Below are 57,671 nucleotides of genomic sequence, written 5' to 3'. Positions count from 1 at the left end.
ATAACGGGTATAGTTTTAAAGTATTCGGTTTTTCTAAGGCGTTTTAGAAAATCTAAGCCAGAACTTCTAGGCATATTTAGGTCTGTAATTACGAGGTCTGGATGACATTTTTTTGCATCATCGATATCTAGGGATGAGGTCAGTAAATCCCATGCGTCTTGTCCATCTTTGGCAGACCAAATCATCACATCTAAAAATAAATCGGCGATCGCCTCGCAGATCAGTTCCCGATAACCCATTTGGTCTTCAATGACAAGGACAGTCATCTGAGGACTTGGTGCATAGCGGGGGGCATTTTTCATTCAGGCTAAAATCAAAAAAAATTCAGATTGGGGCAAAATACTGTTATTTGACAAGGAGTGTAGGGGTTAGACAAAACAGTAAAAATCAAAAGTATTGTCGTGCAAATCACAACAACCCCAGTCAGCAATGCCATAGTATTTTCGCTACAACGGAGGGTCTCCTTCCGGAACTTTAGGGTTATAGTCAGAGATCAGAAATTTCTGGAACATCCACTTTACGAGAACCAAAAAATGATGTAGGTAACGTCAGTTATGGCTAAGCATGTAGCCAAAATTCTCTAGAGAAAAAGAGACACGGAGAGAGAAAAAGAGACACGGAGAGAGAAAAAGAGACACGGGGAAGCAACGAAAATTTGCATTTTTTGAAAGCTAGTANGATTGTTTGCATAGAAACATCTCCCGATCTCTCGCTTTCCCATTCACCGCGTCGTACTTCCGAGCATGCTTAAGCAAAACTCACGTTAAGTATTTTGTATCTACTTACCTTTGATCATCGCACAAATTCCTGTGTGTTTACCTATGCTATTTGACTGAAAACAAGTGGCTTATCTCAGTATTTTGGCGGAATTTATCGCTGGTAAGGTAAAGATAAAAGTTGAGCCTTGTCTTACGTCAGAATCAAGCCAAATCTTGCCATCATGCTGCTGGACAATTCTTTGGCAAATGGCCAGTCCAATGCCTGTACCGGGATATTCTTCTTGGGTATGGAGACGCTGAAATAGTTGAAAGATGCGCCCTTGATGTTGTGGGTCAATGCCAATGCCGTTGTCTTGGACTTTGCAGAGCCATTTGTCTTCGCTTTTCTCTATTGTAATCGTGATTTTTGGTGGGTTTTTAGATCTGTATTTAAGGGCATTACTCAGTAGGTTTTGCCAAAGGTTTTGGAGGTTCGACTGATCGCCGTAAATTTCGGGAAAAGTTTGTGGCAGAGTAATTTGGGCTTGGCTATTTTTGATCTTGATCTGAAGGTTGGCGATCGCCTGTTTTAGGGGACACTTGAGATTAACCAGCTGGAACGTTTTTTTGCGTGTATTTAAACGGGAATATTGCAATAGATCTTGGATTTGCTGCTGCATTCTTTTCGTTTCTTCGACGATGTGAAAAATGTAGCGTAGGGAACGTTCATCTAAATTGGGAGCGCTTCTTTTTTCCAAGAGTTGCGCATAGTTAGAGACTATTTGTAGGGGTTCTTGTAAATCGTGGGAGGCAATATAGGCGAATTGTTCTAGTTCTTTATTGGAGCGTGCTAATTCTTTCGTGTAGTGCTTTTGTTGGCGTAGTAATTCGGCCTGATTAAGGGCAATGGAAATTTGGTTGGTGAGTTGCCGGAAAAAATGTAGTTCATCGGCTGTCCAGATTTTTTTGTGATGACATTGTTGAATGCAGAGTAAACCTTTCAGGGAAGGTTCACCGTTGGCATCCAGTTTCATGGCGCTAATCACGGGTAAAACGGCGTAGGTTTTTACGGCATAGTTGCTGAGTAGTTGATGGTGGGCAGTGGGAAATTTTTCGGCAATAACGTCAATACAGGTTTGGATTTCTCCCTGCTGAAATATTCTAAAGTCGCCTCGATCAAAGGCTTCAATGGCAAAGCTTTGATTGATCATTTTCGGCACTGTGGCGATCGCCGCTTCGTGAATAACGATCCCAGACTTTTGATCCTGTAGCTCAAAGAAAATAACACGATCTACATTGAGAGCATTGCGTAACTCTGTAACGGTCGTCGCCAGCATTTTGTCCGTTTGCCAAGATTCGAGCACCCTGAGGGTCAGGGAGGTGAGTAAGTGACGGTGGCGGGTTTGACTGATTTTTGAATATTCCAGCTGACGTTCTTCGGTAATATCGCGACTACTACCTTGTACATGGGTGATGCGTCCTTGGCGATCGCGAATGGGCACAAAACTCGTCCGCCAAATTCGTTCACCGTGGGGCAAAGGTAATGTCTCTTCCGTAAAAATTGCCTCGCCAACTTTTAAGCAAGTACGGCAAGATTTTAAAATTTGTGCTGCCACGGGTGCCGAAAAAATATCCTTGGGTGTTTTCCCAATAATTTGGTGGGTATAGAAGTTGACTAATTCGCAATAGGTCGGGTTAACCATTTCAAAGACAAAATCTTGGGCTTTGTCTACTCTCAACAGAAAAATGGCCTCTGCCGAGTGCAAAACAATTCCGGAATATAGGGTTTCAGAGGCTTCTAATTCTCGCTGGGCAAAGATGCGTTGTAGGTAATGGTGAATGAGTTCTGTCGCCATTTGTAATGTCTGGCGCACAAAGGTTGAGTAGGGTCTGGCCACTGGGCGATCGCCGGAAAAAATCAAATAGCCCCACAATTGCCCCACCGTATCTTTAATCGGAAATGCTATTAAAGACGCAATATTTAGATCTGCTAGCTGCGCCGCTAAATCTGGCACATCATCGCGATTGTAGATATTCGTCGGTTGCGAATCTTTTAATAAAGCTCCCCAATATGCTAAGGGAATATGCATTAACTTTTCGTGGCAAGGGGGTGATTGATCCGCCGACCATTGTTCTACAACCACAGGCGGGTAAGCTTCACATTGGTCACGATGATGCCATTTGAGAATAGTTACCCGTTGAACGCCTAGGGTTTTACCAAATAGGCCTAAAGCGGTGGACAAGGTCGAGGTAGAGTCGGGGTTCGATAGGACGCGGGAAAATTGTGCCAGTGTTTGCGTGAAGTGAATTTGTTCTTGGTGATCCCTCGCTACGGGGTGAGGTGAATTTGAATATTGTGAATTTGAATATTGTGAATTTGAATATTGTGAAATGGTGAGGGTTTGGGTTTGAGGGTTTGTCCCTTCCGTCCCATTGAGGGCACAGATCGCATTCGGGCGATTAGTGCAAAGAATTTCTTTGATCTGTTGGGACTCTTTTTGTTTGAGGGGCTTAAGCTGTCCGCTTAGGGTAAAGGGTATTGCATTGTGTGTAATGACGGTATGTTGATAATTCACAACGGCAATGTCCTGTAAAGCGACTTGAAGTTGTTGACGAAAGGTCGGGCGATCGCCGGGCGCAACAAACAAAGTGACATAATCATCACCACAAACATCTTCACTGTGATAACCAAAGAAATCGACGGCCCCTTGATTCCAGCTGCGGATTTTACCCTCTGGCGATAGGGAAATCACAATATCTTCTGGTATTGAGTGAGTAGTCGCTTCGTTCGTTTTTTTAGGATTTTGAGAAGTTTGGAGGAGGAGTCGAATCGTTATTTTCAGGGCAAAGGTATTGAGTTGATGGCGGGGAATTTTCTCAAGGGTTGATGATTGCGCAGAAATCTCATCTTCTGGGTCTGTGATGAGAATGAGGGGTAATTTTATGTTTGCAATTTGCGGTTCTAGGTTCGCCGTCACCGTATAGATAATGCCGATATCAAAGGGCGTTGTGTCTTCCGGCAGTTGGGCTGACCACCGCCATGAGATTTGCCAGGGTTGCATTTTTTCCAAATGGGAAATAATCGGCGATCGCCCAGCTTTCTCACCAATTAACGCTACTACTAAAGTCGTTTCGGTCATTCCTTTTTCGTCAAACCTACACAAATGACCTGTCCATGGAGGCAATATGCCTACCGTTGTAACCTATTCCACCGTAACATCGCCCTATTTCGCCCAATAAATGCCCAGATCTGATGGATGCAAATTCCCTGCTGGCAAGATTTACAATGAAATAACAGCTTAATCCTTGCAATTTTACTGTGGGCTGATTGCCTCTCTACTATGCCTAAGCCAATTATCGAAATCAATAATCCTCTCCATGACAGCGATCGCCATATCCTTGTGTGCCAAAATACATCCTGCGCCGCAAAACAATCCGCTGAAGTACTAGAAAAATTTCAAGCAGAATCACTACCAAACAACTGCTATGCCTATCCCGTCGGCTGCCAAGGTCAATGTAGCGTTGCCCCGACCGTGAGAGTTGTCCCCGACGAAACTTGGTATTATCGCGTCTCCCCCGATGATGTTCCCGCCATTTGTCAGGCATTACGCCAAGGAACAGTCGTAGCCGAGAAACTCAATCCTCGCATTCATCGCTACAGTCACTATTAGTAACCCCCCATCGAAGCCCGATTACTAACTTAAAACTTAATCATCTGTCTTGTGCTCTTTTTGCCACACGGTCTATCCCTGCCCAAGGAAAGCACACCACCAACATGTCCATCTCCCCATCCCGCCCAATCCCAATCACCCCAAGAGTTTCTATCCAGACTAAAGCACAAGCCCAGCCAGAGAACCTTTGACCAGCATGTAATGAATAGATTAAATTTTGTAACATACTAATTCAAGGTATCCATGATCAGCCAACAAACAGCACTCATTACTGGGGGAGCGAAGCGAATTGGTGCGGCGATCGCCCGCGCCCTAGCAGCAGAAGGAGTTAACCTAATCATTCATTACCGTTCCTCAGCAGATGCCGCCGAAGCCTTAAAAGCAGAACTCGCAGAATTTCCCGTTGCCGTAGATCTTGTCCAAGCAGATCTACTAGATCCAGACAGCGTGGCAGCCATGATCAAAACCATCAAAGCAACAACACCACAGCTTGATATCTTGATTAACAACGCCTCCATGTTCAACAAAGAAAGCTTATTTTCCCTTAATGCCGAGAATCTCTGGAGCAATATTCAGGTTCATGCTTTCCAACCCTTTGTGCTCACCAAAGCATTTTTTGATCAAGAGTCAAAAGCAGGAAATGTAATCAATTTTTTAGATACTCGAATTTATGGCTACGACCACGAGCATGTGCCTTACCACCTCAGTAAAAAAATGCTCCATAGCCTAACGAAAATGCTGGCGTGGGAACTAGCTCCCCATGTCCGAGTCAATGGGATCGCCCCCGGCCCAGTACTGCCCCCGGTGAATTCCAACGACGATGAGCGAGAAGCTGCGGTTACGGCAAAAACGCCCCTAAAGCGATTTGGCAGCCCAGACAATGTCGTGCAAACTGTATTGTTCTACCTCAAAAATGACTTTATTACCGGTCAAGTAATCTGTGTTGATGGTGGTTTCCACCTCGGAGAAAATTTTTATGTCTAAAACCCTCGATAAAATCTATATTCGCGATCTTTTAATTCGGTGCATTATCGGCATCTTTCCCGAAGAGCGCACTAAAAAACAGGATGTGGTGATTAATGTCGTCATGTTCGCTGACCTCACCAAAGCGGGACAAACCGATAGCATAGATGACACGGTCGATTACAAACGCATCACCAAGGCGATCTTGGCAGCGATTGAACCGTCGAGCTATGGCCTCATCGAAAAAATGGCGCAGGTTGTGGCGGACATTGCCTTTACGGATCCGCTAGTGGAAAAAGTCGAGGTCACCATTGATAAACCCGGTGCGCTACGTTTTGCGAAGGCTTCGGCCGTCACGATTTTCAGAGAACGTCAGGGTTAAAAAAAATTATGGCTCGTCATCGTGTCTATCTTAGTGTTGCCTCGAATATTCAACCGGAAGGGAATATTTTTGCGGCCATGGAACAGCTCATGGACTATTGTCGGATTTTGGCGGTGTCTCGATGTTTTGTGACGGATGCGATTCCAGCGCCAGATCAGCCGCCCTCTAAGGAGTTGCCTTACTACATCAATTGTGTTGCCCTCGTGGAAACTGATTTGGAGGCAGAATCTTTGAAATTTGAGGTGTTGCGGGGAATCGAGGCAAAGCTTGGTCGGGTACGTACTGCTGATAAGTATGCGCCTCGTCCTATTGATCTTGATATTTTGCTGTTTAATCATGATGTGATCCAGCAGGATAATTTACAAATTCCTGACCCGGATCTTCGAAAGCGGTGGTTCCTTGCCCAAGGTGTTGTTGATATTGCGCCAGATTTGATCTTGCCAGATACATCGCAACTTTTGCAGCAAGTGTTAGAGCCTCTCCTTGAAAGGTTCTATGCTACGGAAAAGGGCTTCCGGGAAGATGATGTTTTGCGGGCTAAAATTTTGGCGATCGCCGCATAATTTTTCCCAATGTTTGGTGCGGTTTGATTGGTGGAAAATCCCTCTGCCTAAATCATGACTTTATTCGCCCTGGAGTGCTTGGATTTGGGCTTTTGCTTTTTGGAGGGATTCGAGCCATTCTTTTTCGGGTTGACTATCTGCCACGATGCCTGCCCCCACTTGTCCATAAACTGCCGCTGGGCGATCGCCGTCATTTTTTACCAGTAACAATGTCCGAATTAAAATATTCAAATCAAGGTTACCCCGCTGGTCGAGATAACCACAGGAACCATAAAATAAGCTGCGGCGCACAGGTTCTAGCTCTTCAATAATTTCCATACAGCGCACCTTCGGACAGCCTGTAATAGTGCCACCGGGAAACATCCCTCGAATGAGGTCAGCTTCGTCTTGGGCGGGGTCGAGTTTGCCTTGAATATTGCTCACTAAATGAATGACATGGCTGTAATGTTCAAGGATAAATTGTTCATCAACTTCGACGGTTCCCCACTCGCAGGCGCGTCCTAGGTCGTTGCGCTCCAAGTCTACCAGCATGGTATGTTCAGCGCGTTCTTTGATATTACGGGATAGTTCTTGTCCGAGGGCTTTGTCCTCTGCTAAGGTGGCACCTCTGGGTCTTGTGCCGCCGATGGGTCTTGTTTGAACTGTATTGCCAATTTTCTGAACTAACCGCTCCGGCGAACAGCTCATCATCTCTCCCCAGGGCGATCGCCAATAGCTGGCGAAGGGTGAAGGATTGATTTGGTGGAGTTTTTGGTAAATATCCCAACCGCTCGTTTCTGTTTTGGTCTGAAATCGTAGGGATAAGTTGGTCTGGAAAATATCTCCGGCTTGGATATGTTTTTTTGCTTGGGTCACTGCAGCCGTATAGGCTTGGCGATCGCTGAGAAATGTGAGGGGAAAGGTTTTTTGTTTCGGCGTTTCAGAGGTAGAAGGAGCCGTTTTTTGAAGTCGAGTTTCTAATGTGTCGAGTAATGCTGGGTTGAGTGCCGCGAGCCAAAGTATTTGTGCCTGATGATCTAGTACGGCAAAGGATTCGGGCTGATACCAATAGGCGACGGGAAAGGGCAACTCATCGTGATTTTTTTCGGGCAAGGTTTCAATTTCCCATGCCAAGTCATAGCCTAGCCAACCGAGGTAGCCGCCCGTAAAGGGTAAATGTGCCACTGCAGCCTGTGGTTTTGATTTTTTTGCTAATAATTCCCGCAAGGTGGACAAAATCTTGCCCATTGCCGGTGTTAAAATTTCTCCCGATGGTTGTCCGGCGCAAATGGAAAACCGCGATAATTTGGGTAAAACGCTGGGGTAAGGGCTTTCGAGAAGGGTGGCGATCGCCTCATGTCCGTAAAGCTTGGCAAAAATTTCGGAGCCAGTCCGTGCCGCGAGGGGCTGGGAGCGCCAGTGCCACATAGATAAAACCTAAAGAAAAAATAAACAAAGGACTGCTAGGATTTTGACATATTTTTTTACCTAGCCTGTCGCCATGAATACACCGAGCCATTACGTGATCAATCTCGCCTTGTTGGGTAAAACCATTGCTCCGAACGCCAATGTTGCCCTAACGCTGGGAGCAATTTTGCCGGATGCCCCAATTTTTATTTTTTACTTTGTAGCGAAATGGATCTACAAGATGCCAGAACAGCAGATTTGGTCAGAGGCTTATTTTTCTGCGCCTGTGCAATTTTGGGTGAGTCTGGGCCATTCTTTCCCGGTGGCGATCGCCGGACTATGCCTGAGCATCTATTTTCAGTGGCACATTGGGATTGCCTTTTTCGCCAGTATGATTGGACATTCGCTGCTGGATCTACCGGTTCATAACGACGACGCACACCGCCACTTTTTTCCACTCACTAATTATAAATTTATTAGTCCATTGTCCTACTGGGATATCAATCACCATGCCCGTATCGTCGCTGGTTTTGAGCTGGCCTTTGTGGCGATCGCCACCCCCTTTGCCCTAGCTCTCCTTAAAAATAAATTTACCCAAGGTTTGGTTTTGGCCATTGATTTAGTTTATGTATTCGCCTATTTTCGATTTTTTATCTTCCGCTAAAACTCATTAATGTCATGGCGATCGCCCTTTCTACTCGTCGAGAAACCCAAGGATTTCTCGGTCGTCATTCAGGAGTGTGGCGATCGCCTCATCTTTGTCATCAAGACTTTTGACAACAGCATTACTCATCTTGATAAGCATCCATTCCTTCACAGGAACAGACTAGGTGGCGATCGCCGAAGGCATTATCAATTCTGCCAACCGCAGCCCAGAATTTAGAGTCTTTGAGCCAAGGCGCAGGATAAGCCGCCACTTCACGGGAGTAGGGATGCTCCCACTCGCCACAAATTAAAGATTCTGCTGTGTGGGGCGCATTTTTAACCGGGTTGTCATCTTTCGCAATTGCTCCCGATTCAATTTGCTTCACCTCTTCTCGAATCGCAATCATCGCATCACAGAAACGATCAAGTTCCGCCAAGGACTCGCTTTCCGTCGGTTCGATCATCATGGTGCCAGCCACAGGCCAAGAAATAGTTGGCGCATGGAAACCATAATCCATCAAACGTTTCGCGATGTCTTCAACGGTAATGTCCGCCGATTTTCGCATCTGACGCAGGTCGATAATGCACTCGTGGGCAACGCAACCATTCGCCCCTTTAAACAGCACCGGATAATAATCATCCAAGCGTTTCGCCATATAGTTTGCGCTGAGAATCGCAATTTTCGTCGCCTTTGTTAACCCCTCAGAACCCATCATGGCGATGTACATCCATGAGATAGGCAGAATGCTGGCACTACCAAAGGGAGCCGCCGAGATAAAGCCAATATTAGTCTCATTTTCGGGGAGTTCAGTTTTGGGGAGATAGGGCACTAAATGCGCCGCGACACCAATGGGGCCAACGCCGGGGCCACCGCCACCGTGGGGAATACAGAAGGTTTTGTGTAAATTTAAATGGCAAACATCCGCGCCAAAATCACCGGGACGACAAACCCCCACCAAGGCATTCATATTCGCGCCATCGAGATAAACTTGACCGCCGTGACTGTGAATCACCTCGCAAATTTCTTTGATTCCTTCCTCAAAAACGCCGTGGGTGGAAGGATAGGTCACCATTAGCGCGGCCAACTGATCTTGATATTTTTCTGCCTTTGCTTTAAGGTCTTCAATTTCAATATCGCCTTTGCTACCGCAACATTTCACGGGCACAACTTTAAAGCCGCACATCACTGCGCTGGCGGGGTTTGTACCATGGGCGGATTCTGGAATTAGACAAATATTTCGTTGGCGATCGCCGTTTTTAATATGAAATTGACGAATCACTTGCAGACCTGCATATTCCCCTTGGGAACCGGCATTGGGTTGGAGGGAAACCCCCGCAAAACCTGTGATCTCCGCGAGCCAACCTTCAAGCTGATCACACATTTCTTTGTAGCCAACCGTTTGACTGCGAGGGGCAAAGGGGTGAATCTTACCAAAACTTGCCCAAGTCACGGGAATCATCTCCGCTGTGGCATTGAGTTTCATCGTGCAAGAACCCAACGGAATCATGGAAGTTGTGAGCGAAAGGTCTTTACTTTGCAGGTGATGGATATACCGTAAAAGCTCAGTTTCAGAACGGTGGGTATTAAAAACAGGGTCGGTCAAAAATGCACTGGTACGCTGTAAACTAGCCGGAATTTCAAGGTCTGCTTCCCGCTCGATTTGCTCTAGGGTAAAAGGCAACTTTTCTTGATCGGCAAAGAATCCCCAAATTGCTTTTACATCTTCAGTTGTACAAGTTTCATCAAAACTAATACCGACTTTGCCGTCATCGAAATAGCGGAAATTATATTCTGCTACTTCGGCTTTCTCGCGGATGGTTACGGCTTGTTCTAACGTTGCGACCACCTGAATCGTATCGAAAGTACTTGTCGAACTCAGTTTAAAACCGAGCTTTTCTAGACCTTTGGCACAAGTCTGGGTGAGTTGATGGATAGAAGAGGCGATCGCCTTTAGACCTTCCGCACCGTGATAAACCCCATACATTGATGCCATTACCGCGAGGAGCACCTGCGCCGTACAAATATTACTGGTGGCTTTGTCGCGACGGATATGTTGTTCGCGGGTTTGCAGCGCTAAACGTAGAGCGGGCTTGCCGTGGACATCTTTTGAGACACCCACAATTCTGCCGGGGATTTGGCGCTTAAACTGATCCTTCGTCGCAAAAAATGCCGCATGGGGGCCACCATAACCCAAGGGCACACCAAATCTTTGGCTGGTTCCCACGGCAATATCTGCACCCATTTCGCCGGGCGTTTTTAGCAGACATAGACTCATCAAATCTGTTGCTACTGTCGCAAAAGCCTTTTGCCCGTGGACTTTCCCGATAAAGTCGGTGTAATCGTAAAGGTCGCCATTGGTCGCCGGATATTGCAACAACGCGCCAAAAACATCCTCCGTAACTTCAAAAGTTTCGTGACTGCCCACCACCACATTGATATCGAGGGGAATGGCGCGGGTGAGAACCACTTCAATGGTTTGGGGATGGCACAGCTCCGATACGAAAAAAGTATTAGCCGTTTTCTTTTTGCAGAGGCCATAGCTCATGCTCATCGCTTCGGCGGCGGCAGTTCCCTCATCAAGCAAAGAAGCATTGGCAATTTCTAAACCCGTTAGCTCAATCACCATGGTCTGGAAATTTAAAAGCGCTTCCAAACGACCTTGGGCAATTTCCGCTTGGTAAGGCGTATAGGCGGTATACCAACCGGGATTTTCTAAAACATTCCGCTGAATTACGGGCGGCGTGACGCAATCGTAATAGCCCATGCCAATCAAATTTTTAAAGACTTTATTTTGGGAGGCGATCGCCTCTAGGTCTGCAAGGGCTTTCACTTCAGTGCGGGCATGGGGCAAACCCAACTCTAACTTTTGGCGAATCACATCAGGCACAGTCTGGCTAATGAGATCTTCGAGGGAGTCAAACCCAAGGAATGCCAACATCTTCGTGGCGGCTTCATCGCTAATCCCGATATGGCGACGAATAAATGATTCATTTTTCGGGGTAGCTGGCAAAGTGGGAAGTTGTTGCAGATTGACCATGGGATCACCGGAAAATTACAGGATTAGGACTGATCATATTATTAACGAAACGCAACACTCAGACTCTATAGCGAAGGATATATTAATCTTTACCTACTGGAATTTTGGCGATTTCTATGGGTTTTTCGCCGCTTTTCACGATTATGATCACGTAACAAAAGTTTGTGACTTGCTGGATCAAAAAAACTGTGATTAGATTGTAAGAGTGCCCAAACGGGGGTGTGGCGGAATGGTAGACGCTGCGGACTTAAAATCCGTTGACTGTTATAGGTCGTGAGAGTTCAAGTCTCTCTACCCCCATAATTTAAACAAACAAGCAGCATTATGCAGAAATAAGAGGTGAGCCTTTGCTGTACTTTTTGCCAGCGTAAGAAGGATAGAATGAAAAAATAATTGCCGTTGGTTTTATGGTCAGTACGTTTCCAGTTCCGACAGAACCAATCCTCAGACTTAGTGTGGCGCAATACCATGCCATGATTCAAGCTGGAATTTTGACAGAAGATGATCCAGTTGAATTGATTAACGGTTGGCTAGTTGAAAAGATGCCAAAAAATCCACGCCACCGTGTTGCAACGAAACTACTTAGAACTCTTTTAGAAAACTCAATTCCAAAAGGATATTATGTTGATTCCCAAGAACCAATAACCCTTAGTGATAGCGAGCCTGAGCCTGACGTAATGGTTATTCAGGGCGAGACAAGGGACTATTTGGAAGGTCATCCCCAAGCCGAAAATATTGTTTTGATTGTGGAAGTTTCGGACTCTACATTGGGTCGCGATCGCCAAATTAAGAAGGAACTATATGCCCGTCACAATATCCAAAATTATTGGATTCTTAATCTTGTAGACAATAAAATCGAGGTGTTTTCACAGCCTGAATCTAGTCAATTGATTTATGCTTCAGAGCTAGTTTTTGGATTTGAAGAAGCCGTACAAATTAGTCTTAACGCAGAGATTGAAATAGCTTTTTCTACACAGCAAGTTCTCCCGTAAGCACAGACTTTCAAAGGATTTAGATTAGTTTCAGATGAATTAAGTGGCGATCGCCGTCCAGTTGGCAAATCTAAAAAGATACGGATATCTAGTACTGATAGAGATAGACAGATTTGGTATTCTGAAAGGGACGATACCAACCTGCATCCGGAGGTGAAACTGCGATGGCAGCAGACTTCAAAGATTATTATTCCATTCTTGGAGTGGGCAAAAGTGCCTCTGCCGACGAGATCAAGAAAAAGTTTCGCAAACTTGCTCTCAAATATCACCCCGACCGCAACCCCGGCGATACCGTCGCAGAAGAAAAATTCAAAGAAATTAGTGAGGCCTACGAAGTTCTATCGGATACGGAAAAGCGCCAGAAATACGACCAGTTTGGGCAATATTGGCAGCAGGCAGCTAGTGCTGGTAGTCGCGGCGGCGGTAACCCCTATGGCGCTGGGGTGAATGTCGATTTTAATAATTTCGACTTCGGTGATTTCGGTAGCTTTGAAGAATTTATTAGTGATTTATTAGGTCGCGGTGGTGGGCGATCGCCGGGTGGTTATTCCCGCTCTGCGAATAGCGGCTACTACAGCGATTTTGGCTTTAATACCGGAGCAGCAGGCGCAAGACCGACTACCGGAGCTAACCGCGAAGCGAATATTCAGCTCACTTTCGCCGAGGCTTTTCGAGGCGTAGAAAAACTCCTTAGCCTTGGCTCAGAAAAAATCAGTGTTAAAATTCCGCCCGGAGTCACCACAGGTAAAAAGATTCGCGTCAAGGGTAAGGGCGCTCCCAGTCCGACAGGCGGGCAACCCGGTGACTTATATCTCATCGTCCAACTCACCCCCCACAACTTTTTTGAATTTGACGGCGACAATCTCGTTTGTACGTTACCGATTACCCCAGCAGAAGCAGTTTTGGGAACGTCTGTTGATGTGCCGACTCCTGATGGTTCCGTCACTATGCGATTACCTGCAGGCATCAAGGCAGGTCAATCTCTACGATTGCGCGGCAAAGGTTGGGTCAAGCCGAAGGGCGATCGCACCGATCAGTTGGTCAAAATTGAAATTACGGTGCCAAAAAATCCTACTGCTGCTGAAAAAGAATGCTATGAAAAGTTACAGGCAATCGGGGACTATAAACCGCGTCAGCACCTAAAAAACATTCGGTTGTAATCATGCGGCGATCGCCCAGTCTCGTGCCAAATCCCGAATATTACAACTACTAAATATAAAAAACCTAGAAATAACAAAGCGCGATTCTTGAATTATTTAATCAGCGTAAAAACTTTGCTATTTTCTTGGATTCCATCAAATTGCCAAGCCAAGCCATCGGGATCTTTTGCCTTTGACCACTGCGCAAAATGTGATTCCCCTTTCTTTTCATGGCGACTTAAAGTGGAGGCGTTAGAACTCAAACGGCGGGCTAAATCAGCTTGATTTAGTAAAAGCTTTGCTTTTGCCGGCTTCGACTCAGTTTTCTCGGTTTTCGTTGCTTTGGTTTTTTTGGGTTCTGCTTTCGCCTTGCCATTTGCACTTTCAACGGTTGTTTCAGCACCACCAAGTTCAGATTTGAGGGCGGCGATCGCCTGTTCGATTTCTGCTTTTACCCAAGCTTCTGTAGGTACATTACTTGGCAAAGTTTGCGAGACAATTTTTTCAATTTCTTCCTTGTCGATGACGGCTCCCGAACCATTACCGTTCATCGCAGTCCCGAAAAAATGGCGTAATACCTCCACGATACCTGTACCGAGAGCAGGCTTTTCTTTACCGCTTTTCTTGCCTTGGCGAGATAATCCGTGTTCTAAACAATACTCTGCCAGTAGAGCTTCAATATCAGCCGGAAGATAGGCAGTGACAGCTTTATTTTTTGTACCCATAATTTCATAGTCCATTACTCTTACGTTCATTCTAGAAAGGGCAGAGACTAGAGTAAAGGTTCTACTCGTTAAAATTTACGAATGCCACAACCTAGCTCATTTTTGCTTTTATGAAATCCATAAAATCTTTGCGTGATTTGCACGAGCCCGAAATTCTGAAAATTGTGCAGCGTTTTTGTCCGGCAGAAATTATTGGTGATGATGGTGCGATCATTTCATGGCAAAACAATAAAAATCTAGTCGTGACAACAGATGTTTTAGTAGACACAATTCATTTCAGCGATCGCACAACTCCGGCGAAAATGGCGGGCTGGCGGGCGGTGGCGGCCAATTTATCGGACTTAGCGGCAATGGGCGCAAAGCCTGTGGGCATTACGGTTGGGCTATCTTTACCACCTGAAACAGAATTGGCATGGTTGCAAGATTTATACGCAGGAATTGGAGATTGCTTGAAAGCCTATGACACACTTTTAGTTGGGGGAGATGTGACGCGATCGCCGACAAAAACCATTGCTATCACCGCTTTTGGAGAAGTCTTAGCTAAAAATGTAATCCGACGAAATGCTGCGCAAGTAGGCGATGTCATTGTCGTGACAGGTTTTCATGGTGATTCACGGGCAGGTTTAGAGCTGTTATTACAACCGGAAACAGGGCTGAATTTGACGGAGGGCGATCGCCAATTTCTGATTCAAGCTCACCAAAAACCGATACCCCGTTTAGACGTTTCAACTTATCTCAATGGCATTGAAACAGAACGGAATTTTGCGGGAATGGACAGTAGCGATGGGCTAGCCGATGCGGTGTTACAACTCTGTGAAATGAGTAAAGTTGGTGCAGTTATTTATGAAAATCAAATCCCAATGTCAAAGGCTCTCATTCGCTACCAGAATCCCGAAAAAGCTTTGGAATGGTCATTATACGGCGGAGAAGATTTTGAATTGGTTTTGTGTTTAGGGCGATCGCCAGCCGAAGATTTAGTTAAAAAGTTTGGTGATGGTTGCAAAATCATTGGTGAAATTACCGCCGATAAAACCGTGGAATTAGTGCGAAAAGATGGGCGATCGCCAACCCTTTCACGGCAACAAGCCTTTCAACATTTTTAAGCTCAAAAAACTATTTGAAAATTTGATCAAGTGGCACTGCAAACTCTGGCAACAGTGGCGAAGTAATCGGATCAGAATCCAACAATGTCGCCACTAGTTTTAGTTGGGCTTGGTCACGACGATAAATTTCGAGACTTTTTTGTCGCCAATCCACAATCCAATATTCCCGCACACCATATCGTGAATAGAGCTTAAGTTTGCTGTCTCGATCCCGCTGTTCATTTACCCCGCCTGCCGACAGAACCTCTGCAATTAGTTCGGGCGCAACTGTGAGATGACCATCCCCATTGAGTCCAGCTTCAAGCCGCTCGTTTTTAATCCAAACTAAATCAGGGATGACGCTATCTGCAGGAGACAAAAGTAGTCCGGGAGAGAGAACAACTGTGCTATCAGACTTTTTCTCTTGTGTCCATTTTGCTAGACAGCACAAGAGTTCTCCCGCAGCCATCTGATGAAAAGCATGGGGAAGACGGCTGACAAATAATCCTCCATTAATGATTTCATAGCGAGTCCAACCATCATCGTCGGGCAAATTTTTGAGATCGTTTATTGTCCAATGAACTTTGTCTGCAAACATCGTTTTGGGCTGACTCAATATGTTCAGTTTAGTGGATAAAAATAGAGGCGATCGCCGTTCGATGTGACAGAATCAAGGGAGCCAAAAATCGTTGTGGGCAGACGGTAATAATGTCAAAGACTTTCAAACTAATTGGAACCTATCTACTTTTAGCGGCGATCGCCCTTGTGATGCTGTTTCCGTTGCTGTGGCTATTCAGTACCGCCCTAAAATCTCCCACCGAAAATATTTTTAGCTTTCCACCCCAGCTAATCCCAGCCAGCCCAACCCTAGAAAACTTTGTCACCGTCTGGCAAAATCATCCCTTCGGCAAATATTTATTCAATAGCACGTTTATCGCTGTCTTGACCGTTGCCTTTAATCTTTTGTTTTGTGCCCTTGCGGCCTATCCCCTAGCATGCCTAGACTTTCAAGGGCGAGACATAATTTTTGCGACCGTCGTTTCAACGATCATGATTCCCTTTCAGATCGTCATGATTCCCCTCTATGTACTGACAGTGCAGCTAGGCTTACGCAATACATATCTCGGCATTATTTTTCCGAGTCTTGCCTCTGCCTTTGGGATTTTCTTGTTGCGCCAAGCCTTTCAAGGCGTACCAAAAGAGCTGGAAGAAGCTGGACGAATTGACGGTTGTTCCGAACTGGGCATTTGGTGGCACATCATGATTCCCGCCGTGCGCCCTGCCCTCATCACCCTCGCAATTTTTGTCTTTATCGGTTCCTGGAGCGATTTTTTGTGGCCGTTGATTGTGATTGACCGCCCAGAATTTTATACTTTGCCCCTCGGTGTCGCGACTTTAGCGGGTCAATTTTCCCTCGATTGGCGTTTGATTGCGGCGGGTTCAATTATTTCGCTCCTGCCTGTAATGATTTTATTTGGATTTTTGCAACGCTACATTATTCCAACGGACAGCGGTAGTGGTGTGAAAGGTTAGAGAAAAAAGCTGTATGAGATCTAGATCTACGCTGAATTTTTAAGCCGATATACGGTGTAGCTGTGAGGGTGCAGAAACTTGTGGCGATTGCCCCTAGAAGCCCTAAAGAATCAAGATCTGTTGGGCTCGTTACTTTTCGTCCATGCCGTGAGCTTGCTATTATTTTTTAATATTTCACCAAAAATACCGAGTCACAACATCAACTAGCGTGTACTTGCAAAACCCTTGAAAAGCTTTGTAATTTAGACCGTGTCCCAGCATTCAAACTTTTCACCCCAACAAATTATCTGTCTCGAATCACCGCAGGATAGGCTCTATGGTTCTGTGATTCAGTTTATCGAGAAGCAGCAAAGCTATTGGATTCGTCCCCATTGCCTAGTGACGGAGGCGGCTATTATTTCTCTCCATCGCACCTCCGATGTGATTATTGAGCGTCATCAAGTGCGGGAAGCTTTTGATACGGAAATTTTAGAGTTTTGGACAGCTCTCTATGATGATTCTGGGGAGTATGGCGACAATATTTCGGGTCGAACGGTCTTACATCGTTTCCTGCGGAATTTCGTCTGGTAAAGCCACTGGTGGCAGTTTAGATAAAAGGCGATCGCAGACAAAGAGCGTTCCTGAAGCCACACAAATTGGAATCGTGATCAGATTAATCAGCGGCACACTAACGAGCGCTAAACAGACAAATCCAAAACCAGCACTCGCCGGAAAAGCACGATAAACAATCCCCAGTTTGCGGCGGAAAGGAAGACGACGGCGTTCTAGAGGCGCATCGAAAAAATCAAGGCAGATCAGTGTGAGTGTAAGGGTTGTGCCGCCAATGGAGGAGATGATGCTACCCGCCACCGGAATAAAATTAATCGCAAATAAAAACGGTGTGACAGCAATTGTTAATGCTAATTTTTTTAGTTCAAAGAGAATGGCGCGGCTCAAATCACGAACGATACCAATTTCAACAATTTCAACGCGACTGGTTTGTAGTTTTTCGATCTGTTCTGAAAGTTGACCGTACCAAGGTGCACCGAGTAATGTTCCAAATTGCACCAAAATCACGCCGATCAAAATGAAAATTACCGCGATAAAAATTGCGCCGAGCACAACTGCCACAGCGTGAGCGCCATAGTCTAGCCATTGCAACCATTGGGGTAAGCGGCTGATTAAACCGTTAAAAAAATTATCAATCCAGTTATAGCCAGCTCCTGCTGTTCGCCATGCCCACCGTAGCGAAAAGGCATAGATCAAAACACCGACAACAATATTAACTGCCATCGGAATAGCGAGATACTGCAAAAGATGGGGATGGCGCGAAAACATTCTGACGGCGCGGAATGGATAGCTAGCACCTTTAAAAGCGGCGAATGGCATTATTTTCCCTAGAGCTGAATGGTTGGGTAGGCGAGCAAAAAGCCTTGATCTCTGAGTTTTTTATTGGAAACGCGCACATTGAATACACGATCCGATGGCTTTGATTCGTCCCAAATGACTGGATCTAAATTATATTTTTTTGCTAGGCGATCTAGCATCTCCCGCCGTTGCATTGGTTCGTCAGAGACGAGGTTAAAGAGACCTGAAAGTCCTTCTTCTTCCGCAAATTTAATACCCCGCACAATATCTTCTAGGTGAATCCAATTGCCGTATTCGTCGCCTTTGCCGGCTTTGGTTGTGCCCATCGATCGCCGGAAAATTTTGAGAATTTCACGCCCTTCGCCATAGATGCCGCCCAATCGCAAAATACAGACTTGGCGATCGCCGGTCTGAATAGTCATAAGTGTTTCTTCGGTTTCCTTGAGAATTTCAGAAAAAACATTCATGGGTTTGTCGGGCGTTTCTTCATTTACCCATGCGCCATTATGGTTACCCACAACGGAATAGCTGCTGGTGTAAATCACCTGTTTAACGGTGCTATTGGTGCGGAGAGCGTTACGAAGATTTTGAGCGGTTTGGAGATAAGCTTTCCGATAATTTTCTTCGGTACGTCCGCCCTTTGAGCCGACGCTAAGCAAAATAACGTCTTGACCTTCACAAAGCTCACGCAGACTATCTTGATTAGAACCTTCAATAATTTTGACGCGCTGAACCAAATCCGCGAGCTGGGAAACTTTTTCGGGACTTGTAGTCGTGACTGTTAGCTCGTATCCCGCTGCCTGCCACCGTTTGGCGATCGCCCGACCGACATAACCGCACCCAATAATCGTAATTTTTTTTCCCGTCATATCCACCACCGTAAAATTCTAAAAATATCGCCGCTCCAAAGTATATCAAGCTAATTTTGAGATAATCGTTTCGCAGGAAGCTATGGCAATAAAATCGCCTCAAAAAGTGGCGCTCATCACAGGCACTTCATCGGGGATCGGCGACAAAAAAATTAAAGACGCGATACCGAGGCGACCCCAAGCCTCCCAAGTAGATTCAACTCCCACTGAAGTTTTCGCAAAACAATTAGTTAATGCCGCAGCACAATCAAATTTCCCCGCTATTCTTCGACTCGGTAAAAAAAGCTTTTATTTGCCCTTTCTCCATGGCCTTTTACCGACCCATATATTTGATATATTTGCAAACATTCTGGCAAACAAGTTTTCCCTCAATCCACTCAAGTGGAGCCTAAAGGCGATCGCCCTATTTTTTTACGGAGGCGATAAACCTTTCACCATTACCGACACAAAAAATTGATAAAGAAACATTAATAAAAAAATCAAAGAAGCTAATACCTTGGTCAAGAAAAAAACCAGATTTTAAAAATTTCCAAACCAAACTATCATGCCTCCATAAAACCTTTATATCCCCAACAAAAAAAACGGACATTCCCATAAACCAAAAGGAATACCCGCCCATGAAACCATAAATAATGAACTAACAAAGACAAGCCAACTTAAAGCCAGCCCAATCAAATCTCCTACACGTGATTAACAAGCTCCCTAATCGGTATACGTCGCTTCATTTGACGCTTCTGGTGCTGTGGCATCGGCTGGGAAGACTCAGTCCGACTAGCAGTAGATGCCGGTCCACTAAAATTACTAGCAGTAGCAGGATTAACAACATCAGGATTGAAACGATAACCAACATTTCGTACAGTTTGAATCAAATTCGGTTGTCTTGGGTCACGCTCAATTTTTTTGCGTAGAGACAACACATGGGTATCAATAGTACGGGGGTTGTCGATGGCATCTGGCCAAGCCCTCTGTAGCAGCTCCGAACGACTGAGGGGTTCACCATCAGCCTGCGCCAAGACATACAGCAAGCTAAACTCTTGGGGTGTTAGGTCAATGTAATTCCCTCTGAATAAAACACGTCTCTGGACTAAATCAATGCGCAGTTCGCCATAGTCTAGTTGCAGTGGAGCCGCTGCAGCATGTATGCGCCGCGTTAGGGCTTCTACCCGGGCAAGCAGTTCTTGCATACCAAAAGGCTTAGTGAGATAGTCGTCAGCGCCTGCTTTGAGGCCTTGGACAATATCTTTTTCAGTATTTTTTGCCGACAGGATGAGAATGATCGCCTGAGTATTTTGACGCAACCAACGACAAAGGTCGAGACCGTTGCCATCAGAAAGATCTAGATCTAATAAAACCAAAGAGGGCATATGCTGCTCAAAAATCCTACGGGATTGCTGAAGGTTTGCAGCTTGATAAATAGCATAGTCAGCTTGCTGCAAGTGCCATCCCAATAAAGACCTCAGATGAGGATTTCCTTCGATAATAGCAACAGAGATTAAAGTCACGACAGATTTTGACTTCCATGCGATTGATATAGTAACTTTAGCAAATTTGATGTTGTCAGACTGTAACAGGGGTTACGTCTCTGGCGGTTTTCTAGTATGTGAAAGGTTGTTGGGGAATAGAGATGTTCGCCATGGGTTGGCGATCGCCATTAAGACAAGTTTTAGTTGTACGACTTGAAGTAAGCTATCGGAGCTGTCTTCCTAAAAAAATAGGCAATAAATGTCTTTTGTTTCTAAAGGAAATGGAAAATAAATGGATATTTATAGGGCGTATCTTCGTTGTTAAAAATCGCCAAAATCGCAATTATCGGCATAATAAAACTTGCGAGGGCAGCTAAGCCTATAATCAAAAAGCCAATCAAGAGAACGGTTGTAACCGCACCAATGGCAAAATAAATCCACATATTGAAGTGAAAATTTAGGGATTCGCGGGCATTGACTTTAACAACTGGATCATCTGTGGTTAATAAAATGGCAATGGGGATACCAATGGATAAACCGGTGTAGTTGATAAAGGTTGCGCCGTGGCACAGGGCGGAAAGGAGTTTTCTTTTATCAGGATCAAAAGTCATGGTTCGGTTTATTAAATTAGGGATAAATGGCGTAATCTTGATGTTCGGATGAAATAAAAAGGAATTTAGTCGATTGTAGTGATTCGTTTTTAATTATCGAGTCGATAGATGATTTTACCGTCGCTAGCACGATTGCCAATTTGTAAAAATTCAGAGCGGACTAAGTTTTCAAGGCGGGTTTCAATAATGCTTCTAGGCACATCTTCAATTTCAATGAAACAGTCTAGTAAGGTGATTTCACCTTTATTGAGGCAAAGTTTGAGGATGCGACGGTCAATTTTTTCGGCGGCGATCGCCTCATCACTCACATTACTCGTTTGAACCGGGGAGCGTTCTGTCGGTTTTCGGTACTCTGTCGAAACCGCTTGTTCGCCATTAATATTGACAATCACTTGCGGCACATCGCCGTAATTGTTGGTGAGACGACGGGATTCATAGCCGATCAAACTTTTACTATTGTATTTGCGGTCAAAGTCAGCTTGGGGCATACTCAGCAGTAATAATGCTTCGACTAAGCCAGCTAGGGTAGGTATGTATGTCCAGAAGAAAATGGCATAAACAATGCCCCAGCCAGTTTCGCCTAGATAAAATTTATGGACTCCAACGCCGCCGAGGAAAAAAGACAGGATCGCTGCTGAGTTCTTATTTTTCATGAATGATGAAGAGTCAAATCTATGCGGAGGCGATCGCCCCCGCTTTCTATTTTAGAACTGACTCAAAAAACTTTTGGTCGTAGTTTAGAACTGACTTAAAAAACGCATGTCGCTGTTGTAAAGGTGGCGAATATCATCAAGCTTGTGTAAGACCATGGCAATGCGTTCTGCCCCAAAACCCGCGGCGAAACCAGAATAAACTTCGGGGTCGTAGCCGACAGCCTTAAGGACATTGGGATCCACCATGCCGCAACCGCCCATTTCTAGCCACTTACCGCGCCACTTCACGTCAAATTCAGCGGAAGGCTCTGTGAAGGGAAAATAGCTAGCTCGCAATAAAACTTCGGTGTCTGCGCCCATTAATTCTTGGAAAAAAGCTTTGAGGGTTCCCTTGAGGTCGCCAAAGTTAATCTTTTTATCGATGGCTAAAATTTCAATTTGGTGGAAAACGGCGGAGTGGGTGGCATCAACGGTGTCACGGCGATAGACTCGACCGGGCGCAACAATGCGAATGGGCGGCTCGTTATTTTCCATGTGGCGAATCTGCACGGAAGAGGTGTGGGTGCGCAACAGGCGATCGCCGGGGAGATAAAATGTATCCTGCATATCGCGGGCAGGGTGGTCAGGCGGTGTATTCAGCGCCTCAAAATTGTAATAGTCCGACTCCACTTGGGGGCCTTCTGCGACGGTATAGCCTAAGCCCACAAAAATATCGAGCACACGGTCAATGGTACTTTGGAGGGGATGTTTGTGGCCGAGGGGGCGACCCACACCGGGCATGGTCACATCAAGAGTTTCGGCCTTGAGCTGCGCCTCGATTTTTGCCTGTTGGAGTTCGTCTAATTTTGCTTCCAGCTGACCTTGCAAACCTTCTTTCACTTGGTTCGCAACGGCTCCAACCTTGGGGCGTTCTTCGGCGGAGAGCTTACCCATGCCCCGTAAAATTTGTGAGAGCTTGCCCTTTTTTCCTAAAAAACTGACCCGTAATTTGTCGAGTTCATCTAAATCTGCGACAGTGGCGATCGCCGCCTCGGCCTCTTGTTGTAGCGTTTGTAGATCCGATTCAATTTGGGTCAAAGTAGAAGTGGTCATGCCAACAGGATTTAGGACTAAACTCAATTAATAATTTTAAGACCTTACAAGTGTAAACCTTCCCCGATAATAAAACATGTCAATTCTGTCTAGATAAGTCCATGCCATCTGTGCCTTCCGTTCAGCAACAACAATTTAATATTTTGGTTAGTAATGATGATGGTATCTCCGCCCTCGGCATCCGTGTCCTTGCCAATACCCTAGCGGCAGCGGGTCATCGCGTGACGGTCGTTTGTCCGGATCGGGAGCGTTCGGCGACGGGTCATGGTTTAACGCTACATCGCCCCATTCATACGGAGATGGTCGAGGGGATTTTTAGTCCGGAGGTGGTCGCTTGGTCTTGTTCGGGCACGCCTTCGGATTGCGTCAAGTTTGGTTTAAGTGCTGTGATTGCAGAAAAGCCTGATTTTGTGTTGTCGGGTATTAATCATGGCTCAAATCTTGGTACTGACGTGCTGTATTCGGGTACGGTTTCGGCAGCGATGGAGGGTTTGCTTGAGGGGATTCCGAGTATCGCGTTTAGTCTTTCGAGTGCTAGTCATAATTTTCAACCGGCGGCTGATTTTGCTTGTCGTCTGTTACAACGGCTGCCGCGACAGGCGATCGCCCCAGCTGTACTCCTCAATGTCAATGTTCCAGATTTACCGAGTGATCAAATTAAGGGGGCAAAAATTACGCGCCAGGGGTTACGCCGTTACATCGAGCAATTTCAAAAGCGCCATGACCCACGGGGCAAGGTTTATTATTGGCTGGCGGGAGAAGTGATCGAAGAGTTGCCCCAGCCGGATGTTTGTAATAGTAATGTGCCGGAATCAATTCCTTCGGATGTGGAGGCGATCGCCGAGGGCTTTATTACCATTACCCCGTTGCAATACATCATGAATGACGTACAAACAATTCAAGCTCTATCCCAAACAGCTTGGCTGAGCTAAGGGATTTTCTACCTCATGTTATGACACACGCTGTCTCACCTCAAAGCCAATTAACGCAGCAACTGCCACTGTAAAAGGCAAAAAATAATAGAGGCAGCGAAAAGCGATTAACCCCGTCAACAGATTTTCTTGGCTTTGCAGCGGCTCTAGAAAAAAAACAATCATCGTCTCAAACACGCCCAAACCGCCGGGCACAGCACTGATCAGACCGACGACCATGGCCATGACATAGACCCCAAAAAAGAAGGGAAATTTGATCGGATTTCCTAGCAAAAAATGTAAAGCCAAGGCGGCAAAGCCCCAGTCGAAGACGAAAACAGCAATTTGTTGGAGAGTTAGTTTGAAAGAAGGCAGTTCAAGACTGTATTGTCGCCATTGCAAAGGTTGAGGCAAATACCGTACGAGTAATAAATAAATTGCTGCAATCCCTAAAAAAATCACACCCAGTTCCGGCGGAGAAATCAGTGAAAAAGAGTCATCAAGGGCTTCTGGTAATGAAAACTCTGTAACGACAAAAATAAAACCAGCTACGGGGAGCAGACCGACCCACAAACTGGCATTGGTAAAAGCAATGATTTTGGCGATCGCCACGTTAGAAATTTGCCAGTGACGATATAAGCGATAACGCAACACACCGCCAGACAAAAAAGCAAAGCCGACATTGGGACTAATGGCATAGGTGATCAATCCCGCAAACATAATTTTCCGCAAAGCTAATTTTTGGCGGATATAGCGAAAGGCTAAAACGTCATAGCAGGCGATCGCCCCGTAGCTACAGGTTACAAAAATCAGCGTTAAAGCTAATTTGCCAAGGGAAATCTGATTTAAATTTGCCCAGACTAATCCCCAGTCCGTATCCTTTAGACCCTGATAAACAACGGCGATCGCCACCAAACAAATCAGTAAACTTAAACCCGATAAAATCCGTTGCCAAACTTTAGAGCGCCGCGATTGTAATTTTGGCTTTATTCCCAGGGGCATTTCATCATAGGCAAATTGCCCATTCAAGCACAACAACTAACAACTTAAGCTAAAAAAATAGGGCGATCGCCGAGCAATGACAAAATTCATTCATTGCACATAATTCATTGCACAATTAATTTCAGTATTAATTTAACCTTTCAACATTACCCGCTTTGACCCAAGCTTCAGCACCACCCTGAGTACGGACTTTCTGCCAAACACCATCATCACTCGCCTCAAGCACAAGCAGCTCTTCATTGTAATCCACACCACCAATGCGCGACGCATTAAGATCCGGCTCCGCCCGCAAACTCAAGCCACTAGACCAAGTCACCCGCGCTTCGAAAGCTCCCTCTGGCAGTTCATCTTCATCTGCCGCCTCCTCTTCAGTTTCTTCCGTTTCAGTTGCCTCAGGCTCAGCCGTCTCCGTCTCAGTGGTTTCTGCTGGTGTCTCAGTTGCTGCAGGTTCAGGGGTTTCTTCCACAGGAGTGGACGGAATTTGCTCAGAAAACACAGGTTTTGGGGGAGCTGAAGCCATGCGATTAAAAAAGTAATAGGCCGCACCAACACTACCCGCCACCAGCAATAAAACACCAAGAATAAAGCCGAAAATAAATTGAAAAAAGCCCGAAATACTCATACGCTTTGCTCCAAGGCGATCGCCCTTAATAGAAATTTTTAAAAGATTAATTTACAAAGATTAATTTAGAAATTATCTAGGCATTATAGAGGAGGACTTGAAAAATCTAGGACGGCAGAAAACTTTTACGAGAAGCAAGGCGAGCTTTACCAGAGGCAACCCAGTTTTGTAAAAATTCGATCTGCTCCTTCGCTGTACGAGCCAATGGAATAATTTGACTAGCAGCTTCTAGCACATCATCCGTAGTAAAATCACGATCCTGACTAAAGCCGAGGTGCATTGCTTCAATGAGGGTTTGTTCAATTTCTGCCCCAGAAAAATCAGGCGTTTCATAGGCAAGACGCTTAATGTCGTAGCTTTTTACATTATGGGGACGTAGACGAGTGAGGTGCACATTAAAAATTGCTTCCCGTTCTTCTTGATTCGGCAAACCAACAAAAAAGATTTCGTCAAAACGTCCCTTACGCAACATTTCTGGCGGCAGTTGATGAATTTGATTCGCCGTCGCGACGACAAAGACAGGGCTTTGCTTTTCCGCTAGCCAAGTGATGAATGTACCAAAAACGCGACTGGTTGTCCCACCATCTCCCTTGCTATCAGTGCCGGCAAAGGCTTTATCAATTTCATCGATCCAGAGAATGCAAGGGGCTAAAGCCTCCGCGAGTTCGATCATTTGTCGAGTACGAGATTCTGATTCCCCCACTAACCCCGCAAATAACCGACCCACATCGAGGCGCAATAACGGTAAGTGCCAATGGTGGGCGATCGCCTTCGCAGTCAAAGACTTCCCCGTACCCTGAATGCCCACAAGCAATAGACCACGAGGATAGGGCAAGCCATACTGTCGCGCTTTAGGACTAAAGGCACTGCCTCGCCGTAATAACCATTCCTTCAGATTATCGAGGCCACCAATATCCGTAATTTCCTCCTTCGCGGGATAGAAATCAAGAATTTGCGTTTGCTGGATCGACTGGCGCTTTTCCGCCAAAATCAACTCCACATCCTCCTCAGTAATCGCAGTGCCACTCGCCAAAATTTGCGTCAACACCCGCCGAATGCGCTCCAAAGATAAACCCTGGGCTGCCCGCACCAATTCATCCATTAAGATGCTGCTAGGATTCTGACCAATAGATTGTAATAGCCGCTCAATTTCTGCACGAATCTCACTAGCATCAGGTAGTGGAAATTTAAGAATAGTCAAGGTTTCCCGTAGATCAGCGGGAATATTAATCTCCGGGGCGACAATGACAATATTTTTGGGTTCTGACTTGAGGCGACGGGCTAAATTTCGTAATTTGCGGGCAATGGAAATATCTTCTAAAAACCGCTGAAAATCTCGCAGAATAAATACACCACCGACATTACTCGGTAATTTTTCAATAAATTCTAAAGCTTGTAACGGATTCCGTTTCCCCGCCCCCATACTATTGGGATTATCTTGGTAGCCATCGACAAAATCCCATCGATACACTGTGCGGTTTTGCAAATTTTTAACGCAGTCGGCGATCGCCATTTCGACCCGCTCTTCCTCTAAGGTCGGGACGTAAAGTAGTGGATAGCAAGCTCGCAGGAGTAACTTGAACTCTTCACGAAAGGCTTTAGACATAAGGCGAATAATAGGCTGCAATAAGAGATTAATAAGATAACAATTACGAAGAAAGTTGTTGCTTTAGATCAGCCAGTTTCGCCCAACGCGCATCAACCGGAGGTTCTTTATCACTCTCGGTCGTATCCGCACCTTGGCAATGTTCAGGGTCGCAAACTTTGCGGAGGGGCATCTCTAAACAAAACTGCTCATATAGCCATGTTTCAGGGTTGAAATAGCCGTGGGGATCAACGGATTCTTCTAGGTCATCAAGGCTTACTTCCCGTTCACTGGGTAGGTCTTTGGCCTCATGGGGACGTTGCAACCAAATGAGTTCGGTGGTCTCCACTTGCAAGCGAGTATTGTAATTCTGTAAACAGCGGTCACACACAAGGGTGACAATGGCAGCAGCTTTGCCCGATACCTCTAGATAGGTTTGGCGATGGGCAACGGTCATTGCACCGCGCACAGGGGTGAGGGTCTCTAAATCAGTGAGATTCTCGTCTACTTGTAAAACTTCTTGCTGCTGGGGGGCCTTTAGTAAACGAGGAATAAAAATGGGTTCCATCCCGTGAAACTCCTTAATCTAGAGCATTACAGACCCTATCCTACCGTAAATCTCCATAGAAAAAAGCGGGTCAATGCCCGCTTCGGTAAATTCAAAACTCTAAAATTTCTAAAAAATTGGAATTAGCCTTTAAGACTCACCACTAAATTACGGTGGGGCTCTTGGCCACGACTCTCGGTATCGAGGTTACCAAATTCTTTAAAAAAGGTATGCATTTGACGGCGTTCGGCGGAGGATAAATTTTCAATTTCCTCCTCTTCACCAGTGGCCTGCACTCGCTGGGCAACGTCATCGGCGATCGCCTGCAACTCAGACAAACGTTTTTGACGATAATTCCCAATATCCACGGTAAACGGATGTTGTTCCTCCTTCGGAAGACCATGGTTGAGGGTAATGTTGGTGAGATATTGCAATGCGTCAATATTGGCACCTCGCTCACCGATTAAACGCATAATTTGCGCCTCCGATAAATCTTCATGGCTAATTTTCAGCCAGAAGCCTTCACCGCCCTCAGCCTCAGGTTGTACTTCAGCGGTTACAGAAGCAGGTAGCGCGATTAATTGCAGTAATTTCTCTAACCATTGCTGACCCTGCTGGATTTTGGTATCACTCATTTCTCAAATTTATCCTGACGTCTTTTCTTTGCGTTTGGAGCCTTTGCGCTCAAAGGGTAAAGTCTCGCGACCCTTATTGGCTTTTTCTTGCTCATCAAGGAGCTTCTGGAGATTTTCGGGAAGGGGTTCCTTCGTCAAAATAAAAGTCTGTACCGTTTGGAAAGCATTGGCGATCGTCATGTACATCAATACACCAGCCGGAAGGGGGAAGAATAAAAACATCCCGGAAAAGATGAGAGGGGTCACCTTATTAACTGCCTGTTGAGCTTGGGCTTTCTCATCGCCGCCAGCATCAGATTGCTGCGCGCCACCAGAAATAGTCTGGTTAATGTACAAGCTCACACCGAAGAATAACACCATTCCAAGGATGTCCCAGTGGATGCCATCTTCACCTTTCACACCAATACGGCCGAGGGCTTCGATAAACAAGAAACCGTTATCTGCTGCGATACCAGGGATTGTAACCTGTACCGTTGCATCACCCGGCTCTAAAGCAATCAAGCTACCGTCATCATTGAGCTGTAGATGTTCTTGACCCTTAATAATTTCAAATTGAGGATGTACATCGTTGTCTGGAAATTCTGCGGCGATCGCACTGTAGGGTCTGCCTTCTTTACTCTGTAGTGCCAGCTGAATCTCTTCACCAACACCCACTTTGTTCCCCGTAGGAAGAGACAAGGTAATGGGGTAGTGAACGCTGCTATCAAAATAAACATTTTGAGTTTTAACCGTTGTCGGTTGAGTCTGTACCTGTTCCATTTTCTCGCTAGGGAGAACTTGAATATTGGCAGTGTAGTTAATATTGGCAAAGGGTGTGCCGCGTAACGTCGCAAACAGAGCAAACAAAATCGGCATTTGTAAAAGAATGGGCAGACAACCAGCGAGGGGATTCCCAAATTCTTTGTAAACGGCTGACATCGCTTCCTGCTGCTTTGCAGGTTCGTTTTTGTAGCGCTCTTGGATCTCCTTGACACGCTTCTGCATAAGCGGCTGTGTGATCTTCGTGCGTCTCATGCTGCGAATCGATTTTGCGCTTAGAGGATACACGGCAAAACGAATGACAAGTGTAAGGGCGATAATTGCAAAGCCGTAACTCGGCACAATCCCATAGAAAAAATCTAGGATTGGCAACATCACATTATTCGATAAAAATCCGATCCCAAAATCCATGCTTCTGATTATTTGTCTAACTGTGAGCTGATAATGCCAGTTTAAGTGTTTTAGTTGCTGTTTTTAAATGGCGTATAAAAAAAATGATGGGGAATTACCGTCGCTTGAGTCGTAATTCCCCTACAAGTTATTTGTTATTAATCAATTTTAATTGGAAATTAAGCGGCGATCGCCTCAATGGGAACACCAGTGCGATCCGATGCTTTCTGGGCAATGTGGTCATAAATTTCACGAAATTTTGGCATAGAGCGCAGCTCAAGACGACTACCATCCTGGAGAGTCACAATGAGGTCGCCATACAAACCCAGACCACGGGGAATCTTAGCAACTTTACGGACTTCACTGTAAATAATATCTGTACGATCACGGCCATTCCAGCCCCCCGTAACAGAAATACGACGGGATGTGATGCGGTAACGTAGCCAGAGCGCTCGCACAACTGCCCCGACGGTTAGAGGGAGGAAAATCAAGGTAAATCCCATCAAAATACTGATGATTAGATCACCAATATGGGGGCCACCTTCATAGATAACGTCTTCTTTAATGCCCATAAAGCACCTCGGCTTTTATCAATAACTGTTTTAATTCTCGCAAAAAATCTTCATATTCGCATTTCGCGGCGTCCGAACGCACAATGATGATCACTTGCCAATGGTGCTTCATGTTGGGTAAAAACAGTCGGCAAATATGGCGGAGGCGGCGCTTGATTTTATTACGAACCACGGCCTTTTTGCTTACTTTTCGGCTAATGCTAATGCCAATTTGAGTTGGTTGTTTGGCAAGAGTCGTTTGGTGAACAATTAAAACGAGCTGCTGACCGTGAAACCGCTTGCCTTGTTTATAAACTGTTCGGAAATCTCGCCAATTTTTAAGCCGATGTGCTTTCGGAAGTCCCACAAAAACTGAGTGAAGGAGACGCTTTTTGTCCCCCCACTAAAATAAATGATTCTATTTAGTGCGATTAGACGCTGAGACGATGACGACCTTTTTTGCGGCGCGCCCGAATAACGTTTTTGCCGGTATGGCTACGCATACGAGCACGGAAGCCGGATGTTCTCTTTTGTTTGCGGACTGTACCGCCTAGGGTTCGCTTAGTCATAACTTACGAAGTCCTCCTTAATTTCTTGATGATTGGTTCGGTGTAGGTGTCGGCTAATCTTGTAGTTCTAGTTTTCCACATAAAAGCGACAGCTTGCCATTATACCTTTGATGTCAAGTTTGCTAAAAGCTTTTGCTTTTTTTTGTGAGATTAGGCTGACATCATATTGCTTGGTGATCTAATGGCAATGTAACTCCAAAATTTTATTAGAAGTCAACGTCAATAAACCAAGCGCCAAGACGACTTGGTAGGGGAGCGCCTTGGCTACGGGCAAAGGCTGTGACGAGATACATGCCACCGCTAGAGGGGTTGTCGACATCGTCAAGGATAATTTCGACTTCGCTTTCTTCTTCTAGGGGTTCGGCCAAGGTGATAAAGAGGGAACGGCTACGGGGCTCGTCGTCTTCTTGTGCTTCGGGTTCGGCTTCGCTGGGCATTATGTCTACATTGGCTTCTTCTAGGGCGATCGCCTGTTGTTCTGCGATATCAGCGTCGGTAACAAAAACCAAATTGCCATTTTCGTCAATGACTAATTCACCGCCTGTATTGCGGGATTGTGGTGCGGCGGCGTTTTCAATATTGGCCACGGCATCACTTGTGCGTTGGGCATTACTCAAAATTGGGGCGGCGATGGGATCCCATGTGGTTTCTTCTGTGACTAGTTCTACTTCTTTGCCATTAACGCGGACTCGAATTTTTTCGTCGTTTACTTCGCCGTCAAATTCTTTGGGAAAGCTCAATTCGAAGGTGCGGAAGTTGTCAGAGATTTTACTTTTTTTGATGTCTAGGTAATAGCGATCGCTGCGCCCTGCGCCAGAATTCCACTCCACTGCACAGCTGAGGATATCGCTTTGGCGGACTGTGCCCCCCCAATTAATGGTAAAAGAACCGCAAGGTTGGCGGGCTTCAACGACTTGGGGAGCGATCGCCCATGTGGAGCCTAATAAAGTAGTGGCGATCGCCAGTTGAGAAAGGGAGGAGCGGAGGAGTTGCATAGGGGAGACAGCCTTCAAAATCTGTTACCGATTGTGACTAAAGTTTGCATTTTCAGCAACTCTTTTGACGAAATTCAGACAAAGAAGTGCCCACGCAACAGAGATTTACAAAAACTGATAAGACACATTACAGACAGTCCCATTCTCCAAAAGGATGGTTCTACACTGCGAACAGACGGGAAATACGGTGTCCTGTGGTTGAGAATCGGTGATGCGGCCTCGGTTTTCTGTCTGTTGTAACTGAGTTTCTCCACATATTTCTCATCAGTGTCCCAGCTATTGTCTCATTCAAGGAGTTTCTATGAAAATTGCCGTTGCTAGGGAAAGCGTTCTCGGAGAACACCGAGTTGCACTGACCCCGGATCAAGTTTCTCGCCTCGTTAAGAAGGGCTGGGAAATTGTTGTTGAATCTGGGGCTGGAAATGCTTCTCTGAGTACCGATGAAGCGTATCAACAAGCAGGGGCGACGGTGGAAAGCGATCGCCCTTCTGTGTGGCAAAATGCAGACATTCTCGTGAAGGTGGCTCCCCCCACCAGCGAAGAAATTGACATCATGCCAGAGGAGTCAATGTTTGCCAGCCTGCTCAATCCTCTCGGGCAGCCTGAGGTGATTCAGCAGCTTGCGGAGAAAAAAATCACGGCTCTTGGGATGGAGTTGATTCCTCGCACTAGTCGTGCCCAAAGTATGGATGTTTTGTCTTCCCAGGCGGGTGTGGCCGGTTATAAGGCTGTATTAATGGCGGCGGCGGCACTCCCCAAGTTTTTCCCCATGTTAACGACGGCAGCGGGCACAATTCGGCCGGCGAAGGTTTTCATTATTGGTGCTGGTGTGGCTGGTCTGCAGGCGATCGCCACCGCCCGTCGTTTGGGCGCAGTGGTTGAAGCATTTGATATTCGCCCCGCTGTAAAGGAAGAAGTCCAGAGTCTTGGCGCAAAATTTGTTGAGGTAGAACTCAATGAAGAAACGGCTACCGCTGGCGGCTATGCCAAGGAAGTTTCTGAGGACTCGAAGAAAAAGAGTCAGGAATTAATTGCCAAGCATGTGGCGACAGCAGATGTGGTGATCACAACGGCGCAAGTGCCCGGTAGACGTGCTCCTGTATTGGTTACTGATCCGATGATCGCTGAGATGAAACCGGGTTCTGTCATTGTTGATTTGGCGGGTGAACAAGGCGGGAACTGCGAAGGTTGTGTCGCGGGTCGCGATGTGGAAGTACATGGTGTGACAATTATTGCGCCGATTAATTTGCCCTCGACGGTTTCTGTCCATGCCAGTCAAATGTTTGCCAAGAATATGGCGACATTGTTGCAACTTTTGATCCCCGAAAATGAGATTAATCTCGATTTTGAGGATGACATTATCGATTCTGTTTGTGTCACCCACCAAGGGGAAGTGCGCAATGAGCGCGTCAAAGGGGCGATCGCCCAAACCGCCGTCACCGCATAAATCAACTTGCCTTTAACAATCCTAAAAATTTGTTCAATTTCAACAGGAGTTATTACTGTTCATGACCACAGCAACGCTGCTTAGTAGTCTGTTTGTATTCGTGCTGGCTTCCTTTGTGGGCTTTGAGCTTATCAACAAAGTGCCACCCACCCTCCATACGCCTTTAATGTCCGGCGCTAACGCCATTTCTGGTATTGCTGTCGTCGGTGCGCTGCTCGTATCCGGGGGCGAAAACTTTAACCTCACCGTCATTCTTGGTCTGATCGCCGTAGTATTCGCAACGATTAACGTTGTGGGCGGCTTCCTTGTGACTGACCGGATGCTGCAAATGTTTAAGAAGAAGGAGGCATAAATCAATGGATAGCGTTCTAGCAAATGGTATTGAGCTGAGCTACCTTGTGGCAGCCTCTCTGTTTATTCTCGGTCTGAAAAAATTAGGTTCTCCGGCCACAGCCCGGCGCGGTAATCAGTTGGCGGCAGTGGGCATGCTCCTTGCGGTCGTCGCAACATTGCTCGATCAGCAGGTTTTAAATTACGGCATGATCGCCGGCGGGATCGTCATCGGTTCCGTGATTGGTCTGATCACGGCGAAAAAAGTCGAAATGACCGATATGCCCCAATTAGTGGGTTTATTTAATGGTCTTGGTGGTGCGGCTTCTGCATTGGTGGCGATCGCCGAATTTTGGCGTTTACTCACCATCGGCGAAAATATCAGCATTACCACCAGTATTACCATCATTCTTGGCGTTCTAATTGGTGGCGTTACCCTCACAGGTAGCTTTATTGCCTTCGCAAAATTGCAAGGCATAATGCCCGGTCGCCCCGTCGTATTTCCGGCACAAACAGTCATCAATTTCGGGATTTTAGGCGGCTTTTTAACCGGAAGCATTTATCTTTTCCTGAATCCCGATCCCAATATTTTCTTCGTGCTCGTCGGCATCTCCCTGATTTTGGGTGTACTTTTCGTGATCCCCATCGGTGGTGGCGATATGCCCGTAGTCATTTCCCTGCTCAACTCCTACTCCGGTTTAGCAGCCAGTGCCGCAGGTTTCGTCGTCGGCAACAATATGCTCATCATCGCTGGTGCGTTGGTTGGTGCATCCGGGATTATCCTCACCCAGATCATGTGTAAAGCCATGAACCGATCCATTACCAACGTTCTCTTTGCAGGCTTTGGTAGCGATAGCGGCGCAGCAGCAGGCGGCGGCGCAGGTGCAGATATCGACGGCGCAGTGAAGAGCGTTGATGCCGAAGAAAGCGCCATGATGCTTGGCTATGCCCGCAGCGTTGTGATCATCCCCGGTTACGGTATGGCCGTCGCTCAGGCTCAACATTCCGTTAAAGAATTAGCAGACATGCTAGAGAAGCAAGGCGTTGACGTTAAATACGCTATTCACCCTGTCGCGGGACGGATGCCCGGTCACATGAATGTGCTCTTAGCTGAAGCGAATGTGCCCTACAACCAGCTCTACGACATGGATGATATCAATACTCAATTTGATAACACTGATGTGGCTCTGGTTATCGGTGCAAACGATGTAGTCAATCCCGCGGCTCGCCACGACAAAGGCAGTCCTATTTACGGCATGCCCATCCTCGAAGTGGACAAAGCAAAGACCACAATCGTCATTAAGCGCAGTATGAATACCGGTTTCTCTGGTGTTCAGAACGAATTGTTCTTCAAAGACAAGACCATGATGCTCTTTGGCAGTGCAAAGGAAATGGTCGAGAAAATTTCTTCCGAAGTGAAGGAACTTTAGTCTTTTTTTAGCCTGGGTTCATTCCGCCGGTTGATAAAACAAGTCCCTCTTTCATCGCGAAGGAGGGATTTTTATATTGATTGAGTTGATTCGGAGATTATTTTTCGGTGGAGATCTGCAACTTATCAGAACTGCTAGGCATTAAATATTCAAGTAAGAAAATGTATGCACCGAGGAATGTGGCGAAAACACCTGCAAGCTGTAAAACGGCAATTAGCTGACCTAACATAGCTGGACTCCAAATAGAGAAAGAATAGTTATCGAAAGTCCCATGAAAAGCTTTTTTTTGATTAGTGCTTTTGGACTTATCTAAACTGTAGATCCAGCTTGGGGATATCTATATCCGCAAAATAATCTATAAAAATGCTCATTTGTCCAGAAATTCTTTTTTGGACTTAAAGGGGAGATAAAGTTTGCATTTAAAATAATGACTTAATCGCTTTTTGTGTAAGGTTTTGGGGCTTTTCTCTCATGATTATTTCAGATAAAGCTTTTATGAATTGGCATAAGTCTTTACGGTTATTTTTAATCTGTTGCAAAAGTATTTTTATACAAATGTGATCGCTATTTTTGATTGATGAATAAGCTAATTTTTCGGATGGAAATAGCTGTAAATATCTTCGGCTAAACGATCGCCGATTCCTTTAACTTCCGCAATTTGAGCCGGTTTAGCTTCGCGGAGATAGTCAAGGGAATGGAAATGGGCGAGTAGAAGTTTTTTGCGGTGGTGTCCTAGACCCGGAATATCATCGAGCTGCGATCGCCGACTGGATTTCATGCGTTTTTGACGATGGAAACTGACGGCAAAACGGTGGGATTCGTCTCGCACACGGCGCAGCAATTGGATGCCGGGTTGTTCTTTGTTGCTTTTGATGGGTTCAGATTCGTAGGGAAAATAAACTTGCTCTTGTTTTTTTGCAAGACTGACAATATTGAGTTTATCGACGAGATCGAGGTCTTCCATCACTTTCATCACCGACGATAGTTGACCTTTACCACCGTCAATCATGATCAGATCTGGGGCATCTTTGGTAATTCCCTTGCGAAACCGACGACGCAACACTTCCGCCATACTTGCAAAGTCATCAGAACGCCCGATATGGATATCCGGATTTTTGATGTTGTAGCGGCGATACTCTTGTTTGGCTGGCACACCGTCAATGAATACAACCTGGGAAGCCACCGCATTGGAACCCTGAATATGGGAAATATCATAGCCTTCGATGCGCTTGGGCAATTCTGGCAGATCCAGTAATGTCGCTAAATCTTCCATCGCTTCGAGGTTGCGAGCCGCTGCCCGTTGGGTACGACTTAATTCGTGCTGGGCATTGCGCTCCACCATCGCGATTAAATCGGCTTTTAGCTGTCGCTGCGGTTGAATGATTTGCACTTTAGAATTACGGCGATCGCCCAAAAATCCAGCCAGCCATTCCTGATCTCGGAGGGGATATTGCACCAGAATTTCGGACGGGATTTCTATCCCATCGACATTGGCATAATGATTTTCGAGGACATGTTGCAAAATTTTGCCGTACTCAACTTCGCGATCATCGCCAAGATTTTCGGGTAGCTCCGTAAAAAATCCCAATCGCCCTACTAATCGACCCGCTCTCACTTGAAATAACTGGATTGCACAATGGTGATCATCTGCTGCGAGGGCGATCGCATCTCTTGAGACTCGATCATCCGGCAAACTTACTTTTTGGTCGGCATTGAGGGCACTAATCGCTTTAATTTGATCCCGCAGTTGCGCCGCTTTTTCAAATCGTTCATTTTCCGCCGCTAGCATCATTTGTTCCGTGAGGGTTTCAACCAGCTCATTGCTACGCCCCTGAAAGACCATTGCCACCTTTTGTACCGTTTGGCGATATTCCTCCGGCGACACAATTTTCTGACACACTCCCGGACAGCGGCCAATATCGTAATTTAGACAAGTGCGATTTTTAAATAACGGTTTGCGTCTCTGTCGTAGCGGAAAAACCCGTTTCATCAAACCCAAGGTATACCGCAACAATCGACTATCGACGTAGGGTCCATAGTAGCGATCGCCCTTATTTCCGAGGTGACGTTTACGAGTCACAAAAAAGCGGGGATATTCCTCTGACCAAGTGATGCAAACGTAGGGATATTTCTTGTCGTCTTTCAGCAGAACATTGTAGTAAGGCTGGTGTTGCTTGATGAGATTTGCCTCAAGGGCTAAAGCTTCTGCTTCGGTGTCGGTAACAATAAACTCAATTTCTGCCACCTGCTGCACCATCATTTCAATGCGCGGGCTGTGAGTTCGAGACTTGCGAAAATATGACCGTACCCGATTGCGCAAGACCTTCGATTTGCCAATATACAAAATATCCCCACGACGACTATGCATGAAATACACGCCGGGTTCCGCCGGAATCTCTTTCAGCCGTTGTTGTAGCCGTTCTGGTTCTTTTAGTAGTGGTCCTTGGAGAAGCGTGGTCATTAGGTCGGCGATCGCAGAGTAAATCTAAAAATTCCGAATCAAAATCTATTATAGAAACTCTCTACTTTGCCATGGGAGAAAGGCTTTTAGTTAGAGGACGAGTATCGAAAAATTTATCAACTTGGTCGCTACAATTGTTTAACCGCCATAAAGTGTGAAAGATATGAGTAACCTCACAGCACAAATTATTAGTAAACTGCAACGGCTTGAGGCAATTTCGGAACCTTCGGACTCGGCTCTGCAAAGCATTTTTGATTACGTTTGTTTTTTTGAAGAGCGTTTGGACAACAAACGAAAAAAGACCGAACAGCTTGAACTTGAAGCGGGATATCGTGCAATGGCAGCGGATACAGGACGAGAATCTGAGGCTTTAGCGTGGAGCGAGGCACTCATGCACGATTCGTACGAGTAATCTGAACATTATCTAGACATATATCTTCGCCATAGTAGATAGTAGACAACTTTATTGAGCAGTATTGAAAATGAAGCGCGGAGAAGTTTGGTGGATTAATTTTGATCCTTCTGTCGGCGGCGAAATTCGTAAAAAACGCCCTGCGGTAATTGTCAGCGACAATGTAGCAAACCGTAATTTAAATCGAGTTCAAGTCATTCCTCTCACCAGTAACATTGAACGCGTTTACCCAGCAGAGACTCTAGTCACGGTAGATGGAAAATCCTCTAAGGCTATGGCAGATCAGTTGACTACTGTTGCCAAGCAAAGAATGCTCAATCGAGTAGGCGAACCCTCACCAGACGACATGGGTAAAATCGAAGTCGTTATGGCGCTTCAGTTAGGTTTACAGTTGGGATAACTAAAGTTTTTGTTCAATATTTTTTAAACGTAGGGCATTGGTCACCACAGAAACTGAACTCATCGCCATGGCTCCCCCGGCAATAATTGGATTCAGCAGAATTCCCCACGCGCTCAGCAAGCCAGCGGCAATGGGAATACTGGCAGTGTTGTAGATAAAGGCGAAAAATAAGTTTTGACGAATGTTAGTTAGGGTGGCGCGGCTGAGATTAATCGCGGTTAAAATTCCCTCTAAATCGCCAGAAATTAGGGTTAAATCACTGGCGGCGATCGCCACATCGGTTCCTGTACCAATGGCAATGCCCACATCGGCTTGGGCAAGGGCTGGGGAATCATTAATGCCGTCTCCTACCATCGCCACTTTTGGGTTGTGGGGTTGTTCTTGGAGGGATTTAATCACCGCAGCTTTTTGGTCGGGTCGTACTTGAGCGTAGACTTCCTCAATACCTGCTTGATCGGCGATCGCCTCGGCGGTTTGTTGATTATCGCCGGTGAGTAAGACAACTTTTAGACCGCGATTTTTCAGACGCTGCACCACATCTCGACTGCTGGCTTTTAGTTGATCTGCGAGGGCAACCAGACCGATAACTTGCTGATTCTCCGCCACCCAAATCACGGTTTTTGCTTCCTGCTGCCAAGTTAATTGTTGAGTTTTGAGGTCAGAAGGGAGGGCGATCGCCAACTCCTCGAACCATTGGGCTGTACCGATATGAATGGTCGAATCTTCGATATCCGCTTGGACTCCTTTGCCTGTTGCCGATTGGAAATTATCGATGGGCAGCACAGGAATATTTTCAGCTTGGGCAAAATTAAATAATGCCTCAGCAAGGGGATGTTCTGAGGAATGCTCGATGCTGGCAACTACTGACCAAAATCGTGACTCATCAATTAAGTTTTTGTAGTCGGTGACGCTGGGTTTGCCTTGGGTTAATGTCCCCGTTTTATCCAGCACAATCACGTCTAACTGCGCTGCAATTTCTAAACTTTGGGCATCTTTAATTAGCACACCCCGCTTTGCGCCAACGCCCGTGCCCACCATGATGGAAGTCGGAGTCGCCAAGCCCAATGCACAGGGACAAGCAATAATCAGCACACTTACAAAGGTCACAATTGCCAGCGATAAATTGCCCAAAGCGACCCACACCGCAAAAGTGATTACGGCGATCGCCAACACCACAGGCACAAACCAACCCGTAACTTGATCGGCTAATTTTTGAATGGGGGCTTTACTCCCCTGCGCCTCTTCCACTAGCTGAATAATTTGCGCCAAAACGGTGTCTTTACCGACGTGGGTTGCTGTCATAATCAAGCGACCCGTTTTATTAATGGTGGAGCCAATTAGGCGATCGCCTTTTTCTTTTTCCATAGGCAAAGATTCCCCAGTCACCATCGCCTCATCCACCGTGGAACTGCCATCGACAATTTCGCCGTCTACCGGAATTTTTTCGCCGGGACGAATCAGGAGGCGATCGCCCACCTGCACATTTTCAATGGGAATATCTTTCGTGTTTTCTCCGTCAATTAATCGCGCTGTTTTAACCTGCAATCCCATCAATTCTTTAATGGCTGCCGCCGTTTTGCCCCGCGCCCGTTGCTCCAATAGACGACCCAAAAGAATTAGCGCAATAATCACCGCCGCACTTTCAAAGTAAACATCTGTCGGCATGCCCCAAGTTTGTAATTGAGCCGAAAAAACTGTGGCGATCGCCGAATAAATATAGGCAACTCCAGTGCCTAGAGCTACCAGCGTATTCATATCCGAGCGACGATTTTGCAGACTGTGCCACGCCCCAGTAAAAAAACTTTGTCCCGCCCAAAACATAATCGGGGTCGTCAAAACCCATTGCAGCCAAGGATTGTGCCACCAGTGGGCAATAAAGGGGATCGGCGTTCCCAACATCATCGGCAAACTACCGACCACAATCACCGCGCTCAATATTCCCGCTACCCAAACCTTGCGAGTTAACTCTCTTAAATGCCTTGCTTTTTCTCGTTCTTTCTCTTGCTGCTGCGCTTGGCGATCGCCCTCAACTATCGGAATTGCTTCGTAACCTGCTTTTGATACCGCCTGTTGCAACCCGTTTAAATTAACCGCATTTTCGTCAAATTCAACCCTTGCCCGCTCCGTCGCAAAATTCACCTGGGCAACCTCTACCCCATCAGCCTTCGCTAAAGCCTTTTCCACAGCCGCCGCACAAGCCGCACAACTCATCCCTTTAATCTGAAAACGTCGCGTTTCCATAACCTTGCCCCAGATCTAATCCACCCTAATCTAAACTCTCTAGTGGACTGTAGAGTCAAGCCCAAGCCCATAAAAAAAACCTGACAGTTTTGCGAAGGCTAAGAAATCTAATTTTGGTTATCACCTTAAAAAACAAAAGTCCCCCTTACAAAGGGGGATTCAGGAGGATCCTATGATTTAGGCATATCCAAAGAGATCGTAATTAGTACAACCAGCTCTTTAGTTTACGAGCCACCTGAGGACGGCGTAACTTACGCATTGCCTTACTTTGGATTTGCCTAACTCGCTCGCGAGAGAGGTTAAAGATACCACCAACCTCCTCAAGGGTGTGGGGCTGCTCAGAAGATAAACCATACCTAAGGGCAATCACTTCCTTTTCACGGTCAGTTAAAACATCTCCAAGAACATCCCAAAGCTCTTGGCGCATCATCGCCTCACTCATGCGCTCTTCAGGGAGCTGGAGACCATCATCTTCAAGGAGATCAACTAACTCAGTATCTTCACCCTTACCAACACGGTGGTTTAGGGAGAGGGACTGACGACGGAGTTGCAACAGGTGGTGGAGCTGATCTGCGGAGATATCGAGTTCTGCTGCAAGTTCCGTTTCGCTAGGGTTGCGTTGGAGCTTCTGCTTGAGGGTGCGTTGCGCCTTCTTCAATTTGTTGAGTTTTTCAACAATGTGAATGGGAAGACGAATGGTACGAGCATCGTTGGCGATCGTCCGAGTGATCGCTTGGCGGATCCACCAATAAGCATAGGTCGAAAACTTATAACCTTTGTTGGGGTCAAATTTTTCTGCTGCGCGGTTAAGACCGATCGCCCCTTCTTGAATCAAATCAAGGAAAGGAACGCCACGGTTAAGATAGCGCTTGGCGATGGAAACAACTAAACGCAAATTAGAGCGAATCATTTTACGCTTAGCAACGCGACCCTTATAGAGCTGGGCATTTAGACCTTTTACAGTCTCGATATTAAGAGCTGCTGCCCACTCTTCTTTACTCGGCGATCGCCCCAATTCCTCCGTTAATTTGAGACGCATTTCCTCAGAATCATTAAGGAATTTCACGCTGTGGGCAAGTTGAATTTCTTCGTCGGGCTTAAGTAATGGATAACGTGCCATCTCCTTAAAAAAGGCACCAACAGTATCTTCGTTACGACTCCGGGAGGACCTAAGACTACTAGCTGTAGCATCAAGGTCAGAATAGGCTGCCTCAACGGTTTTAGTAACAGTTTCAATGTCTTCTAAGTCGCTATCTTTAGAGTTTGCTTGGGTGATTTCCAAATCTTCTTCCGGGGCGGTATGAATGGAGGGTGTTGTGTCGAACATAAACCTACTAATAAAAAGTTAGAAAGAAAGTTAAGTAAAGGTAATGTGTGGAGCGAGGATTAATTTGTCTGAGGAAAATTGTTATGAGAAAGCAAAGTACCCAAAAAGTTAGTGTTGACAAAAAGGTTGATTTAAGTGGCTCTCTCTTGCATGGGGTGCAATAAAAAGTTCCCTTAAAACTGTTATATCCTTAGAAATTTGATGGCTGTAAATGAGCTTTTAACAAAAGTAAACATTTGCATCACACCACAGAATTTTTAATGCACCTGATAATGACTAGAAATACTTCTAAGGATTTTTGTGACTAGGAACAACTTATCAGTTTTGTTGAACCATATTGGTCTAGTTAAATACAAAATTAAGATTTCTCGTATTCCCCAAGAGCAGATGGCGAAACATTTGTGAATTTTTCTTAAAACCCTTGCAAATGGGCTGATCAGCTTCGTCGTTTGACAATGAAAATTACTAAAGGTTTAAATAAACTAGCTGATTCTAGTATGTATATACGAGATCGATAATCAACACTCTGATCGAAAAAATTAAGATTTACTTTTATTTAGCATAGGATCAACTTCTCATAGTTACTTTGTCTTTTCACTCTGTCGGGAGTTGTATATAGAGAAATGTAATTAGCGACGATTGAATTGATTAAAAAACATGGGGTATAGTTTGGTTTTGTTTTGTTTTTGGGAAGGGCATGGTCACAGCAAATTTTTGGGTTGAAGTCTTAGTAGATTCCCCTTTTGCTCAAGGACTATTTACCTATGTTATTCCGGCGGGAACAATGGTAAATCCGGGTGATATTGTTTCTGTGGGTTTTGGGTCACAGCAGGTGGGGGCGACCGCCATTCGTCTGTTGTCAGACCTGCCGCCCTATCTTGATCCCGAGCAAATTAAACCCATTGAAGAAATTGTTGCCCGGGGCTTTTTTTCGCCGACCTATTGGCAGCTTCTTTGGCAGGTTTCAGACTATTACCAGGCTGATCCCATGGCGGTTATTAAAGCGGCTTTGCCACCGGGTTTATTGCGGCGATCCCAGACTCGTATTCGGTTACGAAAAGATGTCTTGGAGACTTCAAAGCAACGGTCACTTTCATCTGTAGCAATGGCTGTTTTGGTGTGTCTACAGGGGGGATCATCAGCGGGTTACACCGTAAAGTATGTCAAACGGCAAATTAAGTCGGCAGATAAGGGCATTAAGGAGCTGTTAAAAAACGGCTTAATTGAGCAATATTTACAAACTCCGGCGATCGCCAAGGTGCAAAAACGTAAGTCCGTAAGCATCCTTTCAAATCAAACAGAGCTAAGTAAGCGTCAACAGGAAATTTTCCTCGTCCTGCAACATCATGGTGGCGAAATGTGGCTAGATGAGCTGGTGGCGGTAGCCAAAACGACGGCGGCGACGCTCGACAAAATGTCCAAAGCCGGGGCTGTGGCGATCGCCGAGCGGGAAAAACTGAGATTACACAAGTCGCCAGAGCAGCAACGCGATCAAGTTAAAACCCTTACCTTTGATCAACAAAGTGCTGTTGAAAAAATTTTGGCGATGGATAGTTACGGTGAGGTTTTGCTCCATGGTGTGACAGGTTCTGGCAAAACGGAAGTCTATCTTCAGGCGATCGCCCAAGTCCTACAACGACAAAAATCCGCCCTCGTACTCGTGCCCGAAATTGGCCTCACCCCCCAACTTTTAGATCGTTTTACCGCCCGTTTCGGTGACAAGGTTTTGGTCTACCACAGCGGTTTATCCACCGGAGAGCGCTTTGATACCTGGCGACGCATGCTATTGCCGATCCCCCAAATTGTCATTGGCACTCGCTCAGCAATCTTTGCTCCCCTACGGAATTTAGGCATCGTCATTCTCGATGAGGAACATGACACCAGCTATAAACAAGATCAAAAAACACCCCATTACCACGCTCGAACCGTCGCCCGATGGCGTACCCAACAAGAAAATTGCCCCCTGATTCTTGGTTCTGCCACCCCCGCTTTAGACACTTGGCAACGGTTTCAAACCCCACAACCTGAACATTGCTATCTACCTTTACCGGAACGCATTCAAGCAAGACCTTTACCCCCTGTAACGGTGGTGGATATGCGCCAAGAACTACGCCGGAAAAATTTTTCCCTGTTTAGTAAGCCACTGCGCTCAGCCCTCCACCAGCTTAAAGAAGCTAAAGAACAGGGAATTTTATTTGTGGCACGGCGCGGCCACAGTACATTTGTATCTTGTCGTAGTTGTGGCTACAAAATGGTTTGTCCCTACTGTGATGTCACCTTGTCGTACCACTACGTCAAAGAAGGCAGCGCTCAAACCCTAAGATGTCACTATTGCAACTACAGCCAATTACAGCCGAAATTTTGTCCTGAATGCGGTTCTTCGCTGTTTAAATTTTTTGGTAATGGTACACAAAAGGTGGTGCAGGCAATGCGTGAAGAATTTCCAGAGTTGCGTTGCCTGAGATTTGATAGCGATACCACACGACGAAAGGGTGCTCACCGGGATTTGTTGGGGCAATTTGCGCGGGGTGAGGCGGATATTTTGTTGGGCACGCAGATGCTGACTAAAGGGTTAGATGTGTCGCAGGTAACGTTGGTGGGGATTTTGGCGGCAGATGGTCTATTGTTTCAGAGTGATTTTCGGGCAGCGGAAAGAACGTTTCAAACTTTGGTGCAAGTGGCTGGCCGGGCTGGTCGCGGCGATCGCCCCGGAAAAGTAATTTTGCAAACCTACTCACCGGATGATCCCGTTATTCAAGCGGTTAAAAACCATAACTATGAAAAATTTGCGACCCAGATTTTAGCGGAACGGGAAATGCTGAACTATCCTCCCTTTGGCAAACTTGTGCTGATTCGACTGACGGGGGAAAGCCATGATCTCGTCAAGCAAACCACTGAGGCGATCGCCGACCAATGTCAAAAAATCCTCGATATTGATGACGAGCTCTTAGGCCCTGTTCCGGCCAATATTGCCCGCATTGCGAATCGATGGCGGTGGCAGGTTGTTTTAAAATTTTCGCCCGATAAAACAAAAATTCCCGACCTACGCCATTTACAAAAAAATTGTCCGCGCCAAGTCAGTTTTTCGATTAATGTCGATCCCATTTATCTCGATTAAGCCGTAATTTTCATACTGATATCCAGCCACGGCGCACGAGTAATGGTGGCACTGGTGGAAATAAAATCAACGCCAGTTTCTGCGACTGCCCGAATGGTATCGAGGGTAATATTGCCAGACGCTTCTAATTTGATGCGGGGATTAATCTCGCGCAATTTAGGAATAATTTCGGACATTTTTGCTGGCGGCATATTGTCCAGCATCACAATATCAGCACCTTGTGTAACAGCTTCAATGGCTTGGTCGTGGGTTTCCGCTTCGACTTCGATCGCCAGCGGATAAGGACTATGGACACGCACTGCGGCGATCGCCTCGGAGATGCCCCCAGCCGCTTGGATATGATTATCTTTGATCATCATGGCATCATCCAAACCATAACGATGATTGCGGCCACCGCCAACATTGACAGCGTACTTTTCGAGTAATCGTAAGCCCGGTGTCGTTTTGCGAGTGTCTACAAGAGTTGTGGGTAAATCTGCAATCCTTTGGGCATACTGAGCCGTTTCTGTGGCGATCCCACTCAGACGCATCAAAATGTTTAACGCAACCCGCTCACCCATCAATAACGTATCAAGGGGAGCCTGAAGCTCAGCAATTAAAGCTTTAGGTTCACCAGCTCCTCCTTCATCGAGGGAGCAAGCCATTGAAAAATTTCGGTCAATCAGCTGAAAAACTCTTGCGACAAAAGGTAAGCCGGCAACGATCCCCGGCGCTTTTAAAATTAATTTTGCTTCTCCCGCAGGTGCTTGTTTCCCAGTAAATAATGCTTCAGTGGTGCGATCGCCGCGACCAAGATCTTCCTGCAACCATTGTTGTAATAACGGATCGACCAATAACCAAGCAGGCGGCTTAGCGAAATTTTTACGCGTCACCATCTACATCATCTTTACTAGGGGAAGCATTATAGAGATTATCCAAACGCTGTCTCGCATCTTCCACATCAAGGGAACGCACAACTAAAAGCGGCTCACTAATGGGACGACCAGCATCGTCGAGCATTTCTGGATGAGGCGTAAACTTAGGGCGAGGCGGTTGAGGTGACCCATTACTCTGAAAATTTGGATAGACCCTTGTTTCACTACTCAGCATCATAAAACTGCGAACCAGATTAATTGCTGCGATGGTCGCAATAGTACCGAATGCCAAGATAAATAGAAAATGAAACATACTTTTTCGCACTCCGCCTACACAAATAAACATTGTGGCGATCATAATTCTTTGTTCTCATCATATTATCTCGAAAAACTCACCCTCTTGCAAAGGGCGATCGCCACAATATTCATCCTTGGCGCTAATTTAAGAACATTAATTTTTTTTGAACAGTAAAAGAACAATAAAAAAAAGATAGACAAACAAGACTCTCCCTTCCCCTCAAACCCTCTTGGATCAACCACAGAGTCACGGTACCAAGAACGAATCATGATCAGTTTCGCGCCGACATCCTCACAGATTTTTTGCATCACCCCAGCAATCTTAATACTTTTTTAGTAACAGAAGCATCGACGGGAGACGACGACCCTTTTGAGTAGCCCCTGCCCAACTCAAGGAACCATGGGAAATAATTACCTGACATCAGTAACATCAGTTTGGGCTAAAGAATTAGCCTAAAATCCTTATAAATCAAGAACTCATTTAACATTTTCTCTATTTTCTGATTTGCAACAAAGGGTTTTTATGCAAAATATCCTGTGTACCATGCTCACCCAAAAGGAATTTTCTAAATGGGACAGCTCAAAATACAGATACAAAAAAACAACACCATTGCAACCACAACTCGGACATTGCCACTTCATCTCTGGCACTAAGAGCAAGCCCTATTCATGCGGAAGTCGTTATAGTAATCCTGTAGGATAAGGATATTAAGTGTGCGGTGAAAACCGTTAATCAATGACATTAGAGTTTAGCCATAGCGAAGATCTTGCCCCGTTAAACCAATTAACTGAGCCACAACGGCAAGCTTTACTAAACATTGTTTACCGAGTACGAGCATCCCTTGATATTAAAGAGATTCTAGAGACAACGGCTGCTGAGATTCGGCAAATACTAGGGGTTGACCGCGTCGGTATTTTTCAGTTTCGCCCCCATACTGGCTGTCGTATTGGCGAATTTGTAGCGGAGTCCGTTGCAAGAAAATTTCCGTCGGCGATCGCCACTCCCGTACAAGATACCTGTTTCAGCGAGCAATACGTCCGAGGTTATCAAAACGGACGAATCCAAGCAATTAGCGACATATACACCGCCAAACTCAGCCAATGCCATATCGACGTATTGGCGCAATTTGAAGTCCGCGCAAATTTAATTGTACCCCTGCGGGTCAAAGGAAACCTATGGGGTTTATTTTGCGTACACCAATGCCGTAGCCCCCGAGATTGGCAAACCCAAGAAATCGAATTTATCAGACACCTTGGCCACCATCTAGATATTGCTTTACAGCAAGCAGAACTACTTGACCATACACTCCAACAATCTGAACGTCTCAGATTACTCACCCAAGAGCGCGATCGCTTTTTTAGTTTGTCACCCAACCTCTTTTGCGTAATGAATTTCGATGGAGACTTTATTCGAGTCAACCCAGCCTGGTACGACATCCTAGGCTACGTACAAGATGAACTAATCAACAGTAACTTTTGGTCATTTATCCATCCCGATGACGAGGCCATTACAGAAGCAGCGCTATCGACACTCCGCAAAAACAATAATCACGGCTCCTTTAACCTAGAGCATCGTTTCCGTTGTAGTGACGGCACGTACAAATATCTGGCATGGTCTGGTACTGGCGTAACCTCCGAAAAACGAATCTACGGGATTGCCCGCAATGTAACAAAACGCAAACAGCTCGAATTTGCCCTCGAACAACGGAGCCACGATTTAGAAAAAACCCTTAAAAAACTCAAACAAACCCAATCCCATCTCGTACAAAGCGCCAAAATGTCGAGCTTAGGAGAACTTGTGGCAGGCGTTGCCCACGAAATTAATAATCCCGTAAACTTCATCTATGGCAATATCAGCCATATCGAGGACTACACCCAAACTCTCATCAAAATCTTAGAAGCCTATCGACAGGTTTACCAAGAGCCTCCAGCAGAAGTTACGGATCTTTGCCAAGAAGTAGATCTCGAATTCACGTTAGAGGACTTACCAGCAGTCGTAAATTCCATTCAAGTTGGTGCAAATCGCATTAAAGATATCGTTGTTTCCTTACGCAACTTCTCGCGGCTCGACGAAGCAAACTTTAAAACTGTTGATGTCCATGAAGGAATTGACAATACTATTTTAATTTTGCAAAACCGCCTCAAAGCAAAACCAGACCAATCAGAAATTAAAATTCAGAAACGCTATGGCGACTTGCCAAAAATTGAATGTTACCCTGGTCAACTTAATCAGGTCTTTATGAATATTTTAAGCAATGCCATTGATGCAATCATCGATTCCAAGAAATCAAAAAATGGCATCATTACAATTTCAACAACAGCGATACTCAGCGAGCGAGAAATTTTAATTACGATTCGTGATAATGGCTGTGGCATGGACGAAGAAACTTGTAGCCGTATCTTTGACCCCTTTTTTACAACAAAAGATGTGGGGAAAGGAACTGGTTTAGGGATGTCCATTAGCTATCAAATTATTACCGAACGTCACCACGGTTCTTTAATCTGTAAGTCACAACAAGGTGTTGGTACAGAGTTCGACATTCTCCTGCCCTTCAATCAAGCCGAGCCCTAAAACAATTTCATCATCCACAATGCTTAAAAAAAAATCGCCCGCTAAGGCGATCAATATGTCTTGGCAATTACTTAGTTTTGGAAACTAGGTTTTGCTGAATTTCCTTCAGTGATTAAAACAAGCCTAGAGTTAAAGACTCATCAATGGGGAAACAAGAACCTGCACCGAGCCAAAGGGTAACGGCTGTTCCAAAGAGGAAGACAGTCATTGCCACAGGGCGACGGAAAGGGTTTTGGAATTTGTTGACACTCTCGATGAAGGGAACCATCATCAAACCGAGAGGGATCGCGCCTTGGCAGGCAATGCCAAGAAGCTTATTGGGAAGAACGCGCAAAATTTGGAAAACGGGGTATAAATACCACTCAGGTAAAATTTCCAAGGGCGTTGCAAAAGGATTACCGGGTTCACCGACCATTGCAGGGTCAAGAATTGCTAAACCAGCAATCAGACCGATGGTTCCCGCAATACAAATGGGGAAAGTGAACAAGATATCGTTAGGCCAAGCAGGCTCACCATAGTAATTGTGTCCCATGTTTTGAGCCAACTTTGCCCGGAGTGAAGGATCGCTAAGATCCGGTTTTTTCATGACAGACATGATAAAAGTTTCTCCTCAACAGTGAAGTTGCTATGAGCAAAGAAGATAAGAACTAGTCCTTACAAAGGACCAGAAATACCTTGCTTACGGATCATGAGGAAGTGGGCCAACATGAAGACCGCAATTAACCAAGGTAAGACGAAGGTGTGGATGCTGTAGAAACGAGTCAAGGTAGCTTGACCAACGCTCGTGCCACCACGAAGTAGTTCAACCATTTGATCCCCGACAATGGGAATTGCAGCGGGTACGCCGGATACGATTTTCACCGCCCAGTAACCAACTTGATCCCAAGGGAGGGAGTAGCCAGTAACGCCGAAGGAAACGGTAATACAAGCCATGATCACGCCGGTAATCCAAGTTAATTCACGGGGACGCTTGAAGCCGCCGGTGAGGTAAACGCGGAAAATGTGCAAGATCATCATTAGAACCATCATGCTCGCAGACCATTTGTGAATGGAGCGAATTAGCCAACCGAAGTTGACTTCATTCATGAGGTACTGAACTGATGTAAATGCTTCTGCTACGGTAGGTTTGTAGTAGAAGGTCATTGCAAATCCAGTTGCAAATTGGATAATGAAACAGGTTAGGGTAATGCCGCCCAAGCAATAGAAGATATTGACATGGGGGGGAACGTATTTGCTAGAAATATCATCGGAGATTGCCTGGATTTCTAGCCGCTCGTTAAACCACTTATATAATTTTGAGTCGGTAACTTCTTTTGTAAACATGAAGCCTGATTAGAAACGAAAAATCTCTTTACAAAAATGTAACACAGCTTGATAGCCTGAGGTTCCATCGGAGGCGATTGTCACGTGTTTTCCTAGATCTTGTAACAATTGTCTGGGCCAATGTGGTTGGGCGATCGCCGACCTCTTGGCTGCGGGGCAGATATGGTTGTGGGTGAAAGACTTGGTTTGAGGAAAAAAAACACCCAATTAGCTATATTGTTGAGAATATTAAAGTCTTTTTCATAAAACTCGACGAATGCTGAGAAAACGCTTTTGGGCGATCGCCTGTAGTCTGTTATTGATTTTAGGAATGGTATTTACGCCAACAAACGCGGCCGCTGCCTTTACTGAAGAACAGAGCGTGTTGCTGCAAGCGTGGCGTTATGTCAGTCAATCCTATGTTGACGATACGTTTAATAACAATAACTGGTGGCTACTGCGGCAAAAGTATCTGAAGCGTCGTCTAGAGACAAAAGACCAAGCCTATGATGCCATCTCGGAGATGTTGGCTGTTTTAGATGACCCCTATACCCGTCTTTTACGCCCGGAGCAATATCGCAGCCTTAAGGTAAGTACTGCTGGAGAATTGTCTGGTGTTGGCTTACAAATTAATATCAATCAAGATTCTGGTGATCTCGAGGTCATTGTCCCCATTGCTGGGTCGCCGGCTGATGAGGCTGGTATTGAAGCGAAGGATATTATTTTGGCGATCGATGGTGTTGATACGAAAAATATTAGCCTCGACGAGGCTGCTGCTAGAATGCGGGGTCCCAAAGGAAGCGCTGTTGCCCTAACAGTCAAGTCAGCAGTAACAAAAGCAGTCAGAACGGTGTCGATGGTACGAGATACAATTTCTCTTAACCCAGTCTATGCCAAGCTTGAGCAACATGAGGGGCAGAATATTGGCTACCTTCGTCTCAATCAATTTAGTGCTAATGCTAAGGTGGAAATTGAGCATGCACTTACGGATTTGCAAAGCCAAGGTGCTGATCGCTTTGTGCTAGATCTCCGTAATAATCCCGGAGGGTTATTGCAGGCTGGGATAGAGATTGCGCGCCTGTGGCTCGACCAAGAAACCATTGTTTATACGGTCAGTCGGGAAGGTATTTTTGATAGCTACGCCGCCACTGGTCATGCAGTAACAGATGCTCCTTTGGTTGTCCTTGTGAATCAGGCCACGGCAAGTGCGAGCGAGATTTTAGCGGGAGCGCTGCAAGATAATGGTCGTGCTCTATTGGTTGGGGAAAAAACCTTTGGGAAAGGTCTCATTCAGTCACTGTTCGAATTGCCTGATGGTGCGGGAATGGCTGTTACAGTCGCAAAGTATGAAACACCGCTGCACCATGACATTAATAAGTTAGGCATTATGCCGGATAAGGTGGTTGAGCAAGATCCAATTCCCTACCGCATGATGGCAACGGTTGAGGACGGGCAATATCAAGTGGCGTTGGATTTACTGAGCTAATTGATGTTCTGGAAAATCATCTGAGTATCGGGTTTTATCTCTGGGTTTCTTTTGAGGTATCGTCTTTGGCTAAATTTAACATTGGTTGAGGTTAAATAATTGCTACTGGAATATGTTGGCGGGATTTGGCGATCGCAGTTTGTCTGTTTCCCGCAGCTTTTGACTTAGAAAACGGCACATTTCGAGAATCATGTGGGGACGCTGGGTAACGAGGCTGAGAAAACGATTTTTTTCGAGTTTCAGTAAGGTGCAATCTGTCTGGGCGATCGCCCCATCCCATAACGGTGCATCGTCGAATAAAGCCACTTCCCCAAAATAGTCACCGACGCTTAACTGTTTGGTGGTGCGGGGTGTGCCGTCAACTTTCTTGGTTAGCTCCACTGTGCCTTCCGCAATGATGTAGAGATGTGCGGCATATCCCCCTTCATCAAAGATGGCTGTATCCGCCAAAATTTGAGTTTGCTCAAGGCTATCGTCAATTAGCATCAACTCATCGAGGGAGAGATTGCGGAAAAGTGTGACTGTTTTTAAAAGGAGCAGTCGGTTCATAGCAGTTTTGGCTGGGGCATGGGTGTCATAAAGCTCCCCTGCCACTTGTTTCACAAAGGGGTCGGGGTCATCAACTAGCACTGACGGTACCATCTCTAGGGCAACCAGCGCGCCAATTTTTATCCAGCGATCGCCGGATTCCATGGCTTCTAAAAGTACACGATAGCCTTTTTCCCGTAACCATTTTGGGGTGAGCGGATCACGGGGTTTCGAGGTAGCGCTGTCCTGTTCGACAAGGGCTTTGAGGTGGGGTAACAGCGGCGTGACAAACCGACGGTGATTTAGGGACGCGAGAAATTCGATGGCATTTTCGAGTTCTGCTTGGGCATTGGTGGCGAGCAGGCGGTTAATGACGTTTACGGTGGGGGCATAACCGAGGGCGGCTAGGACAAATAAAACTTTCTGGGTGAGGCGATCGCCGTAGTCTTGGATCGCAATGTGCAGAACCCTTAATTGGGGAGAGTCGATTAAATCCGCTTGCCATTGGCGGGTTTGGTCTAGCAGTTTAAAGCTGGGTTCTAAATGTTTAAATAAAACGTCGCTGGCATACCTTGTTTTCACCGCACCGATGGCGATAATTGCGGCATCAATCACTTCTGGGCGAGGGTTTCTGAGGCGCGGCTGGGCAGCATGAATACCTTGGCGACCATAAATAGCAAGGGTGATGGCGGCTTGTTGGCGGACTCTCGGTTCGAGATCTTCAAGGGCGGTGGCGATCGCCTCAATGTATGCGGGGCAACGGGTCGCGCAGAGTAAATTTAACGCTGCAATTCTAACTGTTGGTTCAAAATGACTGAGTTTGCTGCGGGCAATACTGGCCGTTTCTTGGTCGTCGATTTGGGTGAGGGGCAATAGAGCTTCTAAACCAGTGCGAATAATGTCGGGGTCTGTTTGGGTCAGCACAACATTGGGGATGAGGGGCGCAAAAACGGGTTTATCACTGGCTGCGACGATACGGGTAATAATCCTCGCGGTGGCGTGATTGAGTTCTTTATCCCAGTTTGTGGGCAGTTGGTTTTGCTTTTGTAGCTCGGCGATCGCCCCCAAGGTTTGCATCTCAGGATTTGTGTGACTGAGCCAAGTTTGAATTTGGGTGGGGCTAGGAATGAAGCGATTAATTAATAAAATTTCTAGGGCAAAAACCTGCCAATCGGGATTATCTAGACGCTGTATTAAATCTTGCTGGATCGGTTCAGAACAATCGGTAAACAGGGCGATCGCCGCGCCGTAGAGTTGTGGGTCAGTTGTGGCAACCTTTGGGGTGAGGAGCTGTTCGACTTCCGGCAAAAACTGATCGGGTTGCTCCATGCGTTTTGCCAATTCAAAGCCCTTGAGCTGACTGTAGCGATCGCCTTCTGCGAGCAATTCTCGAATCGCCTCGTAGGACTGAGGATTTAGCGGAATTGGCTCTAGATCAAACACATCCAAATCAATATTGTCAGACCGAATCATCTCCTCTAAACCATTGGCATAAAAGCGACCCATCGGTAACCGTACCGCCAAAAGTAACAGCGTTAAACCGGCCACAATCCAAGCCATTTGCTTGAGGTCGAGATAGATTTCGCCGAGCCACAGCACAACGCCCGCCAAGGTTAAACCCACCGCATAAATTAGCCCGTCACTGAGAGACCGAATGCGCCCCACAAATTCCCGTGGAATGGCGTTGTAATTGAGTTGGTGAATCGGTAAATTAATCGCTTTATACAGAGCATCACCGTTAATGTGTAGGGCGATCGCCGCTGGTAACCCAAAGCTGGACAGCAAAATTCCAAAGGTCGTTAAAGTGGTCATCGGGTAAACCGGATTGAGTCGCGCCACCCCAAGGATTTCCAGGAGCGGTTTCGTTGCGCCATAAATAACCGCCACTTGGATCAGGCTAATGACGATACGCATTAAACCCAAAAATCCCGTTAACGCCTGTTCATCAAAGTGATCGCCGTAGATGTTAAACCACAAAAATTCTGAGCTGATATAAATAATCACCAACAAAAAACTACTGCTGGCTAAAAATAAACTCAGGGGATAACGCTTCACGAGTTCGGGGAATGTCCGCATCGATTCCCATAGTCCGACTGATTCAGCGCTTTGGCTGGCTTGGGCAAGTTGTCGTTGGGATCGCTCTAAATATAAAAGCTGGGCAATGCCCAAAACATAAAAAATCGGCAAACAAAGTAATAAATTTTTCGTTGAACAGTAATGGGAAAGTACCGTCGTCAATGTTCCGCCGAGTAATGTGCCGATCGCCTGAGCAATGCCGATATTCGGGGCGTAGCGTTTGTATTCTAGGGTGCTGAAATAATCGGTGAGGAGACTGGGATACAGCACATTATTATGAAAATCCCACTGAAAAAAGATGGCGATGAGTAGCAAATAGTAGAGATAGGGCGAGTCGTAATTTAATAAAAACCGTAGCCCCAAAATCACGGGTATGGAACCGAACAAAATGTAGCGAAAAAGCTTGGTGCGGCTGTAGCGATCAACCAGTTGCGAAAAGAGCAAATACGCAGGCATCGAACATAGTCCAATGAGCGCAAAGGCAAAAGGTAGCTGGGATGCACCGACTTTACTGACAAATAATGAGTTGGCGATCGCCATGCCGAGGACACTGTAAATCAGAACCGTCACAGCGAGGGACAGTAACTGTAATAAGCGGTCAAACTTTAATGGGAAAGGTCGCGAAAAAGCAATTTGCACGGGCTACCTAGATCTCGCTAAATGTTCAGGGGTGGGTGGGATTTTGTGAAATGAATGGGTGAATGTTTGCGGCTGCTTTATCTAAAAATCATCGACGATTTCGCTAGGGCATTAGCTGTTCTTTCGACATATCCTTGGGTAGTACTTTAGACGTAACTAAGTTATTGCTGGGCGTTTCGATGGCTGACTGAACAAAGGGCATTAGCATGGCGGCAATTAATAAAAATACACCGCCACAAACCACCGCGAGTAAACGGTTTTCGTGTAAAAGATGCTCCATAATCCAGCCAAATCCGAGGGAAATACCAATTTCGGGCAGCACAATAAAAAAGTTAAAAATACCTTGATAAATACCCCGCCGTTGGGTCGGTAGAGCGTAGGTCAAAATGGCGTAGGGAATCGACTGGGCACTCGCCCAAGTTAGGCCAAATCCCGCCATCGAGACGAGTAGGAGCAAAGGATTATGGATGAAAAGTAGCGCAATTAAACTAATGCCACCACACAGCAAACAAATAATGTGAATAAGTTTGCGCCCAAAGCGACGGGTCAGCCACGGCAAAACAAAGGAAAAGGGAATACACACCGCGTTAAACATGGCGAAACATAGCCCTGCCCACTCGATGCCTTCGTTATATAAGGCCGAATCGATATCCACCGCCCCAAAAATATTGCGGGCGATCGCCGGGGGAAAGTAAATGAAAAAGCAAAAAATACCGAGCCATGTGAACATTTGCACCCACGCCAACTGCTTCATGGTTGGGGGCATTTCGCCGAGCACTTGCCATGTTTCTTCGAGGCTATGGAGAATACCGCCGCGCTCTGCTTGCAATTTACCGAATTTTTCGAGATCCGCAGGCGGCGATTCAGGGGTCGTCACGACCGTCCAAATGATAGTTCCGAGGAATAAAGCAGCACCGAGATAAAAAGACAATTCGACGGTGAGGGGAATTTGTCGTGTGGCATTGGTCGAAGGATCAATCCCGACAAGGTGGTTTAGCAACCAAGGCATCACTGACGCGGCGATCGCCCCCAGACCCACCATGACGCTCTGCATGGCAAAGCCTTGGGTACGCTGTTTTTTCGGCAAAAGATCACCCACAAAAGCTCGAAAGGGAACCATGCTGACATTGGCGCTGGTATCGAGAATCCACAATAATCCTGCCGCCATCCACAAACTCGAACAGCGAGGCATCAGCACCAACGCAATAGATGCGGCGATCGCCCCACCGAGGAGATAGGGTCGTCTGCGACCAAAAATCCCCCACGTATGATCACTCAAATTGCCAATAATGGGTTGAACAATTAACCCCGTCAAAGGCGCAGCCAGCCAGAGGATCGGAATACTGTGGGCACTCGCCCCAAGATGCTCAAAAATAGAGCTCATATTTGCCATTTGGAGACCCCAGCCAAACTGAATCCCCAGAAAGCCAATACTCATATTCCAGAGCTGGAAAGCAGAAAATCTCTCCTGATCAGCAACTGACTTTTGATCTAGATCCTGTTGAGAGGTTTGAGCTTCCCGAATTAAACCCATATAAAAAATGCTCCTGATTTCAATGCAGACTTTGCCAACGCCATCACCAACCCATTGGCCAACTTGCCTGTCCTGCCGTTTCTATTCTAATCAGCTCACCAAAACAGTCCAATATAGCCCCAAAACCACCATTCGCTTTGACCCTCCGGCGATAATCTTCTCCCTGCTTTTTTGCCCTTCTTTTCTCAAACTCACTCTCCGCAACCTTTTTCCCACTTGTCACCCCCTAGAGAAAGCACCATAACCGAACTCAGGTTAGGAGTAGATCTTTCAGCTTTTTTGGGTGTTTATTTTTCCCTGCCAATGGTGCTCACTTCCCTCTAATTTTGACTACCAGCGAGGCGATCGCCCAATTGAGCCGACATAAAAATCGAACACTGGAGCCAAACCCCAAAAATGACTATTTATAGCATTAATGACTTTGCCAATTAAACTTGATTTTTATCAAAAAAAAAGCCATTAACCGATCTTTAAATTGTCAATTCTTTACCCTCTTTTACAAAAATACAAACCAATAAACCTTGACTTTTCAACAAAAAAAGACACACTCTGCCCCCCTCAGAAACCCATTGCAGCAGAAGTTGTAAAGCATTGAATACCAAAGCTTACAAGGCTTTTCTCAAAATTATTTCAGCCCCTATTTTCACCATCCCCAAAGCTGACCCCCACAGCAGATACCGCCACTGGTTCCGCCTGAAATTTAAACATATATGAATGATCACATTGCCCATATTGAATAGTGGGACTACTCTGGATAGAAATTAAATAGGAAAGCTTCTCAATAACATTGCGCTTCCACTAGGCGACTTTTTTTTATCCAAACAAAACTGTCCCGTTTTCACCACATCCACCTAACGATGGCAAGACAAACAGACAACGAGTCTAAATCTCGGAGTCTAAATCTCGGAGTCTAAATCTCGTACATAGAGAAGGAAATGACATGGTTCAGATCAATACAAATAAAGACAACTCCCAAAAACACGAGCGATCTTTGATGGCTCTCGCTAATGCCCCCATGGGCGATCGCCTCTGGATTGCCGGCTACGAAAACAAAGACGGCATCAATCGCCTAGTGGGAATGGGCCTAGCCCCCGGCATGGCTATCAATATCATTCAAAACCTAGCCGGCAACCTCCTCATCGCAGTAGGAGAGACCCGCATCGGCATTGACGCAACCATGGCGAAGCAAATCTTAGTCTCAGACCGTCCCTTCGATTATTTAGTAGAGATCAAAGAAATCAAAGACATGGAAAATGCTGTCATCACCCTAAAAGACCTCCAAGTAGACCAACAAGCAAAAGTCATCCGCTACCAAATGAGTAGTGAAGCTGACAAAAAAGCCTACAAGAAAAAACTCCTCGCCATGGGTCTAACACCAGGCACAGAATTCACCGTAACCCGCATTGCCCCGTTCGGTGATCCCGTCGAAATCAAAGTTAGAGGCTTCAAATTGAGCCTACGCAAAGGAGAAGCCGAAGCACTAGTCGTCGAGCAGTTGTAAAAACCACAACAATATTCCCTCCCCATCGACCATTAACCGCTATCAAGAATGATCAACCAGTAAACCCATGAGAAAGCAGAAAATCGCCCTAATTGGCAACCCGAACAGTGGCAAAACCACACTCTTCAACGATTTAACCGGAGCCAACCAACGCACAGGCAACTGGCCCGGAGTCACCGTAGATCGCAAAGAAGGTAAATATATCTATGACGACATTGAAGTCACCGTCGTGGATCTACCGGGCGTATATTCCCTCGACGCAGAAGACGATAACACAGGGCTCGATGAATTAATTGCG

Annotated in this window: 54 protein-coding genes and 1 tRNA gene (2 of these 55 cut by a window edge); 23 read left to right on the top strand and 32 right to left on the bottom strand. The window is 46.0% G+C overall.

All coding sequences use genetic code 11. The features are described 5' to 3' along the window. Both NIES208_RS03130 and NIES208_RS03125 read right to left on the bottom strand, forming a co-directional pair. Positions 1-302, bottom strand: the 5' portion of a protein-coding gene (locus NIES208_RS03130; RefSeq protein WP_075889613.1) for a response regulator. 169 nt of this gene lie to the left of the window's left edge; 302 of the gene's 471 nt are visible here — the first part of the coding sequence; it begins with the start codon at positions 300-302; the stop codon falls past the left edge of the window. 545 nt (positions 303-847) lie between these two features. Then, positions 848-3,838: an ATP-binding protein gene (locus tag NIES208_RS03125; RefSeq protein WP_075889611.1), complete on the bottom strand. Its 2,991-nt coding sequence runs from the start codon at positions 3,836-3,838 to the stop codon at positions 848-850. Positions 3,839-4,039: 201 nt separating this feature from the next. Between NIES208_RS03125 and NIES208_RS03120 the strand changes: the two genes are divergently transcribed. From NIES208_RS03120 to folK, 4 genes are all read left to right on the top strand, one after another. Next, positions 4,040-4,369: a (2Fe-2S) ferredoxin domain-containing protein gene (locus tag NIES208_RS03120; RefSeq protein WP_075889609.1), complete on the top strand. Its 330-nt coding sequence runs from the start codon at positions 4,040-4,042 to the stop codon at positions 4,367-4,369. Positions 4,370-4,612: 243 nt separating this feature from the next. Then, complete coding sequence (locus NIES208_RS03115) at positions 4,613-5,353, top strand: SDR family oxidoreductase (protein WP_075889607.1); 741 nt, start codon at positions 4,613-4,615, stop codon at positions 5,351-5,353. Continuing rightward, positions 5,346-5,714 (top strand): dihydroneopterin aldolase, encoded by a 369-nt coding sequence (gene folB / locus NIES208_RS03110; RefSeq protein ID WP_075889605.1) that lies wholly within the window; start codon positions 5,346-5,348, stop codon positions 5,712-5,714. The genes NIES208_RS03115 and folB overlap by 8 nt, the downstream gene beginning before the upstream one ends. An 8-nt stretch (positions 5,715-5,722) precedes the next feature. Further along, positions 5,723-6,277, top strand: a complete 555-nt coding sequence (folK, locus tag NIES208_RS03105; RefSeq protein WP_075889603.1) for a 2-amino-4-hydroxy-6-hydroxymethyldihydropteridine diphosphokinase — start codon at positions 5,723-5,725, stop codon at positions 6,275-6,277. Between the two features lie 60 nt (positions 6,278-6,337). Here the strand turns inward: folK and NIES208_RS03100 are convergent, their stop codons facing one another. Continuing rightward, the gene (locus tag NIES208_RS03100) at positions 6,338-7,684 is read right to left on the bottom strand and encodes an anthranilate synthase component I (RefSeq protein ID WP_075889601.1); all 1,347 of its coding nucleotides are present in this window, start codon (positions 7,682-7,684) and stop codon (positions 6,338-6,340) included. Positions 7,685-7,757: 73 nt separating this feature from the next. Here NIES208_RS03100 and NIES208_RS03095 point away from each other — a divergent pair, with 73 nt between their 5' ends. After that, on the top strand, positions 7,758-8,327 hold the full coding sequence (locus NIES208_RS03095; protein WP_075889599.1) for a hypothetical protein: 570 nt from the start codon (positions 7,758-7,760) through the stop codon (positions 8,325-8,327). Positions 8,328-8,448: 121 nt separating this feature from the next. Here NIES208_RS03095 and gcvP read toward each other — a convergent pair whose 3' ends face one another. Beyond that, positions 8,449-11,346, bottom strand: coding sequence for an aminomethyl-transferring glycine dehydrogenase (gene gcvP / locus NIES208_RS03090; protein ID WP_075889597.1), 2,898 nt, complete (start codon positions 11,344-11,346; stop codon positions 8,449-8,451). A gap of 215 nt (positions 11,347-11,561) precedes the next feature. Between gcvP and NIES208_RS03080 the strand changes: the two genes are divergently transcribed. The 3 genes from NIES208_RS03080 (at position 11,562) to NIES208_RS03070 (ending at position 13,498) form a co-directional block, all read left to right on the top strand. Then, a tRNA-Leu gene (locus NIES208_RS03080) sits at positions 11,562-11,646 on the top strand. A 107-nt stretch (positions 11,647-11,753) separates the two neighbouring features. After that, entirely contained in the window at positions 11,754-12,338 is a 585-nt protein-coding gene (locus NIES208_RS03075; RefSeq protein ID WP_075889593.1) for a Uma2 family endonuclease, read from the top strand. A gap of 164 nt (positions 12,339-12,502) precedes the next feature. Further along, positions 12,503-13,498, top strand: coding sequence for a DnaJ C-terminal domain-containing protein (locus NIES208_RS03070; protein WP_075889591.1), 996 nt, complete (start codon positions 12,503-12,505; stop codon positions 13,496-13,498). A gap of 92 nt (positions 13,499-13,590) precedes the next feature. Here NIES208_RS03070 and NIES208_RS03065 read toward each other — a convergent pair whose 3' ends face one another. Next, a complete protein-coding gene (locus NIES208_RS03065) occupies positions 13,591-14,202 on the bottom strand; it encodes a hypothetical protein (RefSeq protein WP_225875234.1) in 612 nt (203 codons plus the stop codon). Positions 14,203-14,312: 110 nt separating this feature from the next. Between NIES208_RS03065 and thiL the strand changes: the two genes are divergently transcribed. After that, positions 14,313-15,305, top strand: a complete 993-nt coding sequence (gene thiL, locus NIES208_RS03060; protein ID WP_075889587.1) for a thiamine-phosphate kinase — start codon at positions 14,313-14,315, stop codon at positions 15,303-15,305. A gap of 10 nt (positions 15,306-15,315) precedes the next feature. Here the strand turns inward: thiL and NIES208_RS03055 are convergent, their stop codons facing one another. Then, positions 15,316-15,882, bottom strand: a complete 567-nt coding sequence (locus tag NIES208_RS03055) for a Uma2 family endonuclease (RefSeq protein ID WP_075889667.1) — start codon at positions 15,880-15,882, stop codon at positions 15,316-15,318. Between the two features lie 110 nt (positions 15,883-15,992). Here NIES208_RS03055 and NIES208_RS03050 point away from each other — a divergent pair, with 110 nt between their 5' ends. Further along, on the top strand, positions 15,993-16,817 hold the full coding sequence (locus NIES208_RS03050) for a carbohydrate ABC transporter permease (protein WP_075889585.1): 825 nt from the start codon (positions 15,993-15,995) through the stop codon (positions 16,815-16,817). Positions 16,818-17,066: 249 nt separating this feature from the next. Next, the gene (locus NIES208_RS03045) at positions 17,067-17,387 is read left to right on the top strand and encodes a hypothetical protein (RefSeq protein WP_075889583.1); all 321 of its coding nucleotides are present in this window, start codon (positions 17,067-17,069) and stop codon (positions 17,385-17,387) included. Here NIES208_RS03045 and NIES208_RS03040 read toward each other — a convergent pair. Together NIES208_RS03040 and NIES208_RS03035 are read right to left on the bottom strand one after the other, a co-directional pair. After that, complete coding sequence (locus tag NIES208_RS03040; RefSeq protein WP_075889581.1) at positions 17,355-18,185, bottom strand: EI24 domain-containing protein; 831 nt, start codon at positions 18,183-18,185, stop codon at positions 17,355-17,357. The two genes, NIES208_RS03045 and NIES208_RS03040, sit on opposite strands and share 33 nt — an antisense overlap. Positions 18,186-18,193: 8 nt before the next feature. After that, entirely contained in the window at positions 18,194-19,033 is an 840-nt protein-coding gene (locus tag NIES208_RS03035) for an SDR family oxidoreductase (protein ID WP_075889579.1), read from the bottom strand. Between the two features lie 82 nt (positions 19,034-19,115). Here NIES208_RS03035 and NIES208_RS03030 point away from each other — a divergent pair, with 82 nt between their 5' ends. Further along, positions 19,116-19,490: a hypothetical protein gene (locus NIES208_RS03030; protein ID WP_075889577.1), complete on the top strand. Its 375-nt coding sequence runs from the start codon at positions 19,116-19,118 to the stop codon at positions 19,488-19,490. A gap of 223 nt (positions 19,491-19,713) precedes the next feature. On the opposite strand, the gene NIES208_RS03025 is transcribed toward NIES208_RS03030, so the two are convergent. The 4 genes from NIES208_RS03025 to NIES208_RS03010 all read right to left on the bottom strand — a co-directional run bounded on the left by NIES208_RS03025 (position 19,714) and on the right by NIES208_RS03010 (position 22,852). Further along, positions 19,714-20,535 carry a response regulator transcription factor gene (locus NIES208_RS03025; protein ID WP_075889575.1) on the bottom strand — a complete coding sequence of 274 codons (822 nt, stop codon included), beginning with the start codon at positions 20,533-20,535 and terminating at the stop codon, positions 19,714-19,716. A gap of 233 nt (positions 20,536-20,768) precedes the next feature. After that, positions 20,769-21,107 carry a DUF4870 domain-containing protein gene (locus NIES208_RS03020; RefSeq protein ID WP_075889573.1) on the bottom strand — a complete coding sequence of 113 codons (339 nt, stop codon included), beginning with the start codon at positions 21,105-21,107 and terminating at the stop codon, positions 20,769-20,771. 89 nt (positions 21,108-21,196) lie between these two features. Then, positions 21,197-21,760, bottom strand: coding sequence for a TM2 domain-containing protein (locus NIES208_RS03015; protein ID WP_075889571.1), 564 nt, complete (start codon positions 21,758-21,760; stop codon positions 21,197-21,199). 84 nt (positions 21,761-21,844) lie between these two features. Then, positions 21,845-22,852 carry a phenylalanine--tRNA ligase subunit alpha gene (locus tag NIES208_RS03010; RefSeq protein WP_075889665.1) on the bottom strand — a complete coding sequence of 336 codons (1,008 nt, stop codon included), beginning with the start codon at positions 22,850-22,852 and terminating at the stop codon, positions 21,845-21,847. Positions 22,853-22,953: 101 nt separating this feature from the next. Here NIES208_RS03010 and surE point away from each other — a divergent pair, with 101 nt between their 5' ends. Further along, on the top strand, positions 22,954-23,784 hold the full coding sequence (surE, locus tag NIES208_RS03005) for a 5'/3'-nucleotidase SurE (RefSeq protein ID WP_075889569.1): 831 nt from the start codon (positions 22,954-22,956) through the stop codon (positions 23,782-23,784). Between the two features lie 18 nt (positions 23,785-23,802). Here the strand turns inward: surE and NIES208_RS03000 are convergent, their stop codons facing one another. The 10 genes from NIES208_RS03000 to NIES208_RS02955 form a co-directional block, all read right to left on the bottom strand. Then, the gene (locus tag NIES208_RS03000) at positions 23,803-24,765 is read right to left on the bottom strand and encodes a putative bifunctional lysylphosphatidylglycerol flippase/synthetase (protein ID WP_084176515.1); all 963 of its coding nucleotides are present in this window, start codon (positions 24,763-24,765) and stop codon (positions 23,803-23,805) included. Between the two features lie 127 nt (positions 24,766-24,892). Next, positions 24,893-25,387, bottom strand: a complete 495-nt coding sequence (locus NIES208_RS02995) for an SH3 domain-containing protein (protein ID WP_075889567.1) — start codon at positions 25,385-25,387, stop codon at positions 24,893-24,895. Positions 25,388-25,493: 106 nt separating this feature from the next. Continuing rightward, positions 25,494-26,993: an AAA family ATPase gene (locus NIES208_RS02990; protein WP_075889565.1), complete on the bottom strand. Its 1,500-nt coding sequence runs from the start codon at positions 26,991-26,993 to the stop codon at positions 25,494-25,496. 43 nt (positions 26,994-27,036) lie between these two features. Beyond that, positions 27,037-27,540 carry a YceD family protein gene (locus tag NIES208_RS02985; RefSeq protein WP_075889563.1) on the bottom strand — a complete coding sequence of 168 codons (504 nt, stop codon included), beginning with the start codon at positions 27,538-27,540 and terminating at the stop codon, positions 27,037-27,039. A gap of 122 nt (positions 27,541-27,662) precedes the next feature. Further along, the gene (locus NIES208_RS02980; protein WP_075889561.1) at positions 27,663-28,154 is read right to left on the bottom strand and encodes a Jag family protein; all 492 of its coding nucleotides are present in this window, start codon (positions 28,152-28,154) and stop codon (positions 27,663-27,665) included. Positions 28,155-28,163: 9 nt separating this feature from the next. Continuing rightward, complete coding sequence (gene yidC, locus NIES208_RS02975; protein ID WP_075889559.1) at positions 28,164-29,324, bottom strand: membrane protein insertase YidC; 1,161 nt, start codon at positions 29,322-29,324, stop codon at positions 28,164-28,166. Between the two features lie 158 nt (positions 29,325-29,482). After that, a complete protein-coding gene (locus tag NIES208_RS02970) occupies positions 29,483-29,875 on the bottom strand; it encodes a PH domain-containing protein (RefSeq protein WP_075889557.1) in 393 nt (130 codons plus the stop codon). Next, positions 29,865-30,221 carry a ribonuclease P protein component gene (rnpA, locus tag NIES208_RS02965; RefSeq protein ID WP_075889555.1) on the bottom strand — a complete coding sequence of 119 codons (357 nt, stop codon included), beginning with the start codon at positions 30,219-30,221 and terminating at the stop codon, positions 29,865-29,867. Before rnpA ends, NIES208_RS02970 begins: the two co-directional genes overlap by 11 nt. Positions 30,222-30,285: 64 nt before the next feature. Further along, positions 30,286-30,423 (bottom strand): 50S ribosomal protein L34, encoded by a 138-nt coding sequence (rpmH, locus tag NIES208_RS02960; protein ID WP_015135185.1) that lies wholly within the window; start codon positions 30,421-30,423, stop codon positions 30,286-30,288. 206 nt (positions 30,424-30,629) lie between these two features. Next, positions 30,630-31,418 (bottom strand): DUF2808 domain-containing protein, encoded by a 789-nt coding sequence (locus NIES208_RS02955; protein WP_075889553.1) that lies wholly within the window; start codon positions 31,416-31,418, stop codon positions 30,630-30,632. Between the two features lie 301 nt (positions 31,419-31,719). Here NIES208_RS02955 and NIES208_RS02950 point away from each other — a divergent pair, with 301 nt between their 5' ends. From NIES208_RS02950 to NIES208_RS02940, 3 genes are all read left to right on the top strand, one after another. Continuing rightward, complete coding sequence (locus NIES208_RS02950; protein ID WP_075889551.1) at positions 31,720-32,865, top strand: Re/Si-specific NAD(P)(+) transhydrogenase subunit alpha; 1,146 nt, start codon at positions 31,720-31,722, stop codon at positions 32,863-32,865. A gap of 61 nt (positions 32,866-32,926) precedes the next feature. Next, positions 32,927-33,217: an NAD(P) transhydrogenase subunit alpha part 2 gene (locus NIES208_RS02945; protein WP_075889549.1), complete on the top strand. Its 291-nt coding sequence runs from the start codon at positions 32,927-32,929 to the stop codon at positions 33,215-33,217. A 4-nt stretch (positions 33,218-33,221) separates the two neighbouring features. Then, on the top strand, positions 33,222-34,625 hold the full coding sequence (locus NIES208_RS02940; RefSeq protein WP_075889547.1) for an NAD(P)(+) transhydrogenase (Re/Si-specific) subunit beta: 1,404 nt from the start codon (positions 33,222-33,224) through the stop codon (positions 34,623-34,625). 97 nt (positions 34,626-34,722) lie between these two features. Here the strand turns inward: NIES208_RS02940 and NIES208_RS19585 are convergent, their stop codons facing one another. Both NIES208_RS19585 and uvrC read right to left on the bottom strand, forming a co-directional pair. Then, positions 34,723-34,854 (bottom strand): hypothetical protein, encoded by a 132-nt coding sequence (locus NIES208_RS19585; RefSeq protein ID WP_282956260.1) that lies wholly within the window; start codon positions 34,852-34,854, stop codon positions 34,723-34,725. Between the two features lie 357 nt (positions 34,855-35,211). Beyond that, positions 35,212-37,086 (bottom strand): excinuclease ABC subunit UvrC, encoded by a 1,875-nt coding sequence (gene uvrC / locus NIES208_RS02935; protein ID WP_075889545.1) that lies wholly within the window; start codon positions 37,084-37,086, stop codon positions 35,212-35,214. Between the two features lie 163 nt (positions 37,087-37,249). Between uvrC and NIES208_RS19165 the strand changes: the two genes are divergently transcribed. Together NIES208_RS19165 and NIES208_RS02925 are read left to right on the top strand one after the other, a co-directional pair. Further along, positions 37,250-37,498, top strand: coding sequence for a hypothetical protein (locus NIES208_RS19165; RefSeq protein ID WP_075889543.1), 249 nt, complete (start codon positions 37,250-37,252; stop codon positions 37,496-37,498). A 70-nt stretch (positions 37,499-37,568) separates the two neighbouring features. Further along, positions 37,569-37,898: a type II toxin-antitoxin system PemK/MazF family toxin gene (locus NIES208_RS02925; protein ID WP_075889541.1), complete on the top strand. Its 330-nt coding sequence runs from the start codon at positions 37,569-37,571 to the stop codon at positions 37,896-37,898. Here NIES208_RS02925 and NIES208_RS02920 read toward each other — a convergent pair whose 3' ends face one another. Both NIES208_RS02920 and NIES208_RS02915 read right to left on the bottom strand, forming a co-directional pair. Continuing rightward, on the bottom strand, positions 37,899-40,139 hold the full coding sequence (locus NIES208_RS02920) for a heavy metal translocating P-type ATPase (RefSeq protein ID WP_075889539.1): 2,241 nt from the start codon (positions 40,137-40,139) through the stop codon (positions 37,899-37,901). A 202-nt stretch (positions 40,140-40,341) separates the two neighbouring features. Further along, the gene (locus NIES208_RS02915; protein WP_075889537.1) at positions 40,342-41,466 is read right to left on the bottom strand and encodes an RpoD/SigA family RNA polymerase sigma factor; all 1,125 of its coding nucleotides are present in this window, start codon (positions 41,464-41,466) and stop codon (positions 40,342-40,344) included. A 697-nt stretch (positions 41,467-42,163) separates the two neighbouring features. Here NIES208_RS02915 and priA point away from each other — a divergent pair. Then, positions 42,164-44,584, top strand: coding sequence for a primosomal protein N' (gene priA, locus NIES208_RS02910; RefSeq protein ID WP_075889535.1), 2,421 nt, complete (start codon positions 42,164-42,166; stop codon positions 44,582-44,584). Here priA and nadC read toward each other — a convergent pair. Beyond that, on the bottom strand, positions 44,581-45,459 hold the full coding sequence (gene nadC, locus NIES208_RS02905; RefSeq protein ID WP_075889533.1) for a carboxylating nicotinate-nucleotide diphosphorylase: 879 nt from the start codon (positions 45,457-45,459) through the stop codon (positions 44,581-44,583). The two genes, priA and nadC, sit on opposite strands and share 4 nt — an antisense overlap. After that, the gene (locus NIES208_RS02900; RefSeq protein ID WP_075889661.1) at positions 45,446-45,751 is read right to left on the bottom strand and encodes a DUF2973 domain-containing protein; all 306 of its coding nucleotides are present in this window, start codon (positions 45,749-45,751) and stop codon (positions 45,446-45,448) included. The genes nadC and NIES208_RS02900 overlap by 14 nt, the downstream gene beginning before the upstream one ends. A 720-nt stretch (positions 45,752-46,471) precedes the next feature. Between NIES208_RS02900 and NIES208_RS02895 the strand changes: the two genes are divergently transcribed. Further along, complete coding sequence (locus tag NIES208_RS02895; RefSeq protein WP_075889531.1) at positions 46,472-48,307, top strand: ATP-binding protein; 1,836 nt, start codon at positions 46,472-46,474, stop codon at positions 48,305-48,307. 112 nt (positions 48,308-48,419) lie between these two features. Here the strand turns inward: NIES208_RS02895 and petD are convergent, their stop codons facing one another. Together petD and petB are read right to left on the bottom strand one after the other, a co-directional pair. Next, a complete protein-coding gene (gene petD / locus NIES208_RS02890) occupies positions 48,420-48,902 on the bottom strand; it encodes a cytochrome b6-f complex subunit IV (protein WP_075889529.1) in 483 nt (160 codons plus the stop codon). A gap of 59 nt (positions 48,903-48,961) precedes the next feature. Then, positions 48,962-49,630, bottom strand: coding sequence for a cytochrome b6 (gene petB, locus NIES208_RS02885; protein WP_075889527.1), 669 nt, complete (start codon positions 49,628-49,630; stop codon positions 48,962-48,964). Between the two features lie 256 nt (positions 49,631-49,886). Between petB and ctpA the strand changes: the two genes are divergently transcribed. Next, a complete protein-coding gene (ctpA, locus tag NIES208_RS02880) occupies positions 49,887-51,095 on the top strand; it encodes a carboxyl-terminal processing protease CtpA (protein ID WP_075889525.1) in 1,209 nt (402 codons plus the stop codon). A gap of 102 nt (positions 51,096-51,197) precedes the next feature. Here ctpA and NIES208_RS02875 read toward each other — a convergent pair whose 3' ends face one another. Both NIES208_RS02875 and NIES208_RS02870 read right to left on the bottom strand, forming a co-directional pair. Next, positions 51,198-54,338 carry a cyclic nucleotide-binding domain-containing protein gene (locus tag NIES208_RS02875; RefSeq protein WP_075889523.1) on the bottom strand — a complete coding sequence of 1,047 codons (3,141 nt, stop codon included), beginning with the start codon at positions 54,336-54,338 and terminating at the stop codon, positions 51,198-51,200. Positions 54,339-54,441: 103 nt separating this feature from the next. Next, on the bottom strand, positions 54,442-55,872 hold the full coding sequence (locus NIES208_RS02870) for an MFS transporter (protein ID WP_075889521.1): 1,431 nt from the start codon (positions 55,870-55,872) through the stop codon (positions 54,442-54,444). A gap of 940 nt (positions 55,873-56,812) precedes the next feature. Here NIES208_RS02870 and NIES208_RS02860 point away from each other — a divergent pair. Beyond that, complete coding sequence (locus tag NIES208_RS02860) at positions 56,813-57,373, top strand: FeoA family protein (RefSeq protein ID WP_225875233.1); 561 nt, start codon at positions 56,813-56,815, stop codon at positions 57,371-57,373. Between the two features lie 67 nt (positions 57,374-57,440). Continuing rightward, a protein-coding gene (gene feoB / locus NIES208_RS02855; protein WP_139324969.1) for a Fe(2+) transporter permease subunit FeoB crosses the window boundary here: on the top strand, positions 57,441-57,671 show its 5' portion. Its footprint extends 2,109 nt past the window's final position; only the first 231 of its 2,340 coding nucleotides appear in the window; it begins with the start codon at positions 57,441-57,443; the stop codon falls past the right edge of the window.

It is taken from the genome of [Limnothrix rosea] IAM M-220 (assembly GCF_001904615.1).
In the GTDB taxonomy this organism is placed as follows: Bacteria; Cyanobacteriota; Cyanobacteriia; order Cyanobacteriales; family MRBY01; genus MRBY01.
Note: the sequence above shows the minus strand (reverse complement) of the source record. Positions and strands in the feature narration are given on the sequence as shown.

Excerpts from the sequence above, each read along its gene's own strand:
- NIES208_RS02990 (WP_075889565.1), bottom strand. The coding sequence starts at position 26,993 with ATGTCTAAAGCCTTTCGTGAAGAGTTCAAGTTACTCCTGCGAGCTTGC.
- ctpA (WP_075889525.1), top strand. The coding sequence starts at position 49,887 with ATGCTGAGAAAACGCTTTTGGGCGATCGCCTGTAGTCTGTTATTGATT.
- NIES208_RS03070 (WP_075889591.1), top strand. The coding sequence starts at position 12,503 with ATGGCAGCAGACTTCAAAGATTATTATTCCATTCTTGGAGTGGGCAAA.
- NIES208_RS03125 (WP_075889611.1), bottom strand. The coding sequence starts at position 3,838 with ATGACCGAAACGACTTTAGTAGTAGCGTTAATTGGTGAGAAAGCTGGG.
- NIES208_RS03075 (WP_075889593.1), top strand. The coding sequence starts at position 11,754 with ATGGTCAGTACGTTTCCAGTTCCGACAGAACCAATCCTCAGACTTAGT.
- NIES208_RS03100 (WP_075889601.1), bottom strand. The coding sequence starts at position 7,684 with ATGTGGCACTGGCGCTCCCAGCCCCTCGCGGCACGGACTGGCTCCGAA.
- NIES208_RS02920 (WP_075889539.1), bottom strand. The coding sequence starts at position 40,139 with ATGGAAACGCGACGTTTTCAGATTAAAGGGATGAGTTGTGCGGCTTGT.
- NIES208_RS03095 (WP_075889599.1), top strand. The coding sequence starts at position 7,758 with ATGAATACACCGAGCCATTACGTGATCAATCTCGCCTTGTTGGGTAAA.
- NIES208_RS03050 (WP_075889585.1), top strand. The coding sequence starts at position 15,993 with ATGTCAAAGACTTTCAAACTAATTGGAACCTATCTACTTTTAGCGGCG.
- priA (WP_075889535.1), top strand. The coding sequence starts at position 42,164 with ATGGTCACAGCAAATTTTTGGGTTGAAGTCTTAGTAGATTCCCCTTTT.
- thiL (WP_075889587.1), top strand. The coding sequence starts at position 14,313 with ATGAAATCCATAAAATCTTTGCGTGATTTGCACGAGCCCGAAATTCTG.
- petD (WP_075889529.1), bottom strand. The coding sequence starts at position 48,902 with ATGTCTGTCATGAAAAAACCGGATCTTAGCGATCCTTCACTCCGGGCA.
- nadC (WP_075889533.1), bottom strand. The coding sequence starts at position 45,459 with ATGGTGACGCGTAAAAATTTCGCTAAGCCGCCTGCTTGGTTATTGGTC.
- NIES208_RS03035 (WP_075889579.1), bottom strand. The coding sequence starts at position 19,033 with ATGACGGGAAAAAAAATTACGATTATTGGGTGCGGTTATGTCGGTCGG.
- NIES208_RS03120 (WP_075889609.1), top strand. The coding sequence starts at position 4,040 with ATGCCTAAGCCAATTATCGAAATCAATAATCCTCTCCATGACAGCGAT.
- NIES208_RS03040 (WP_075889581.1), bottom strand. The coding sequence starts at position 18,185 with ATGCCATTCGCCGCTTTTAAAGGTGCTAGCTATCCATTCCGCGCCGTC.
- NIES208_RS03065 (WP_225875234.1), bottom strand. The coding sequence starts at position 14,202 with ATGGGTACAAAAAATAAAGCTGTCACTGCCTATCTTCCGGCTGATATT.
- NIES208_RS02860 (WP_225875233.1), top strand. The coding sequence starts at position 56,813 with ATGGTTCAGATCAATACAAATAAAGACAACTCCCAAAAACACGAGCGA.
- NIES208_RS02985 (WP_075889563.1), bottom strand. The coding sequence starts at position 27,540 with ATGGAACCCATTTTTATTCCTCGTTTACTAAAGGCCCCCCAGCAGCAA.
- NIES208_RS02900 (WP_075889661.1), bottom strand. The coding sequence starts at position 45,751 with ATGTTTCATTTTCTATTTATCTTGGCATTCGGTACTATTGCGACCATC.
- NIES208_RS02955 (WP_075889553.1), bottom strand. The coding sequence starts at position 31,418 with ATGCAACTCCTCCGCTCCTCCCTTTCTCAACTGGCGATCGCCACTACT.
- NIES208_RS19585 (WP_282956260.1), bottom strand. The coding sequence starts at position 34,854 with ATGTTAGGTCAGCTAATTGCCGTTTTACAGCTTGCAGGTGTTTTCGCC.
- petB (WP_075889527.1), bottom strand. The coding sequence starts at position 49,630 with ATGTTTACAAAAGAAGTTACCGACTCAAAATTATATAAGTGGTTTAAC.
- NIES208_RS03020 (WP_075889573.1), bottom strand. The coding sequence starts at position 21,107 with ATGACTTTTGATCCTGATAAAAGAAAACTCCTTTCCGCCCTGTGCCAC.
- NIES208_RS03030 (WP_075889577.1), top strand. The coding sequence starts at position 19,116 with ATGGCAATAAAATCGCCTCAAAAAGTGGCGCTCATCACAGGCACTTCA.
- NIES208_RS03000 (WP_084176515.1), bottom strand. The coding sequence starts at position 24,765 with ATGCCCCTGGGAATAAAGCCAAAATTACAATCGCGGCGCTCTAAAGTT.
- folK (WP_075889603.1), top strand. The coding sequence starts at position 5,723 with ATGGCTCGTCATCGTGTCTATCTTAGTGTTGCCTCGAATATTCAACCG.
- NIES208_RS03010 (WP_075889665.1), bottom strand. The coding sequence starts at position 22,852 with ATGACCACTTCTACTTTGACCCAAATTGAATCGGATCTACAAACGCTA.
- NIES208_RS02950 (WP_075889551.1), top strand. The coding sequence starts at position 31,720 with ATGAAAATTGCCGTTGCTAGGGAAAGCGTTCTCGGAGAACACCGAGTT.
- NIES208_RS03055 (WP_075889667.1), bottom strand. The coding sequence starts at position 15,882 with ATGTTTGCAGACAAAGTTCATTGGACAATAAACGATCTCAAAAATTTG.
- NIES208_RS02995 (WP_075889567.1), bottom strand. The coding sequence starts at position 25,387 with ATGAGTATTTCGGGCTTTTTTCAATTTATTTTCGGCTTTATTCTTGGT.
- folB (WP_075889605.1), top strand. The coding sequence starts at position 5,346 with ATGTCTAAAACCCTCGATAAAATCTATATTCGCGATCTTTTAATTCGG.
- NIES208_RS19165 (WP_075889543.1), top strand. The coding sequence starts at position 37,250 with ATGAGTAACCTCACAGCACAAATTATTAGTAAACTGCAACGGCTTGAG.
- NIES208_RS03015 (WP_075889571.1), bottom strand. The coding sequence starts at position 21,760 with ATGAAAAATAAGAACTCAGCAGCGATCCTGTCTTTTTTCCTCGGCGGC.
- surE (WP_075889569.1), top strand. The coding sequence starts at position 22,954 with ATGCCATCTGTGCCTTCCGTTCAGCAACAACAATTTAATATTTTGGTT.
- NIES208_RS02940 (WP_075889547.1), top strand. The coding sequence starts at position 33,222 with ATGGATAGCGTTCTAGCAAATGGTATTGAGCTGAGCTACCTTGTGGCA.
- NIES208_RS03115 (WP_075889607.1), top strand. The coding sequence starts at position 4,613 with ATGATCAGCCAACAAACAGCACTCATTACTGGGGGAGCGAAGCGAATT.
- uvrC (WP_075889545.1), bottom strand. The coding sequence starts at position 37,086 with ATGACCACGCTTCTCCAAGGACCACTACTAAAAGAACCAGAACGGCTA.
- NIES208_RS02980 (WP_075889561.1), bottom strand. The coding sequence starts at position 28,154 with ATGAGTGATACCAAAATCCAGCAGGGTCAGCAATGGTTAGAGAAATTA.
- NIES208_RS02970 (WP_075889557.1), bottom strand. The coding sequence starts at position 29,875 with ATGGGCATTAAAGAAGACGTTATCTATGAAGGTGGCCCCCATATTGGT.
- NIES208_RS02895 (WP_075889531.1), top strand. The coding sequence starts at position 46,472 with ATGACATTAGAGTTTAGCCATAGCGAAGATCTTGCCCCGTTAAACCAA.
- NIES208_RS02925 (WP_075889541.1), top strand. The coding sequence starts at position 37,569 with ATGAAGCGCGGAGAAGTTTGGTGGATTAATTTTGATCCTTCTGTCGGC.
- NIES208_RS02870 (WP_075889521.1), bottom strand. The coding sequence starts at position 55,872 with ATGGGTTTAATTCGGGAAGCTCAAACCTCTCAACAGGATCTAGATCAA.
- yidC (WP_075889559.1), bottom strand. The coding sequence starts at position 29,324 with ATGGATTTTGGGATCGGATTTTTATCGAATAATGTGATGTTGCCAATC.
- NIES208_RS02945 (WP_075889549.1), top strand. The coding sequence starts at position 32,927 with ATGACCACAGCAACGCTGCTTAGTAGTCTGTTTGTATTCGTGCTGGCT.
- NIES208_RS02915 (WP_075889537.1), bottom strand. The coding sequence starts at position 41,466 with ATGTTCGACACAACACCCTCCATTCATACCGCCCCGGAAGAAGATTTG.
- gcvP (WP_075889597.1), bottom strand. The coding sequence starts at position 11,346 with ATGGTCAATCTGCAACAACTTCCCACTTTGCCAGCTACCCCGAAAAAT.
- rpmH (WP_015135185.1), bottom strand. The coding sequence starts at position 30,423 with ATGACTAAGCGAACCCTAGGCGGTACAGTCCGCAAACAAAAGAGAACA.